General features: G+C 44.2%; 50 protein-coding genes (1 of these 50 cut by a window edge). 36 read left to right on the top strand and 14 right to left on the bottom strand.

Annotated elements, in window-relative coordinates:
* Window positions 1–279: the start of an ATP-binding protein gene (locus MKY73_RS15795; RefSeq protein ID WP_339302540.1), read on the bottom strand. 954 nt of this gene lie to the left of the window's left edge; the window shows 279 of its 1,233 coding nt (coding positions 1–279); the start codon lies at window positions 277–279; its stop codon lies beyond the left edge, outside the window.
* Window positions 280–440: 161 nt separating this feature from the next.
* Here MKY73_RS15795 and MKY73_RS15790 point away from each other — a divergent pair, with 161 nt between their 5' ends.
* The 9 genes from MKY73_RS15790 to MKY73_RS15750 all read left to right on the top strand — a co-directional run bounded on the left by MKY73_RS15790 (window position 441) and on the right by MKY73_RS15750 (window position 12,666).
* On the top strand, window positions 441–749 hold the full coding sequence (locus MKY73_RS15790) for a hypothetical protein (protein WP_339302539.1): 309 nt from the start codon (window positions 441–443) through the stop codon (window positions 747–749).
* A 188-nt stretch (window positions 750–937) separates the two neighbouring features.
* Complete coding sequence (locus MKY73_RS15785; protein ID WP_339308622.1) at window positions 938–1,510, top strand: alpha/beta fold hydrolase; 573 nt, start codon at window positions 938–940, stop codon at window positions 1,508–1,510.
* A gap of 193 nt (window positions 1,511–1,703) precedes the next feature.
* The gene (locus MKY73_RS15780) at window positions 1,704–2,702 is read left to right on the top strand and encodes a helix-turn-helix domain-containing protein (RefSeq protein WP_339302538.1); all 999 of its coding nucleotides are present in this window, start codon (window positions 1,704–1,706) and stop codon (window positions 2,700–2,702) included.
* A 129-nt stretch (window positions 2,703–2,831) separates the two neighbouring features.
* Complete coding sequence (locus tag MKY73_RS15775; RefSeq protein ID WP_339302537.1) at window positions 2,832–3,626, top strand: SDR family NAD(P)-dependent oxidoreductase; 795 nt, start codon at window positions 2,832–2,834, stop codon at window positions 3,624–3,626.
* A 185-nt stretch (window positions 3,627–3,811) separates the two neighbouring features.
* Window positions 3,812–6,631 (top strand): glycoside hydrolase family 2 TIM barrel-domain containing protein, encoded by a 2,820-nt coding sequence (locus MKY73_RS15770; protein ID WP_339302536.1) that lies wholly within the window; start codon window positions 3,812–3,814, stop codon window positions 6,629–6,631.
* A 229-nt stretch (window positions 6,632–6,860) separates the two neighbouring features.
* Entirely contained in the window at window positions 6,861–7,601 is a 741-nt protein-coding gene (locus MKY73_RS15765; RefSeq protein ID WP_339302535.1) for a LytTR family DNA-binding domain-containing protein, read from the top strand.
* Window positions 7,602–8,903, top strand: coding sequence for a GHKL domain-containing protein (locus tag MKY73_RS15760; RefSeq protein WP_339302534.1), 1,302 nt, complete (start codon window positions 7,602–7,604; stop codon window positions 8,901–8,903).
* Between the two features lie 111 nt (window positions 8,904–9,014).
* A complete protein-coding gene (locus MKY73_RS15755) occupies window positions 9,015–11,066 on the top strand; it encodes a serine hydrolase domain-containing protein (protein WP_339302533.1) in 2,052 nt (683 codons plus the stop codon).
* Window positions 11,067–11,259: 193 nt separating this feature from the next.
* Window positions 11,260–12,666: a PQQ-binding-like beta-propeller repeat protein gene (locus MKY73_RS15750; RefSeq protein ID WP_339302532.1), complete on the top strand. Its 1,407-nt coding sequence runs from the start codon at window positions 11,260–11,262 to the stop codon at window positions 12,664–12,666.
* Window positions 12,667–12,737: 71 nt separating this feature from the next.
* Here the strand turns inward: MKY73_RS15750 and MKY73_RS15745 are convergent, their stop codons facing one another.
* Entirely contained in the window at window positions 12,738–13,412 is a 675-nt protein-coding gene (locus MKY73_RS15745) for a methyltransferase domain-containing protein (RefSeq protein ID WP_339302531.1), read from the bottom strand.
* Window positions 13,413–13,660: 248 nt separating this feature from the next.
* Between MKY73_RS15745 and MKY73_RS15740 the strand changes: the two genes are divergently transcribed.
* The 3 genes from MKY73_RS15740 (at window position 13,661) to MKY73_RS15730 (ending at window position 16,638) form a co-directional block, all read left to right on the top strand.
* Window positions 13,661–14,641: an SDR family NAD(P)-dependent oxidoreductase gene (locus MKY73_RS15740; protein ID WP_339302530.1), complete on the top strand. Its 981-nt coding sequence runs from the start codon at window positions 13,661–13,663 to the stop codon at window positions 14,639–14,641.
* 264 nt (window positions 14,642–14,905) lie between these two features.
* The gene (gene murB, locus MKY73_RS15735; protein WP_339302529.1) at window positions 14,906–15,796 is read left to right on the top strand and encodes a UDP-N-acetylmuramate dehydrogenase; all 891 of its coding nucleotides are present in this window, start codon (window positions 14,906–14,908) and stop codon (window positions 15,794–15,796) included.
* Window positions 15,797–15,942: 146 nt separating this feature from the next.
* Window positions 15,943–16,638 carry a hypothetical protein gene (locus tag MKY73_RS15730; protein ID WP_339302528.1) on the top strand — a complete coding sequence of 232 codons (696 nt, stop codon included), beginning with the start codon at window positions 15,943–15,945 and terminating at the stop codon, window positions 16,636–16,638.
* Window positions 16,639–16,662: 24 nt separating this feature from the next.
* On the opposite strand, the gene MKY73_RS15725 is transcribed toward MKY73_RS15730, so the two are convergent.
* A complete protein-coding gene (locus MKY73_RS15725) occupies window positions 16,663–17,442 on the bottom strand; it encodes a DUF817 domain-containing protein (RefSeq protein WP_339302527.1) in 780 nt (259 codons plus the stop codon).
* 256 nt (window positions 17,443–17,698) lie between these two features.
* On the opposite strand from MKY73_RS15725, the gene MKY73_RS15720 reads away from it, so the two are divergent.
* The 7 genes from MKY73_RS15720 (at window position 17,699) to MKY73_RS15690 (ending at window position 23,134) form a co-directional block, all read left to right on the top strand.
* Window positions 17,699–18,043: a YojF family protein gene (locus MKY73_RS15720; RefSeq protein ID WP_339302526.1), complete on the top strand. Its 345-nt coding sequence runs from the start codon at window positions 17,699–17,701 to the stop codon at window positions 18,041–18,043.
* A complete protein-coding gene (bshB2, locus tag MKY73_RS15715) occupies window positions 18,043–18,741 on the top strand; it encodes a bacillithiol biosynthesis deacetylase BshB2 (protein ID WP_339242556.1) in 699 nt (232 codons plus the stop codon). The genes MKY73_RS15720 and bshB2 overlap by 1 nt, the downstream gene beginning before the upstream one ends.
* Before the next feature lie 316 nt (window positions 18,742–19,057).
* Window positions 19,058–20,446 carry a NosD domain-containing protein gene (locus tag MKY73_RS15710; protein WP_339302525.1) on the top strand — a complete coding sequence of 463 codons (1,389 nt, stop codon included), beginning with the start codon at window positions 19,058–19,060 and terminating at the stop codon, window positions 20,444–20,446.
* Window positions 20,443–21,024 (top strand): nitrous oxide reductase accessory protein NosL, encoded by a 582-nt coding sequence (locus tag MKY73_RS15705; protein ID WP_339302524.1) that lies wholly within the window; start codon window positions 20,443–20,445, stop codon window positions 21,022–21,024. Before MKY73_RS15710 ends, MKY73_RS15705 begins: the two co-directional genes overlap by 4 nt.
* 28 nt (window positions 21,025–21,052) lie before the next feature.
* Window positions 21,053–21,874 (top strand): ABC transporter permease subunit, encoded by an 822-nt coding sequence (locus MKY73_RS15700; protein ID WP_339308620.1) that lies wholly within the window; start codon window positions 21,053–21,055, stop codon window positions 21,872–21,874.
* Window positions 21,867–22,580, top strand: a complete 714-nt coding sequence (locus tag MKY73_RS15695) for an ABC transporter ATP-binding protein (protein WP_339302523.1) — start codon at window positions 21,867–21,869, stop codon at window positions 22,578–22,580. Before MKY73_RS15700 ends, MKY73_RS15695 begins: the two co-directional genes overlap by 8 nt.
* An 11-nt stretch (window positions 22,581–22,591) precedes the next feature.
* Window positions 22,592–23,134, top strand: coding sequence for a redoxin domain-containing protein (locus MKY73_RS15690; protein ID WP_339302522.1), 543 nt, complete (start codon window positions 22,592–22,594; stop codon window positions 23,132–23,134).
* A 187-nt stretch (window positions 23,135–23,321) separates the two neighbouring features.
* On the opposite strand, the gene metE is transcribed toward MKY73_RS15690, so the two are convergent.
* Complete coding sequence (gene metE / locus MKY73_RS15685) at window positions 23,322–25,616, bottom strand: 5-methyltetrahydropteroyltriglutamate--homocysteine S-methyltransferase (protein WP_339302521.1); 2,295 nt, start codon at window positions 25,614–25,616, stop codon at window positions 23,322–23,324.
* A 192-nt stretch (window positions 25,617–25,808) separates the two neighbouring features.
* On the opposite strand from metE, the gene MKY73_RS15680 reads away from it, so the two are divergent.
* Both MKY73_RS15680 and MKY73_RS15675 read left to right on the top strand, forming a co-directional pair.
* Window positions 25,809–26,432, top strand: a complete 624-nt coding sequence (locus MKY73_RS15680) for a hypothetical protein (RefSeq protein WP_339302520.1) — start codon at window positions 25,809–25,811, stop codon at window positions 26,430–26,432.
* A gap of 207 nt (window positions 26,433–26,639) precedes the next feature.
* Window positions 26,640–27,128: a GNAT family N-acetyltransferase gene (locus tag MKY73_RS15675; protein WP_339302519.1), complete on the top strand. Its 489-nt coding sequence runs from the start codon at window positions 26,640–26,642 to the stop codon at window positions 27,126–27,128.
* Window positions 27,129–27,243: 115 nt separating this feature from the next.
* Here the strand turns inward: MKY73_RS15675 and MKY73_RS15670 are convergent, their stop codons facing one another.
* Both MKY73_RS15670 and MKY73_RS15665 read right to left on the bottom strand, forming a co-directional pair.
* Entirely contained in the window at window positions 27,244–27,609 is a 366-nt protein-coding gene (locus MKY73_RS15670) for a helix-turn-helix domain-containing protein (RefSeq protein WP_339302517.1), read from the bottom strand.
* A 216-nt stretch (window positions 27,610–27,825) separates the two neighbouring features.
* Complete coding sequence (locus MKY73_RS15665) at window positions 27,826–28,638, bottom strand: undecaprenyl-diphosphate phosphatase (RefSeq protein WP_339302516.1); 813 nt, start codon at window positions 28,636–28,638, stop codon at window positions 27,826–27,828.
* 212 nt (window positions 28,639–28,850) lie between these two features.
* Between MKY73_RS15665 and MKY73_RS15660 the strand changes: the two genes are divergently transcribed.
* Complete coding sequence (locus tag MKY73_RS15660; RefSeq protein ID WP_339302515.1) at window positions 28,851–29,879, top strand: ABC transporter substrate-binding protein; 1,029 nt, start codon at window positions 28,851–28,853, stop codon at window positions 29,877–29,879.
* A 350-nt stretch (window positions 29,880–30,229) separates the two neighbouring features.
* Window positions 30,230–30,808, top strand: coding sequence for a TetR/AcrR family transcriptional regulator (locus tag MKY73_RS15655; RefSeq protein WP_339242577.1), 579 nt, complete (start codon window positions 30,230–30,232; stop codon window positions 30,806–30,808).
* Between the two features lie 175 nt (window positions 30,809–30,983).
* Here the strand turns inward: MKY73_RS15655 and MKY73_RS15650 are convergent, their stop codons facing one another.
* Window positions 30,984–31,400: a MerR family transcriptional regulator gene (locus MKY73_RS15650; RefSeq protein ID WP_339242579.1), complete on the bottom strand. Its 417-nt coding sequence runs from the start codon at window positions 31,398–31,400 to the stop codon at window positions 30,984–30,986.
* A 192-nt stretch (window positions 31,401–31,592) separates the two neighbouring features.
* Between MKY73_RS15650 and MKY73_RS15645 the strand changes: the two genes are divergently transcribed.
* The 3 genes from MKY73_RS15645 to MKY73_RS15635 all read left to right on the top strand — a co-directional run bounded on the left by MKY73_RS15645 (window position 31,593) and on the right by MKY73_RS15635 (window position 33,765).
* Entirely contained in the window at window positions 31,593–32,633 is a 1,041-nt protein-coding gene (locus tag MKY73_RS15645; protein ID WP_339302514.1) for an NAD(P)-dependent alcohol dehydrogenase, read from the top strand.
* Window positions 32,634–32,788: 155 nt separating this feature from the next.
* The gene (locus MKY73_RS15640; RefSeq protein ID WP_339302513.1) at window positions 32,789–33,262 is read left to right on the top strand and encodes an HIT family protein; all 474 of its coding nucleotides are present in this window, start codon (window positions 32,789–32,791) and stop codon (window positions 33,260–33,262) included.
* A gap of 131 nt (window positions 33,263–33,393) precedes the next feature.
* Window positions 33,394–33,765, top strand: a complete 372-nt coding sequence (locus MKY73_RS15635; RefSeq protein ID WP_339242587.1) for an iron chaperone — start codon at window positions 33,394–33,396, stop codon at window positions 33,763–33,765.
* A 74-nt stretch (window positions 33,766–33,839) separates the two neighbouring features.
* Here MKY73_RS15635 and MKY73_RS15630 read toward each other — a convergent pair whose 3' ends face one another.
* A complete protein-coding gene (locus MKY73_RS15630; RefSeq protein ID WP_339302512.1) occupies window positions 33,840–34,820 on the bottom strand; it encodes an aldo/keto reductase in 981 nt (326 codons plus the stop codon).
* A 411-nt stretch (window positions 34,821–35,231) separates the two neighbouring features.
* On the opposite strand from MKY73_RS15630, the gene helD reads away from it, so the two are divergent.
* Window positions 35,232–37,649 (top strand): RNA polymerase recycling motor HelD, encoded by a 2,418-nt coding sequence (gene helD / locus MKY73_RS15625; RefSeq protein WP_339302511.1) that lies wholly within the window; start codon window positions 35,232–35,234, stop codon window positions 37,647–37,649.
* A 178-nt stretch (window positions 37,650–37,827) separates the two neighbouring features.
* Here helD and MKY73_RS15620 read toward each other — a convergent pair whose 3' ends face one another.
* The 3 genes from MKY73_RS15620 to MKY73_RS15610 form a co-directional block, all read right to left on the bottom strand.
* Entirely contained in the window at window positions 37,828–38,658 is an 831-nt protein-coding gene (locus MKY73_RS15620; protein ID WP_339242593.1) for a carbohydrate ABC transporter permease, read from the bottom strand.
* Between the two features lies 1 nt (window position 38,659).
* Window positions 38,660–39,532, bottom strand: a complete 873-nt coding sequence (locus MKY73_RS15615) for a sugar ABC transporter permease (protein WP_339242596.1) — start codon at window positions 39,530–39,532, stop codon at window positions 38,660–38,662.
* Window positions 39,533–39,600: 68 nt separating this feature from the next.
* Window positions 39,601–40,914: an ABC transporter substrate-binding protein gene (locus MKY73_RS15610; RefSeq protein ID WP_339302510.1), complete on the bottom strand. Its 1,314-nt coding sequence runs from the start codon at window positions 40,912–40,914 to the stop codon at window positions 39,601–39,603.
* A 206-nt stretch (window positions 40,915–41,120) separates the two neighbouring features.
* Here MKY73_RS15610 and MKY73_RS15605 point away from each other — a divergent pair, with 206 nt between their 5' ends.
* The 5 genes from MKY73_RS15605 to MKY73_RS15585 all read left to right on the top strand — a co-directional run bounded on the left by MKY73_RS15605 (window position 41,121) and on the right by MKY73_RS15585 (window position 48,708).
* Entirely contained in the window at window positions 41,121–42,884 is a 1,764-nt protein-coding gene (locus MKY73_RS15605) for a histidine kinase (protein ID WP_339302509.1), read from the top strand.
* A 16-nt stretch (window positions 42,885–42,900) separates the two neighbouring features.
* The gene (locus tag MKY73_RS15600; RefSeq protein ID WP_339302508.1) at window positions 42,901–44,427 is read left to right on the top strand and encodes a response regulator; all 1,527 of its coding nucleotides are present in this window, start codon (window positions 42,901–42,903) and stop codon (window positions 44,425–44,427) included.
* Between the two features lie 121 nt (window positions 44,428–44,548).
* A complete protein-coding gene (locus tag MKY73_RS15595) occupies window positions 44,549–45,433 on the top strand; it encodes an aminoglycoside phosphotransferase family protein (protein WP_339302507.1) in 885 nt (294 codons plus the stop codon).
* A 319-nt stretch (window positions 45,434–45,752) separates the two neighbouring features.
* Window positions 45,753–47,738, top strand: a complete 1,986-nt coding sequence (locus MKY73_RS15590; protein ID WP_339302506.1) for a methyl-accepting chemotaxis protein — start codon at window positions 45,753–45,755, stop codon at window positions 47,736–47,738.
* Window positions 47,739–47,952: 214 nt separating this feature from the next.
* Entirely contained in the window at window positions 47,953–48,708 is a 756-nt protein-coding gene (locus MKY73_RS15585) for a gamma-glutamyl-gamma-aminobutyrate hydrolase family protein (protein WP_339302505.1), read from the top strand.
* 120 nt (window positions 48,709–48,828) lie between these two features.
* Here MKY73_RS15585 and MKY73_RS15580 read toward each other — a convergent pair whose 3' ends face one another.
* Together MKY73_RS15580 and MKY73_RS15575 are read right to left on the bottom strand one after the other, a co-directional pair.
* A complete protein-coding gene (locus MKY73_RS15580; protein WP_339302504.1) occupies window positions 48,829–51,153 on the bottom strand; it encodes an MMPL family transporter in 2,325 nt (774 codons plus the stop codon).
* A gap of 20 nt (window positions 51,154–51,173) precedes the next feature.
* Window positions 51,174–51,821, bottom strand: a complete 648-nt coding sequence (locus MKY73_RS15575) for a TetR/AcrR family transcriptional regulator (protein WP_339302503.1) — start codon at window positions 51,819–51,821, stop codon at window positions 51,174–51,176.
* A gap of 1,063 nt (window positions 51,822–52,884) precedes the next feature.
* Here MKY73_RS15575 and MKY73_RS15570 point away from each other — a divergent pair.
* Together MKY73_RS15570 and nspC are read left to right on the top strand one after the other, a co-directional pair.
* Complete coding sequence (locus MKY73_RS15570; protein WP_215078946.1) at window positions 52,885–54,123, top strand: saccharopine dehydrogenase family protein; 1,239 nt, start codon at window positions 52,885–52,887, stop codon at window positions 54,121–54,123.
* Between the two features lies 1 nt (window position 54,124).
* Window positions 54,125–55,252: a carboxynorspermidine decarboxylase gene (nspC, locus tag MKY73_RS15565; RefSeq protein WP_339302502.1), complete on the top strand. Its 1,128-nt coding sequence runs from the start codon at window positions 54,125–54,127 to the stop codon at window positions 55,250–55,252.
* Between the two features lie 194 nt (window positions 55,253–55,446).
* Here the strand turns inward: nspC and MKY73_RS15560 are convergent, their stop codons facing one another.
* Window positions 55,447–56,220 (bottom strand): SDR family NAD(P)-dependent oxidoreductase, encoded by a 774-nt coding sequence (locus MKY73_RS15560; protein ID WP_339302501.1) that lies wholly within the window; start codon window positions 56,218–56,220, stop codon window positions 55,447–55,449.
* A 111-nt stretch (window positions 56,221–56,331) separates the two neighbouring features.
* Between MKY73_RS15560 and MKY73_RS15555 the strand changes: the two genes are divergently transcribed.
* Window positions 56,332–56,688 (top strand): MerR family transcriptional regulator, encoded by a 357-nt coding sequence (locus MKY73_RS15555; protein WP_339302500.1) that lies wholly within the window; start codon window positions 56,332–56,334, stop codon window positions 56,686–56,688.
* Window positions 56,689–56,778: 90 nt separating this feature from the next.
* Window positions 56,779–57,651: a YitT family protein gene (locus MKY73_RS15550; protein ID WP_339302499.1), complete on the top strand. Its 873-nt coding sequence runs from the start codon at window positions 56,779–56,781 to the stop codon at window positions 57,649–57,651.
* Window positions 57,652–57,671 lie beyond the last annotated feature (20 nt).

The raw sequence follows: 57,671 nt of genomic DNA, 5'->3' as shown, positions 1-57,671 counted from the left end.
CGGGTGAGTCAGATTATTATTAATTACTAACGGGCCTTGGGTATGTTCTGTCACAAGTGCACAGTATGACTCCGCGTTAGCAACGACTAGCCCTTCACCAAGGATCAGTTTGTTGCGATTATATACGTTCAGAACTTTGGTGGACAGATGATCCAACTGGGCGATACAAAACGTATTTGCTGGAATTAATCTGCTTGCCGTGTCCATGACATTGGCGGCCGAATCATATAATTTATGTGAGACAATAGATAGTACATCAATGAATTCTGTTTTCAACATATTGATATGACTCCTCCTGATTGTAGAAATTCGTTGTGTACTGTATTCAGTATATATGAATCCTAAGAATAAAGCTTGTATGTTTTGACAAGAGGAGATGGAAATGAGAAAATATTATGCTGCAGATTATGAACAATATATAAAGTGGTGGAGGCATATGAATGAATCAGCGTTTTCGAATTACCCGGTCCATGCAAGATAACAATGCGGAACAATCCATCTCCCTGGAAGAGTGCAAACTTTACTTTGAATCGAAGCCCGAATTTACCTATTCACCAGTTCTTCATATTGTCGGAGCAGAGAGCACGATGTCCATTGATGGGGACTTTTTTATGTGGGATCTTCAAGGAACACAAATTGCTTTTCGTTTGTACATGGGCGATATCTATGTGGCCATTTCTAACGAGGCAATTGTCCCCAAAATGATAGAGATTGCAACGGATCTGCGTGCAGATATTGTTGAAGGATAAATAAAAGGCTAAGAATTAGATCTGGATAAAATGGAATCAAACCGTTGTAGTGCGTTTGGATAATCCTGTAAAAATGAGACTAAAGGTTGATTTATATTCCATATGTTAGCTTGTAATATATGGAATATAAATCATTTTACAGGAGAGTGAATGAAGTGAAAAAGACTAAATTAATACTTGTTGTATTCATGAGCATGATTCTCGCCATATCGGTACCTGGGATGGGCTCAAGTTCAAAGGCTTCTGCAGCTACTGAACGTACACCCATTGTATTGGTACACGGACTGACTGGTTCAGATAGCAATTTTACAGCGATTGAGAGTTATTTGCGTAGCCAAGGTTGGACGAGAGATGAACTATTCGCGATTGACCTCCCTAGCAAACAAGGAAACCAATTATTGAACTCCGCAGCCATCAGTCGTTTTGTAGATGATGTACTGCAACAAACAGGTCACACAAAAGTTAACATTGTAGCGCATAGCATGGGTGGAGCAAATAGTCTGTATTACATAATTAATCGTGACGGCGCATCCAAAGTGGACAAATTAATTACCCTGGGTGGGGCTAATCGATTGACCACAACTACAGCTCCGAGTGGAATAAAGGTGACTTCGATCTATTCCACCAGTGATACGATCGTGTCCCCGGCACTGTCCCGGTTGAACGGGGCGAACAACATTTCTGTTTCCCTTGTATCCCATATCGGTCTATTGTTCAATTCACGGGTAAACGCCCTGATCAAAACCGCGTTGAACGAGTAGCTAAATTGGTAATAGTGGCAGGCTTTCATAATATACTGAATGATTGATTTGAACACGACTGACCATTCATGGTTAGTCGTGTTTTTCGTATTATCCGAAATGGCTCGCTGAGGTAAGATACAAAAATAGCTACATCCGTTCTATAATTAGAAATCAGAATGAAAAATGGAACAAGCTAAAGGAGTCTGGATTCATGCAATCTCAACCGAATGATCGAATTAAAGTTCACCCAGGCTTTTGGGCCGGATTATATCAATTGGGAATTGGTGCAGAAGACATCGCTTGGACAGCACAACTATCTCTCGAGACAATAAATAAACCTGTAGTGACCCAATCTCAGTACTTTGCAATCTGGCAGGCATACTCTGATCTCATAGGGGACACTGCAAAGGGCATCATCAAACTTGCAACCGGATATGAGATATCCAAGTATCCTCCGCCTGTGCTGGCGATGTACCATGCTCGTGATTATCGTGATGCGTTGAATCGAATGATCCGTTACAAGCAAATGTGTCCTCCCGAGAGTTTGCAGATTACCGAAGCAGGGGAGGAATGTATCATTGAACTCGAATGGTTACATAAGGAGCTAACAGGTCCGCCATTATTGGTCGGTATTACGCTGGCATTTCTGCTTGAACTTGGACGTAGGGGTATAGGCCAGCCTTTGATGGCCAAAAGGGTCGAGTTCTCCCAACCGATGGGTAACATATATCCCCTTGAAGCTTACTTTGGCTGCCGAGTTGAGACGAACTCCAACTATAATCGGGTGACGCTGGAGCGAAGAGATCTGAGTCTTCCATTTCTCTCGTATAACGAGGAGTTACTGGAGATTCTGACCCCGGCTCTGGATCGGTCGCTGAACGAACAGAAGAGCAGTCATTCCATTACTGGAGTGGTCAAATGGATCTTGAAACGCAACCTCACAGGAAAGCGCCCTGACATCCAGGCGGTCGCCAAAGAACTTCGTATGAGTGATCGTACCTTGCAACGGCGACTGACGGAAGAAAATACAAACTTCAAGCAATTATTAACCGAAGCCAGACGTGAGCAGGCAAGGGAGTACCTGGCAGATCCTTCGCTCGATATCAAAGAGGTCGCATTCCTGGTTGGATATGAAGACCAGAATTCGTTTTATCGTGCGTTTCGGACCTGGGAAGGAGATACGCCATCGAATTGGCGTGTCAGGCATTAACTCTGGCGCAAGATGCTAGTTACTGAGCCCTTCCGACTGCGTAATATTATAACTATCCAGTGCATGAAGCTGTTAACAATGTTCTTAAATAGCTGCCGGATAGTTGTAATCATGAAGGAGAAATGCAGGATGGATATGGGACTAAAAGAGAAAACAGCCTTAGTTACAGGATCAACAAAAGGAATTGGTAAGGCAATTGCCATGGAACTTGCCCAGGAAGGTGTTCATGTGCTGATTAATGGACGCAATGAAGAAGAGGTGGAACATACCGTTCGTGAAATCAAAATCAATTTTCCGGAGACATCTCCGCAGAAGGCCACGGCTGATCTTGTAGATCAAGCGCAACGCCAAGGTTTATTTGAGAAATTTCCCGAAGTTGATATATTAATCAATAGTATGGGCATATATGAGATCATGAAATATGAAGAAGTGAATGATGAAGTGTGGGAGAGATACTTCCGTATTAATGTGTTGGCTGCCAATGGCTTGTCCCGATTTTATTTACCTAAAATGATGGAGAACAATGACGGGCGCATTATTTTCATCGCAAGTGAAGAAGCCCTTATGCCCTCAGGCCAGATGCCCCAGTATTGCATGACCAAGTCAATGCTACTGTCATTATCCAAAAGTTTATCCAAACTGACAGCAGGCACCGATGTTACAATTAATACGATCCTGCCAGGCCCAACACTGTCCGAAAACGTACGGGAAATCATTGAGGGCATATACCCAGATGAGACGTTGACTTTCGAGGAAAAAGAGAAGGACTTTATGAAAAAAAATCTGCCTCAGTCTGAATTACAGCGCTTCATCAAGCCAAGTGAAATAGGCAGACTCGCCGCTTTTGTATGCAGCCCGTATGCATCAGCTTTTCGAGGCTCTCCCATCCGTATGGACGGGGGTATGGTACCCACCATATTCTAAAATTGTTCAGGATACAGCATAAGTAACGATAAGAAGTCGCCAGTATTGGCGACTTTTTTTATACATCAGACCTATGCGAGGAGGGGCATCAAGTTTATAATACAGGTATGATTTACCGAAAACGGTTTCTGTGATTTGGAAGCGATTACTTCTATTAAACAGATGAATTCAGAGGAGACAAAATTATGATAGCTGCATTAAATCTGGAAGGTGTCTGGAAACTTCAGCTCGATGAGCATAAAGTGGAGAATGGTCTGAATTTCTCAGACGTTATTACTTTACCTAATACAACTTCTCATGCGGGCAAAGGCAAGAAAAATGAACAGGTGTTAATCGGTGCGCTGACGGATGAGTATTTGTTTGAAGGATATGCCTGGTTTTCACGTGAGATTGATATTCCCGAACATTTGGCGAATAAACGTTGCTTCTTGCACCTGGAACGAACACGAGTAACCACAGTTTGGATTGATGGGGTGGAATGGGGCACGCAAAACAGTTTAAATACACCTCACCGTTACGAGTTGGAGGCAGGGTTAACGGCTGGGACACATACGATCACGATTCGAGTGGACAATACCAATTATCCAACCAAAGGCGGTCATCTTACATCTGAAGACACGCAGACCAATTGGAACGGGATTACCGGGAAGATGGAACTTCAATTTTTTGAGCATGTATTTCTGGATAATGTGCAGGTCTACCCTGATCTTGCGAATCGGTCTTTTGAGATCAAAGGAGCACTTGTCGGTGAGCTGAGAGGAGTACATATCGTCATATCCGCTGTTGCTGTCAGTGCAGATCCGGTTCATACGACGAAGGAACAGAGTTTCATTCCGGATTCGCAGGAGATTGGGCTGACATATAAGATTGGCGAAGATGCCATGTTATGGAGTGATGATGAGCCTAATCTGTATCAACTTGACATTCAACTGCAAGACGAGAACGGGGAAATACTGGACTCCACCGAAGTATGGACAGGATTACGGGAATTCCGGGCAGCTGGGGACAAATTCACGATTAATGGTCGCAAAACGTTTCTTCGGGGCAAACATGACGGGCTGATCTTTCCGCTCACGGGATATGCGCCAACCGATGTGGATGAATGGGTTCGCATTCTCGCGATCTCCAAGTCTTACGGCATTAATCACTACCGTTTCCATACCTGTTGTCCTCCAGAGGCTGCTTTCATTGCGGCTGATCTGCTCGGCATCTATATGGAACCTGAGCTTCCGTTCTGGGGAACCATTACGGACGAATCCTCCGATGCACACAATCAAGTAGAGCAGGATTACTTGATCAGCGAGGGATATGCGATGCTGCGAGCTTTTGGTAATCATCCTTCGTTTGTCATGATGTCCTTGGGAAATGAACTTTGGGGCAGCAAGGACAGATTGAATTTAATTCTGAAAGCATACAAAGCATATGATCATCGTCACCTATATACCGAAGGCTCCAACAACTTTCAGTTTGTACCGGACATTCTGGAGGAAAGTGAATTCTTTTGTGGGGTTCGATTCTCAAAAGAGCGTCTGTTCAGAGGTTCGTATGCCATGTGTGATGCGCCGCTAGGACATGTACAGACCGACTTGCCCAACACATTGAAGGATTATGATTCGAACATTGTACCTGAGCAAGGTAGTGATGCTGGCCCTGCTGCTCAAATGGGGGACAAAGAGATTCAGATCCAATATGGCACAAGTTCCAAAACGGTGCAGGCTGAAGCCGGAAGTGATCAACTCGTCTCACATGTACCGATCATCTCGCATGAAATTGGACAGTATGCCACGTTTCCGAATTTTGAGGAGATCAGCAAGTATACAGGCTCTCTTAAAGCCAAAAACTTCGAAGTATTCAGAGAGCGTCTGGAAGCCAAAGGATTGGGACATCTGGCAGAAGCCTACTTCAGGGCCTCTGGCAAGCTTGCAGTCGCCTGTTACAAAGAAGAATTGGAAGCGGCTTTTCGTTCGCAGCAACTAGCAGGTTTCCAACTACTGGATCTCCAGGATTTCAGTGGTCAGGGAACAGCGCTGGTAGGTGTACTGGACGCATTCATGGATTCCAAAGGCATGATTACACCTGAAGAGTGGAGAACGTTCTGTTCCGATGCGGTGTTGCTCGCGAGATTCCCCAAATATAACTATCGAGCTGGTGAGTTATTCGAAGCGCGTATTGAACTAAGTTACTTCCGGAGACAAGTGTTGGATGGATTTCAACTAAAGTGGGAGCTACTAAGCGAGCAGCAACAAGACGGCATCCTTGTAGAAGGGAGAGCTGACCTACCAGCGTTCAATGGAGAACATTATGTGAGTATCACGGATCTTAGCATTCGTATTCCTGAGGTTTCCAATATGACCAAAGTGGAGCTGAAATTGTGCATTCTGGGCACGGATATCCGTAAGTCTTACGACTTGTGGATCTACCCGGGGCAAGTCGAAGTGGATCTAAGCGGTCTGAATCTATTTACCGAACTCTCGGAACAGGCGTTAGCGCTGCTTGAGCAGGGCGAGGATATTTTACTATTCCCGAATCCTGATCAGATTCAACACGCGATCCAAGGATTCTATAGCACCGACTTCTGGTCTTACCCGATGTTCCGATCGATATCGGAGAATATGAAAAGAGAAGTACCTGTGGGCACAATGGGCTTGTTAATTCAACAGGATCATCCGGTCTTCGAACATTTTGTCACAGAGGAGCACTCAACCTATCCGTGGTGGAGCATCGTTTCTGAATCGTCATCCATCATTCTGGATGAGCTGAATAAGGAGCTGCGGCCAATCGTGCAGACCATTGATAATTTTGAACGAAACCACAAGCTCGGCCTGTTGATGGAGTGTCGGGTCGGGAAGGGTAGAGTGCTGATGGGAGCGCTGAATCTGGAGCGTTTGATGACTACATTGGAGGGCAGACAGTTGTTATACAGCTTCCAGCGTTATGTACAAAGTCCGGCCTATCAGCCAGCTGCCAGCCTGGAAGTCGAGGAACTTCGCAAGTTGTTTAACTAAGACTAGTTGTGTAGAGGCAGCAGATACCTATTGCTTAAACATGTATTCTCAGAAATATGCTTATAAGACCCTTTCATTCGTGGAAGGGTATTTGGCATTTTTTCATTTTCTTACACTTCAAGGTTAATATTAAGCAGTTCATCCCAATTCGACACCGAAACCTATGCTAATATAGTATATTCGAGAGTGAAATTCAGAGTCGATGTTGATGAAAGGCGGATGTCCCTCCATGTTTAATATTGCAATCTGTGATGACGAGCAGCAGCAGCGAGATCGTGTGAAATCAATGCTGGTCTCTTTATCTCTAAAAACCAATTTTGATTTTCAAATTAGCCTATTCACATCTGGAGAACAACTGCACTCACACTACAGAGAGGTTGGTGATACATTTCATATTCTCATCCTGGATGTGGAGATGGGCGGAATGAACGGAATCCAGACCGCTAAAGAGATCAGGAATATGAAGTTTCTGGATGTACAGATTATGTTCTTGACCAGTTACCCGGAATACATGGTGGAGAGCTTCGATGTCATCACTTTTCAATATCTGATCAAGCCAATTCAGCCACATGTTTTCGATGAGAAGATGATTAAGCTGTGTCAATATTTTCAGGCATTGGAGAAAAAGTATGTGCTGATCAAGTCAGACTATGATGAATTGCTGCTGAAATATGATGACATCCTCTGGATGGAGGTCGTCAAAAGCTTAACGATCAAGAACAAGTTGAATGTGGTGACACGAGAAAATGTGCATGAGACCAAAGGGGTTTTATCCAGCTATGCTTCCGGTTTGAAAGACCATGGTTTTTTGCAGATTCATCGCTCGATTATCATTAATCTGATGCACGTGCAGAAGTTTTCCGGTACTCAAGTCGTTATGTTGAATGGAACGGAGCTGCCCATAGGCAGATCCAAGATTAAGGAAGTCAAGGATGCTTATACCAAATACATGATTATGAGGGTTCAGTAAATGGACATGTATATGATGTTTTCCATCATCTTCGTGACCTTACTTATGGCTTTCCAGGCAAATTTTTATTTTGACTCTGTGTTGGGGAAGTCCAAGCGGAAGCCGCGTAGAGCAGTCTATTTCTTGGTATTTGTGCTGTTGGATTACTTTTATTTGGCAACTTCCTTCTCCGACCTCGTTTCGACTGCGATTGCCCTGGTATTAATCTTCAGTCTGGCACTCTCCTATGATGTGGAGCTTAAAATCAAGCTTGTGTTTACCATCCTGTATGGGGTTTTGATTACGATGGCGAATACGATAGCCGTATATATTCTTGGCGTTTTGGAATCCACAGGAGACTTCATCTCATGGGAACAGTTCAATGGTGAAAATCACTGGATTCTCTCCAAGGTGATGCTGCTTGGTTGCAGTATCATGTTCATTGTTATTCAAATTGTACGTCTAGTCGCGAAACGCAGAGGTTTTGCTGTGCATTATCGTTATTATTTGTTGTTTCTCATTGTGCCGTTAATCACGATCTATCAGATCAATGTGGCCTCCATCTATAGTGAAAAAAACATTTTCTACGTCTTTTCTGTACTAGGTTCTCTATTTCTCAATGTATTCATTGTTTATGTATTCGATAATATGGTGGAAAAGGTACAGCTCACGCATGAAAATACCCAGTTACAGCGTCAGATGGATTACCAGGATGCCAACTATGAGAAGACCGTTCACAGTTTCAAAAACATTAAATCCATCATCCATGATATCAATCAGCAGTTTCTGTATATTGATGAATGTATCCAACGTAACGAACTGGCGGCGGCAGGTGACCATATCCAGTCTACATTAGATACCATTGAAGGTGCGTATCAGCGGGTGAACTCCGGCAATCTGGTCATTGATGCACTCGTTACGAATACCCTGGCTATGGGGCAGGCAAACGGGATCAAAATCGACACCAAAATCCAGCTCCACTCGCAACATATCCAAATCGATCGATATGATCTGTGTGTCGTGCTTGGTAACATGCTTGATAACGCAATTGAGGCCTCCAAGAAAGTTAGACAGGCCGAGGATCGATACATCCTCATTGCCATTCACTCCACATCAACTGCACTTGTCATCCAGATTATGAATCATGTAGAGAAACCGATCGTTGAGTTGAAAAGTGAAAAGCCAAATCCCGAGTACCATGGCATCGGTCTAACCAATATCTCGAGAATATGCGAGAAATATGGCGGACATATGAGTATTGAACATCCGTTTCGGAAGTTTAACAACATGGTCGTGCTTCCGTTTCACACCGACAATCCCTGAACATACCGTTCGGGGATTGTTTTTTTCCATTCAGGGTCCAAATGCGTTCGATCTGTCATTTCCCGGATATGATGAATTCATTCATAAGAACATTTGAGGGAGGACATTGGGATGAAAAAATTAATTAGTCTTTTATGTACAGCCGTGATTGTAATTACGCCGATGACAGATGTCAGCGCAAAGGAGAATACCAGTACAACGATTGAGACACGGGCGGAGCAGATCGCCACGGAGATGGTGCAAAACTACGGTGTCACCAGTGTACAATATGCGATCAGGGACGAAGGGAAACTCATTTTATCAGATAGTGTTGGATTGCACGACAAGGCATCACAAAAACCTATAGACAAGGAAAGCATGTATGGCATAGGTTCGGTTAGCAAAATGGTTGTTACGGCAGCCGCCATGAAGCTGGTTGATTCCGGCAAAATAGATCTGGATGAGCCGCTTACTTCGTATATCAAAGACTTTAAGATGACAGATCCGCGATATACTCAAATCACACCGCGCATGTTGATGAATCATTCATCCGGTCTTTACGGTACACATTATGGAAACAGTATGTTGTTTGACGATAATGACACCCGCAATCATGATGAACTATTGCTCAAACTTCAGTCCGAAAAACTGAAATCCAAACCTGGCGCATACTCCGTCTACGCCAATGACGGTTTTCAATTGCTTGAAATCCTGGTTGAACGGGTGAGCGGATTAAGCTACAGCGAATATATCGCCAAGTTCATCAGCGAGCCATTAAAGTTGGAATCAACGAAAACGCCAATGGATGACTTTGATAGAAAGCAGTTATCTGAAACCTATTGGCCAACACTTGCAATGAAGATGCCAACCGAAAATGCAAACATTATCGGTACAGGCGGAGTGTACTCTACCGCAGAGGAGTTGAGTCAATTCGGAGAGGTTTTGATGGGGAATAGACCGGATATTCTGTCCGAATCTGCTGTGAAGGCCATGCAAGCTCATGAATATCGTAAGGGCTTGTGGGTATCAGATGAGCAAAATACGATCAATTATGGCTTGGGGTGGGATTCGGTTGACCTTGCACCTTTTAGCGATTATGGGATTACCGCGTTTGCCAAAGGCGGAGATACCATGTTATACCATGCCGTGTTAATCACTATACCGGAACATGATATTTCTATGGCGGTCCTATCCTCTGGTGGATCTTCCGTCTACAATCAGATGTTTGCCAGCAAAGTGCTGCTGGAAGTTCTGGCCGATCAAGGTATTATTGACAAGGTGAAGCCCGATCAGGCCTTCTCGTCACCCGATAAAGTGAAGATGCCCACAGAATTAAACACATACTCTGGTCTTTATGGTACGGTAGGAGAAACATTGGACATAAAGATCAAGGATGGCGAATTCACATTGCCTGCCTTGTTGGGTGGAATTGTCCCGGAGCAGAACTACGTGTACACAGGGGATGAACATTTTACAAGTACAGATGGCAGCGTGAAAGCCAGTTTTGTGAAGGAACGTAATGACAAGGTGTATGTTAAAGTTCAGGCCGTGATAACGTTACCTGGGATAGGCCAAACCATAATGAACACATACGATTATCAAAAGCTGGAGCAACATGCGCTGGATGCAACAACAAAAGAGAAATGGACAGCTCGTGACGGCTCGAAATATTACGCATTGGATGAAAAAATAACATCGATCTTTTATCTGCTTCCATCGATGCTGATCAAAAATCTGTCTGTTGATGCCCAAAATGGTTACGCCAATGGCACGGAAATCTTGGATGCGAATAATGCGAAGAACATCGCCCAGATTCCTGTGATGAATGGAAGAGATGCGTTCGATCTGCAATTTTACACGAAGAATGGTGCCGAGATTTTGATCCAGGATGGGCAGGAATACATTGCAGAGGATGCAATTAATCCAATCTTTGGTGGTAAAAAAGGAATTACGACTATCCCGGCTAACGGTCAAGCCCGTTGGTATGCCATTGACGCCCGATCGGCGAATAAATCTATTACGGTGAATTCTCCGAACTCCGGCGGTTATGCTGTGTATAATGAACAAGGGGAAGTGGTTGATTTCTCTGTAGCAACCCATCAGAAATCGACGAAGCTGCCGAAAAGTGGTTTTATCGTTTTTGGTGGCAACGCCGGTGATGTATTCCAGATTGAATTAAAGTAAAGCAGGGACCTTGTTGCAAAGGCACGTTCCCAACGTGTCACATAACTAATGTAGTATTCAGAAAGTCGCCAACTGGCGGCTTTTTTTATTTTTTAGAATAATTTAACAATCGGTTAACTTTTCGGTCTCACTGCTCGTTATATTTTATGTAGTTATATATCAGGCTCATTTATCACAGGAGGAATCACTTTCTATGATCAATCGACATAAACGTCACACAATGAAGCATTATAAAAGAAGTGCAGGCAGACCCATCATTGCTGGTCTTACTGCCGGAATGCTGATGGTTCATGGAGTCATCGGCGTACTGCCATCTCAGGCACATGCTGAAGCATCGGATGTATCCATTCGTAACTGGTATTCGTATCAGCGAATCACTGTACCTGAACTGAAACCTACTTGGACAGCAAATGTAGATAACTATTTGAATATGAATGAGACGTACATCGGAGCAAGTGCCATTGCAGAAGAAGGCAAAGTATTCACGTTTGCTGGATCGAAGTTGGTGGCACTTGATGCGACAACAGGTAAAAGGTTGTGGACTTACGGCAAAGATCTGACACCTTATATCATCTATCAAAGCGGCGTCCTTTACGGACTGACCAGTGATCATAAGCCTTATGCCTTGAATGCAAAAACAGGCAAAGCAAAATGGCAATCTGTCACATCCACCTGGATTGATACGGTTCAACGTACAGAAGTGTTGGTGCCAACAATGGATACGCTCTACGTGATTAAAGGAAGTACAACGTTTGCACTGGATATCAAGTCAGGCAAATTGCGTTGGTCGGCAGATGAACCATTAGGGGAAGGTCATGGTACTGAGTATCTGGAAGAAGCTAATGGTGTGGTGCTGAGAACTTTTTTTGTTCAAGGAGCACTTACATCCACTCAGCTTAATGCGTACGACAAGAAAACAGGCAAGAAGCTATGGGGTCATTTTGGTCAGGGGGAGGCTCTTCAGATCAAAGACGGTCTTGTATATTCAGCGGATTACTATACTCCAATGTTGGGAGATGATGACGAATCTTCGCCTGAACGCAAATGGAAAGTTAATGCGTACAACCTGAAGACGGGTGTGTTAAAAGGAAGTCAGGAATACACCTGGAAAATCCCTGGTGATCCACCGTATGAAAATGGGTATGGCGGAATTTTTACGAGTAAAGATAAACTATACATTTTGCAAGGGGACAAAATAGCCGAGTATTCATTGACTTCAACCAAGTCTGAACCCACGCCACTTCGAACTTTTCGTAGCCCTCATGGAGAAAATATGGTGTGGGTTGGCATTACACAGGAACGGTTGATCTTCAGAAATGCCAACACGGGAGAACTCACAGGCATTAAGCTGGCTAATGGTCAGAAGGTACAGTGGCATGGTGATGCCCCCGTTTCTCAGATCGATGTTTACGGTAAAGGAATGTATCGAGCACAACGTAACGGCACTTTACTTGCACTCAACACGATGACGGGGCAGCCTGCTTTTCGAGTCTCCACCGGTGGTGACCTGCACAACACGACGTTGAAGACAAACGTAATGATTATTATCCAGGCTGAAGGCAAACTTCTTGGCGTTAAGCTTCCAGCATCGCTGAAATAATGGTTTCAGAATGAAAATTATAGGGAGAAGACCGGATCATGGCATAGCTTGCGCCTCTAATCCGGTCTTTTTTATTTTTGCGCGTAAAATACCGCAAAGTCCAAGGATTTGTACATGCAATCAACCACAGGAAACCCCGCTTCTTCCAACCACATAAACTGATCCTCCAGCGTAGCATTGATATCCACCTTGCGTCTTTCGATCGAAGCCGAGATGGCTTCCTCAGACAAACCACTTTGATGAATTGCTTCTAACCAGCGCTGGCGGTAATAGGTGTCCGTATCAGGAGTTCTTCCTTGAACCTGATCTGCGTTGATGAAGCGACCACCTGGTTCTAACAGCTTATGTACAGTTTCAAACACCTTTTTCTTGTCAGCGTGGGTCAGATGGTGAATAGATAGGGAGGAAATAATCATATCGTAGGAACTGGTGAAGTTGTAACTTGAGTAATCTCCAACCAAGTACTCTACTTCTCTAGCATCAGCAAACCTTTCACGTGCCCCTTCGAGCATCTGATCACTGATGTCGATCAGGGTTAATCGGGCGTTGGGGTACTTTTGCAGGACCAATCCGGAGAGAAGCCCCGTTCCTGCACCGAGATCAAGAATACGAGGTGAATCGAGCGAACATTCCATTAGATTCAGAGCCATTCCATAGAAATCATCAAAACAAGGGATAAGCTGTTTACGCTGCACATCATAATCCTGGGCTACCTTATCGAAAAGCTGCTTTACGGAGAGTTCCATGTGCTCATCACTCCTTGAGGTTTTCTCCATAGTTTACAAACTGGAAGGAAACAAGGGAAATACCGATTATGGATAAGTTCATAGGCTGGAACTATGGGTTCCGAGTCAAAAGGTCGCCAACTGGCGGCTTTTTTTAGATTGAACGGAGAAGTAAAGACGAATGATTTGCTGCATTTGACCTAGAGTGTACTCTAAGGTGTAAACTTGCATCAGAAAGAAAATGAACTATTTCAAAGGAGACGGATGAGATGACACAAGAAGATATCCATAAAACCTTACAACATAAAATTGACTCGGGATTCAATCATCGGAGTACAACGGAGGACGTATTAAGCAATATTGATCTGACAGGACGACTTGCTATTGTAACAGGCGGTTATTCCGGCCTGGGTCTGGAGACGACACGCGCGCTAGTCCAAGCAGGTGCTCAGGTCATTGTGACGGCACGCCGACCAGCTGTTGCCCAAGAAGCTCTATCCGGACTGTCCGGTGTGGAAATTGACGAACTGGATCTCGCGGATCTCTCAAGTGTTCGTGCCTTTGCCAAGCGGTTTTTGTCGAGTGATCGCAACATCGACATGTTAATTCTCAATGCGGGCATCATGGCTTGTCCGGAGACGCGTGTTGGTCCTGGATGGGAAGCTCAATTTGCAACCAATCACCTAGGCCACTTTGCATTGACTAATCTGTTATGGCCAGCACTTGCAAATCAGGGTGGCGCACGTGTTGTTTCCTTGGCATCAGCGGGACATCATTTCTCACCGATTCGTTGGGATGACATCCAGTTTGAGCATGATTATGAGAAATTCCCTGCCTATGGACAGTCCAAAACAGCAACCATTTTATTCAGCGTTGAGCTGGACAGACGTGGTGCTGAACAGGGAGTGCGTGCGTTCTCGGTTCATCCAGGTGGAATTATGACGCCATTGCAGCGTCATATGCCTAAAGATGAGATGATCGCATTGGGCTGGATTGATGAATCTGGACAAGTGGCCAATCCTGCATTCAAAACACTTGAACAGGGGGCGGCAACGCAAGTCTGGGCAGCAACTTCTCCTCAGCTTGAGGGCAAAGGCGGTGTCTACTGCGAGGATTGTGACATCAGTGAAATGGCTCCTGAAGATGGAGGTTTCTATGGGGTGAAAGAATATGCGATAGATCCTGAGCAAGCTCTTCGTCTATGGAATCTGTCCGTAGAGCTGACGGATACGGATATCCCAACCACATAAATCCTTGAGTTACACAATAATTAAATCGAGATTCACACTAAACGCTACTGAAGTTGTCAGTAGCGTTTTTTTATTTTGCTCATACTATTTGAGAAAGTAACATCCCTCATGGTTAGGTGAATATCATATATCAGAATAGAGGGAAGAAAGGATACATTATACGGCTCAGTGAAGTGAAATAAATGTGATGGATTGTAATGTGAGTGCTTTTCCATTTAAAATAGAGGAATCATGTTCTTTTTGAGAACGCAGGGAGAGAAAATCATGAATATTTTTGAGCAACACATACCTTTAGAAAAAGTAAAATTCAATGAACCGCTAAAAAATCACACGTTTATTAAAATTGGTGGTAAAGCAGATATCCTCATCCATCCAACAACGATAGACGAAATCACTAAAATCGTAGAGATTGCCAACATACATCAATTGCCGCTGACGGTTATTGGCAAAGGCTCCAACGTCATCATCAAAGATGGAGGTATCCGTGGTGTAACCATTTCCCTTAGTCATTTCGATCAAATTAAAGTGAGTGGAGACAGTATGATTGCGCAAAGTGGCGTTGATATCATTGATGTATCCAGGCTTGCTTTGGAGCATAGCTTAACCGGTTTGGAATTTGCTTGCGGTATTCCCGGAAGCACGGGGGGCGCACTCTACATGAATGCGGGTGCCTATGGGGGTCAGATCGAAGATGTTGTTGAACGAGCGACTGTGATCACCAAAGACGGTACAGTATTGGAGATCCCGCGAGAAGAGATGAAGTTTGGTTATCGAAATAGTCTCTTCAAGATGGATCACTATATCATACTGGAGGCCGAATTCGGGCTCAAAAAAGGAAACAAGGAAGATATTGCAAGCAAAATGAAGGAATTAACGTTCATGAGAGAATCCAAGCAGCCGCTTGAGTTCCCCTCTTGTGGAAGTGTATTTAAACGACCCGAAGGACATTTTGCCGGTAAACTGATTCAGGATTGTAACTTGCAAGGCACTCGTATCGGAGGTGCAGAGATCTCCATGAAACATGCGGGTTTTATCGTAAATGTGGATCACGCTACTGCCCAGGATTACATGGATCTGATTCAGTTTATTCAGAAGAAAGTACATGATACGTTCCAGGTTGAATTGGAAACCGAAGTGATCTTCCTGGGAGAATAGCTTCGATGAATACTTGAAAGGTCGCCGTTGGCGACCTTTTTTGATTGGACACATTGGATTCGTACAAGAATCCATATACTAATTATGGTAATATTAGAGTGAATGTTATTAATATTTCATCGTTATTATAAGGAGTGCACTCGGAGATGTCCAAACGTAACAGGAGAATCCTGCTAATCATCACAATGGTAATTGTACTCTTGCCCTTGTCAGTCCTGACATATATGTATATGAATGAACGTGCAGGGGGGCTAGCGGATCAACGCATATCTAAAGTTTGGGGATTAAGTGAACCTATACAGATTCCTATAGCGAATAGTCCTGAGAGGGCAGTTCAGGAATTTAGAGGTGAATTTTATACCTCCCAATTTATTCATCAGGAGGCTGTAGACGGAGGTATGATTTTGTTCACACAAAAAAAGGGTCGGGAAAAAAACAGTAATCTTCAGATGGAGTATGCCCGCAAGAACATGTTCGGATGGAAATGGGTATGGGGTGGAGGTTATTCCATAAGTGAGGGTCTACACACCAAGTTTGCTTTGAATTATATGAATATACCGAAGTTGGATAAAGTCTCGGCCCCGTTTCCGATGTTGTTTGGTGACATCGTAGATCCAACCATTAAGCGTGTAACTATTGAAATCAAGCAAAATGGAAAACCAGTAGAGATAGAAAGCAAATTGGTTGAAGTGAGTCGGAGCCAGCTAATCTGGTATGTTTTCCTGCCACCCGCAGCAGATCTCCCATATACAATTCAAGCTTATAATGTTGAGGGCGAACTTATAGCAAGCAAGCGAATTGAAGATGCGAATGACAGCGGCTCATTGAATGTTGAACGATGATTCATAAGGATGTGATGATGGATATTACGCAGGATCATCTGTTGTTCGATTGGCTTTCACATATTTGAGCTGCGCAACGATGATGACGCTGATGATCACCAGCAGGAACCACGAACTGATCTTGCTAAAGCTAACCAGTTGCCAGGCATCATGCTGATCGGGATATTTCCAGCCATTGAAGAATGTAGCGATATTCTCCGCAGTCCAGATGAAGAAACCAACAATGACAAAAGCAATGGATAACGGCATTCGATAGGTCGTTGCCCGTACCCGGTAGATAATCCATGTTTTCCAAAAGACAATAAATACAAGCACCGTTAGCCACCAGCGAAAATCGGGAATAAAATGATGGGTGAAAAAGTTGATATATATGGCTGCACCGAGCAGAACGGAAGGTAATGTACCAGGCCATCCAGTCATGTCCATTCGCAATCTTCGCCATACCTGACACATAAAGCTGGCTACACTCGCATACATGAATCCACTGTATAAAGGGACACCAAGGATTTTGGTGTACGCTGGCTCAGGGTATGACCATGAACCCATCCATACTTTATAGATTTCCAGCGCCAGGCCAATCATGTGAAATACACAGATGACCTTGATTTCATCCCGGGTTTCCAAGCCGCTTCGATACATCAGGTACTGTACAACAAGCAATACCAGCAGGATCGCATCATATCGATAAAGGAAAGGAATTGGGATGATGCTGGATAGGGCCAATGTGCCAAAGATCGCTACAGGAAATATGCAGCTCATCGCCTGATGATAGCCGAAATGAAGTAGCTGTACTATAGGTTTCATTTCAGATTCAACTCCTTTCCAAACACGTTGGAGCCAGATTTATTTAAGATTTAGGGTGTTTATCATAGGCGTTTTTTTGCCTACACTTCATCATATAGATATTTCTGTGAATAAAAAGAGAAAAAAACGCACGAATCTGTTCTTGTTTTTCAGCATTGTATTCCTCAACCGTGATGACTCGGTCCTTCCATGTATATTCTCTCGTGGTTATGTTAAAATGGAATTCGAACAATTAACAATAGACAAGGAGGCCGCCATGCAACCGATCAAACCTCAAGATATTCAGCTCCGAATCAGTGAACTTGCTGATCAGGACTTATACGTACATCTGGAACTCACGTCAGGTGCATATGCACATCATTATGATAGTTCGAAGCATCCGGCATCGGCATTCATTACCAATGCGGCCATACGATATACGCAGGGCTCCATTTCGGGTACGGGTCCATACCGGGTAGGTCTAAAAACCACTCAGGGATGGATATATGCCGAGGGTCTTACACATATTGACGAACAGGAAAACGAAAGACTTATTCTGGCTGGTCACGACACTCAAGGCAAGCTGGTTGTCGCGTTACAACTGAGTCGGGAGATGTTCTGATGAAAGTGGAGGATGGAAAAACCATGAATACGACACACAATGAGCATGAGCGAATCTTGGTGGTGTATCCACATCCGGATGATGAAGCTTTCTCTGTATCGGGAACATTAGCCAAATACATAGATGGCGGTGCCCATGTAACCTACGCTTGTCTGACACTTGGCGAGATGGGGCGCAACATGGGCATTCCTCCCTTTGCCAACAGAGTCACATTGCCTGCGATCCGCAAGCAAGAACTGATCGAAGCTTCCGCAGCGATCGGAATCCAGGACTTAAGAATGCTCGGTTTTCACGATAAAATGATTGAGTTTGAAGACCCGCAGCTGCTCGACGATTGTATTATGGCACTGCTTGAGGAACTGAAACCGTCGCTCGTCATCACCTTCTATCCGGGCTTCAGTGTTCATCCCGATCATGATGCTACGGGAGAAGCCGTCATTCGCACGATTACTCGTCTTCCTGTAGCTGAGCGGCCAGTGGTTCACTGTGTTGCGTTTTCGAATAATCATGAACAATTCATTGGCACAGCAGATGTATTCGTTGATGTGACTGGATTTTTAAGTCAAAAAATGGCATCAATTCGTGCCCATCGTTCCCAATTCCAGGCAGCAGAGCTTGTCGGAAATCGTGAGCTCGATGATGAAGAAATCAAGAAACGCTTTGGTAGAGAAAAATTTTGGACCTATCCATTTGAATAATCGAATCACTTAGAAGTCGCCATTATGGCGGCTTTTTTTGGTTACATCACAATATCGACACAAAAATGTGCTGTCTATAGCCTAATTGAGCTATATGGAAAAAAATTCGTTTTAAGTACACTGTGATCAGGATTGTGATAACGCTTCATTATTGGGTTGCTTCAATGGATGAGGAATAAGGATGAATGATTCTGAGTGAAATGGAGGGATGGTGTGTACAGCCAAAGTATGTTTGAGATTGACGTAAGATCTGTTAAACACAACGCCACAGTATTACACCTTAGCAACAAGGAGCCAGATTTGCGCGGGATGAATCATGAATAATTTTGGGGAAAGGTTGCGTGTGTTTGGCTGTTGCAAGAAAAGCAGGGGCCTGGTCCTGCCTTTTCTAATTAGCATGTTGATTGCCCTATTGTATTTCCCGCAGGGAAAGGCCATGGCCGCCTCTGTAGAACGTGATCTCATTCCCCTTCAGCCAATGATTGACCGTTCTACATCCGGAGATGTCATTGTACTTGAGTCAGGCCGATATGCAGGCCCCATAACGATTGATAAGAACATCACTATTCAGGGCGATACTACGGTCATTGTTGTTAACCCGGAAGCCACATCTACAATAATGATTCGTTCGGATGGGGTGAAGTTGAGAGGTTTTACCATTGAACATGATGCGAATGCACAGACTGCAGCCATTCAGGTTGAAGGGAACAACAGTGAGATCACGGATCTGCATATTCAGACCCAGGGTTTTGGGATGATCATCCGGAATTCAAGTCAGGCGGCGATTCAGCGGAACAAGATCACTTGGGTGGGGTCTGGTTCTGCAACCAGTAGCCAGAAGGGCAATGGCATTGATCTGTACAACGCCCATGACAGCTACATTGAAGGCAATGAGATCACAGGCATGCGGGATGGCATCTATCTGGAGAACAGTCGCATATCTACCGTTCGAAATAACAGGCTGTTACATACAAGGTATGGCATCCACTGTATGTACATAGACGGATCTTCTGTCATGGACAATACCGGAGAGGAGAACATGACAGGTGCCATGATCATGGGCGTCAAGAATACGGTTATATCGGGCAATTCTTTTCGCAAACAAAGTACCCATGTTCATTCCCAAGGCATTCTGTTGTATGACGTACATCAGTCCTCTGTACTCAACAATGTGGTGGAGGGTAACCGTGTCGGTATGAATATAGCAGAGTCATCAGGCAATGAGATCCGTGGCAATGCGGTACTTCGGAATTTTGTGGGCATTCAGCTGGTTCTTGCAGAAGATAACGAATTTACACATAACCAATGGGTCTCTAATGTTATTGAGGCTTCGGCTTTGGATAGCCCGAACAATGTCATGATGGAGAATTACTGGGACTCCTTTCAGGGGCTCGATCTAAATCAGGACGGAATCAGTGAGATTTCCTATGCGATCAATCCTTTTTATGAGCAACTGGTCAGTCGAAATTCTGCGTATCAGCTCTTTTTTCAATCACCGGGCATGGTCTTTCTGAGTGACTTGTATACAGAAGGAAGAGAACAATGGACTACTGACAAGTCGCCACGAATGAGCATGGATAAGGGATCTGATCTGCACATAACAGTGGAAACAGCTACAGGCACCCATATGGTTTGGATCATTGGGCTAGCTTTGCTGGGTATAGCGACTTTTATCATTATCTATATGGGGGTATCACGAAAATGAACAAAAGCTTGAACGGAAGATGGTCAATGCTTATGGTACTTATGTTTGGCATCGTATTATTAACAGCTTGCGGAACAAAGTACGCGGCATTGCCGATCAATGAAGAGGTGGATATCTGCGCGATATGTAAAATGCAGGTGAAGGATGATGCATATGCAACGCAGCTCACCACAAAAGACGGCCAAAATTACAAGTTTGATGATATCGGTTGCATGAACCAGTGGAAAACAGAGAATGGCACAGATAACATCGGCATGGACTATGTGCGTGATTATAATGACAAGGAATGGATTGAATACAGCAAAGCCACGTATGTATATGATGCTTCATTGCGCACGCCTATGGCCTATGGAATTCTAACTTTCAAGGACAAGCCATCGGCTGAAGCGTTCGTTGCGGAGCAAGGTGTGGGGACCATTATGACTGCTGAGGATCTTGCATCGCATGACTGGAAACAAAATACAGAGAGTATGGACATGATGGGTGAACATGGGCACGGAGAAGAGGGTATGAGTGACGATGGAATGAGTGATAAGACACACCAGGAAGATGAGACGAAAGAAGAGTCAGGCCACTAGGCATGACCATAGAAAATGGTGATCAATGATGGCAGATATGATACAGATTGCAAGACGGGAAGTGAAGATGGGATTTCGCAATCCCTGGGCATATTCGTTTCTGATTCTTTTTTGCACATTTAGCTTAAGCTTGTTACTCCTGAATTCGCAGAATCTGGTTCAAGGATATTCGGGCACAACAGGTTCGATGCTGAATCTGATTCTATACCTTTTGCCATTAATGACGCTGTTCCTCGGTTCCTTCTCATTAACATCCGAAAAGGAAGATGGCAGTTGGCAACTGTTAGCGACATATCCCATTGGTACGATGTCCTTTATTGTGGGCAAGTATGTTGGGTTGTCGATTGTATTGATTACCATTGTTGCATTCGGATACGGCCTGATGGGAGTGATTAGCGGAGTAATCGGGAATCCACTGGATGTCATGACATATCTTCTCTTTCTGGCATTCTCGTGTGGACTGGTGATGTTATTTCTAACACTGGCTCTATTCATCGGTTCGTTGTCGCGCAATCGGTGGCAGGCATTAACCATCTCGGTGACCGTATGGTTTTTCGCAGTCATTGGATGGCCAACGTTACTGCTCTCAGTATTGGGATTGATGCCTTATCTGTGGGTCAAACCGATGCTGGTTATGCTAACGTTCATCAATCCGGCTGAGCTGGTGCGATTGTTCGTAGTCATCAAACTGGGAGGCGGATCCATTCTGGGGCCTGAATATTATCAATGGGTGGAGTGGGTGCAGCAACCCAGTGGCAGTTGGATTTTCATCGGGATATGCCTGTTCTGGATAACCTGCTCTGTCCTGACCATATACGCGATCTGGGAGAGGGGGCGTTCTCATGGATAAAGCGGGACTCGAAGTGATAGGATTGTGCAAATCCATTAAAAAGCAACCGATTGTTGAGGATATCTCCTTTCGCATGAATTCTGGCCAAGTGCTTGCCCTCTGTGGAGGCAATGGTGCAGGAAAGAGCACGGTGCTGCGTATGATCGCTGGAATTCTTCAGCCTACCACCGGTGAAGTTATAGTCAACAATATTCGTTGGTTGAAGGAGCGCAAACATTATTCACAGCAGATTGGATATATGCCGGATGATTATCAATTTAATCAGGGATTAAGTGCGGAGGAAATGCTTCTGTTCTGGGCTTCTCTGCGGAAAGTTCCCAAGGGGAGAGTACAGGAAGTACTGACTATGGTAGGTTTGGAGAGTCAAAAGAAAAACCGGGTTACGACTTTCTCCAAAGGGATGCGCCAACGTGTGTTATTCGCTCAAGCTGTACTGTCCAAACCTCCATTGCTCATCATGGATGAGCCAACAAATGGATTGGACCCGTTCTGGATGCAGGAATTAGCTCAGCTCCTCAAGGGTATCAAGCAGGATGGCCACATGGTCGTGTTCTCAACCCATCAGCTGGAGATTGCAGATGATATTGCGGATCAGGTGATATTCATGAACCAGGGACGTAGTGTGGGAGAGGGCTCAACCCGTGACTTTCGTGATCAATTCGGTTCGCTCCATGCAGCATTTCATCAAAGTCTTGGGTTAAAGTGAAGGTGAGTTCAGTGCAGAAGAAGAATCTTAAGAGCAGACGTACTCTTACAATTTTGATTGGTTTGTTTGCTTTGTTAGCAAGTGCATGGGCTATTTTTGAAAATGTATCGACACCTGAGTCAGGGCGAGCCAACATGATTCAAGTAGGGGCAAGGGCCCCTGATTTCACAGCGGTTAATTCAGCAGGCGAGCAAGTGAAGTTGTCGGATTATCGGGGCAAAGCCGTCATGATTAACTTTTGGGCTTCATGGTGCACGCCCTGTGTAAGGGAGATGCCGCTCGTACATCAGATTGCCCAGGACTATCAGAATGATGTGGCAACCCTGTTTGTTAACGTGGGGGAATCGAAGGGTACGATTCGTGAGTTTATGGATAAGCAAGCATTTGATTTTCCGGTCATCATTGATGTGACGGGTAACATATCAGGGATGTATCGTATTACGGGTTTGCCCGCTACGATGGTTATTGATAAGGAAGGGAAGTTCCGTCACATATTGCTGGGCGAACTTACTGAAGACATCCCTTTGCAGCAATGGCTGGAAGAGAGTATTTAGTCGTAAGAGTTGGATGGTGAGAAAAGCGGCAGGAACCCCCAAGGTCGCCCAAGATCGCCGATAATACAAGTGAAATGAAGGTACGGTAAAAGTAACTACAAAATGTAACCAGATAAAAAGCCGAACACCCGTTTAACGAAGGGGTGTCCGGCTTTGCTTTTTTAAATATGCTGCTTCGCAGCAGAGATTATAATACAGCAGTGGAAGCGTAATTGGTACGGGCGATTCTGGTTGCATCCACCATGTTACGGAGGGAAGCCACCGTTTCTTCCTGTCCACGGGTTTTTAATCCGCAGTCCGGGTTGATCCAGAACAGCTTCGGATCAAGAACACGCAGGGCGCGTTCAATCATGCTGCTCATTTCATCCACACTTGGAACCCGTGGACTATGGATATCATATACGCCAAGACCAATACCCAGCTCATACGTATTTTCTTCAAAACTATGAATCAGTTCGCCGTGACTACGGGACGTCTCAATAGAAATGACATCTGCATCCATGGCTTCGATGGAATCAATCATGTCATGGAACTCGCAATAGCACATATGCGTATGAATTTGGGTCGTTTCGTGCACCGTGCACGTGGAAATGCGGAACGCTTTGACCGCCCAGGCCAGGTAATCAGCTTGTTCATTTTCCTTCAACGGAAGCCCTTCGCGAACAGCCGGCTCGTCAACCTGAATCATGCCAATGCCTGCCTGTTCAAGTGCCTCAACTTCCTGTCTTAGCGCATACGCCAATTGATAGGCAATCTGCTCCCGAGCAATGTCTTCCCGTACGAACGACCAGTTCATGATGGTAATTGGGCCAGTCAGCATGCCTTTAACAGGGCGATCGGTCTGCGATTGAGCATATTTCGTTTCTTCTACCGTCATTTCACCCGTAAACGCAACATCCCCGAAGATAATAGGTGGCTTCACGCAACGTGAACCATACGACTGTACCCAGCCGAACTGTGTAAAGGCAAAACCGGCAAGTTTCTCGCCAAAGAACTCAACCATATCGGTACGCTCAAACTCACCATGTACCAATACGTCAATTCCGATCTCTTCCTGAAGCTTAATCCAGATATCAATCTGCTCCCGGATGAAGGCAGCATACTGTTCGTTGTTCAACTCACCTTTTCGCCACAACTGACGTGCTTTTCTGACTTCAGCAGATTGCGGGAAACTGCCGATCGTTGTCGTCGGGAAGAGTGGCAATTGCCATTTGGCCTGTTGAGTTTCATGACGCTCGGCAAACGGACGGGAGCGCTCTGGCTGTTGAACACTAATGGAAGCAACGGCTTCCTGTACAGCAGTACGGTTCCGATCTTCGGATTGCTGAAGCGCTTGAAGCGGAAGCTCGGCTTCGTCTATTTTAGCGGTAATCTCTGAACTTGGTGAAGATAAGGCTGTTGTCAAAAGAACAATCTCATCCAGCTTTTCATCTGCAAATGCAAGAGCATTCTTCAGTTCGGATGTAAGTTTGGCCTCCCGTGCAGTTGTAACGGGCACATGCAGCAGGCTGCACGAAGATTGCACGATGATACGATCAGGCGTCACAATTTCAGCCAGTTCATTCAATAAATTCAGTTTGCCTTGAAGGGAAGCTTTCCAGATCCCACGGCCATCAATAATACCTGCACCCAGCACTTTGTCTGCCGGGAAACCGGATGTTTGAATGGATTGTATGTTACCAGAGAGTCCGTGTACAAAATCTAGCCCTATCCCTTGCACTGGCAATGACACAATGTCACTGTAGTTTTCGACAGATTCAAAGTACGTTTGCAGCATGATATTCAGGCCCGGCACGGCTGCCGCAAATGTCTCATATATTTTATTCAGACGCTGCACATCTTCAACGCTTAATTTGGTTACCAGGATAGGCTCGTCGATCTGCACCCATTGAACACCTTCACTTGCAAGTTCTTGAAGCAATTGAGTATAAAGTGGCAGCAAGCGGTCCAACCAAGCGTCCGTCTCGGATTTATCATAGCCTTTCGAGAGCTTCAGGAAGGTTAATGGTCCAACAATGACCGGTTTTCCTTCAATGCCGAGTTTTTCTTTTGCTTCACGATATGCGAGAAGGGGTTTGTTCTCTGTCAGAGTTGGGGAAGCCCCATCCAGTTCAGGTACGATGTAGTGATAGTTGGTGTTAAACCATTTTGTCATTTCACTCGCTGCGGCATCTTTCGTACCCCGGGCAATGCCATAATATACAGACAACGGAACCGAGCCACCATCATAAGCAAAACGTTTAGGAATAATGCCGAACATCACGGCCGTATCCAGGATATGATCGTAATAACTGAAATCATTCACCGGAATGAGGTCGATTCCTTTTGCTTGTTGTTTGCGCAAATGATCGATACGGATCTCCTGCAGACGTGCGTGAAATTCTGTTTCCTCCAATTTGCCTGCCCAGAACGCTTCCAACGCTTTCTTCCATTCCCGATCAGCACCAATACGCGGATATCCCAATACACTACTTTTCGTCATCGTTTAAAACCCCTCTGCTTTATGTTACACAAAATTTATCACAGATCCGGAGTTATAACGTAATTCCATTAAATTATACCTAGTTATAGCCTGTGGCTATAACAAAAGTGATCATTACGTTTGAAAAAGACACCAGTAATGTTACAATGGTTAACTATGTTCATACGAATGATTGAAGGGAGGGCGATAAGCATGAATCTGTATCACATCCAGTCTACCGTGCACGGAATCAACAGAGTAGCATCGTTTATGGAAGAAAATTATATTGGTACCGCTTGGTCCGGTACAGGAGATCTGGAGCAAACGCCCCCGGAGCTATGGAAGGAACAGTTGGTTCAACACGCTAGCTTGGATGAAGCAGAATTGGCGAGAGCACTCGGGACATTACATATGTTTGCCAACCTCATGCAGGATGGAGATTATGTATTAATTAGCGATGATGAATGGACGTATGTGGGGGATATCGGGGATTATTATTACGACGATTCCGCTGGTACGGAAGAGGACTTGATCTGTCACCGCCGCGGGGTTACATGGTTGGGTCGTATTCCTCTCGCCGAGCTAAATGACAAAGTTCAGTCGCTGCTAAAAGATTCATCCATACTTGCAAAGTTTGAGCATCCCGTTTCACAAGCACAGCTGGATCGCGGACTTGCAATCGGCATAGCAGTTGAAGCAACACACACTCTCTCAACAGCAATAGATGAAGCTACAATTCAAGCAGCTATTCATGTGCTGAAGGAAGCGTTGCACAGTGAAGAAGAAGAGCTGCGAATTCGTGCGGCTACAGCCATTTTGCAGTATGCCAAACCATAGTAACATGCAAAATGTTAGAGAATAGTCGTGATTATTATAGGAATCATTCATGTCAAAACAATTTTAAATTTTCCAATTCTGGAGTGAGTTGAGGCGTACTTATAGAAATATTCAATGGATGGGGGAATTGACGCTTGCTGTTGGGAATGATAATTTAGACATATCATTAAAACCAATAAGTCCAATGAGATAAAGGGGGTATGTAGGGTGACACACATCGTGCATGCAGCAGCTGAAGATATTCGCAACGAGGATTCGTTGCAATTGATCAAGGAACTGAGTGAAGAACTCGGTTTGTTATATGGCGGTGATGGAACGGCGGGATTTCAACTGTCCGACGTTGAAGTGCCACGGGCGGCTTTTATCGTTGCGAGGATCGACGGGTACCCGGTTGGTTGCGGAGCACTTAGACCCCTTGATGAAACATCTGTAGAAGTTAAACGCATGTATACACGCAGTGGCTACCGCCGTAAGGGGATAGCCCAGGCTATTTTGGCTGAGGCGGAGCGTCTTGCAAGCGAACTTGGTTATACCAACCTGAAACTGCAAACCGGTCCATTACAGCTGGAAGCTGCAGCACTATATGAGCGTGTAGGGTATTATCGAATCCCTGTATTCAGTGGCAATTGGGATAAAGTATTGGCCTATCAGAAAGATCTGGTACACGAAAAGGTAAATGTTACGCATGAATCATAACTTCCGTTATTGAACGGATAGAGGAGCATAATATACAAGAAAAAGTCGCCTATGGGCGACTTTTTTTAGCTTTAATATATGCAATATACTCCAATGATCTCATCTGCAAAATTGTTTAATCCGTTACGCTATTATTGATCGATGTGTCTTGATATTGAGCGCCCCATTCGCACAGTCCTTCCAAAACGGGCAGTAACCTCTCAGCTTTCGCTGTCAGTCGGTACTCGACTTTAGGAGGGACTTGAGGATACTCTTTGCGCTCTACCATGCCATCTGCTTCCAGTTCTTTGAGCTGTGAACTCAATGTTTTATATGTGATGGCTCCGATCTGTCTTTTCAGCTCATTGAAGCGGACAGGCGGGTTTTCTGCCAAAAGGTACATAATCACCATTTTCCATTTGCCACCAATAACGGACAACGTATATCCAAAAGGGGTATCTTGAATATTTTTAACTTTACCGTGGTAGTCAGCCATACTCATTATTAACACTATCCTTCCGGGTAGTACCTATTATAAAAGACCGTACTGTTTATTTGGGATCAGTTTAAACTAATCTTACCTGAAAGTAAAGTAGAACTACGATGACTCAAAAAACAATACGCCGACGGAGCTGAAGATTTAACTGATGGCTCTGCTAGATACAACAAAGGAACAACCATCGCTGGTTGTTCCTTTTGGTGTGATTAGTTTGTCTTTTTATAAGAAGATCAGCAACAATGTTCCTGCGGCAAAACAGTAATACGAAAAGTATTTCAGGTTGCCTTTCGCCATAATGCCCATAAACCATCTCATGGAGAAATAGGTAACGAAGAGTGTTGTGATAAATGCAATCAGATAGGGGATCGCCAGCTGTGATCGATTTGGATCATTGGCGATGTCGGATACACCCATGATGAGTCCACCAATGCTTATTGGAATATACAGCATGAAGGAGAACTTCAGTGCCGTTTCCTGTTTCATGCCCACAGCGATGGAAGCAATTACAGTTGCCCCTGAACGGCTAATTCCGGGAATAAGAGCTACCGCCTGAGCGAGACCGACCAACAATGCATCTTTAGTAGACAGATCACCGTCTTGTTTGCGACCACGAAGATTACGAATCAGCCATAAGGCAACGCCGGTAATCAATAGCGCGATGGAAACAGTGTAGACGGACGAGAAAATTTCTTCAATCCGATCCTTGAACAGGACCGCAATAACAGCAGCAGGAACCGTACCAATAATTATGTATAAGCAAAACATAAAGTCTGCTCTATATTCTTCTTTACGAGTACGCAGGTAACCTAATGCACCGATAATCAACTTTTTGATATCTTCCCGGAAAATAAAAATAATAGCGATAAGCGATGCCGTGTTGGTTAAAATCTCAAATGACAATCCATTCTGCTTCATGCCCATGAGCCTCTGGGCGATGATCAAGTGACCGCTGGAGGAGACAGGAATCGGCTCCGTTGCGCCTTGAACAATACCTAAAAATAAATACTTTAACCATAACATAATTTCTTCCATGTTTTCCTCCTTGAATACGTTTCATTGGCTTTCCAATGATCTCTCTTTTTTAATAAAAGTGACTTATCTACTCTATTGATGATAGCCGCTTAAGTTAGTGACTTGCAAGTTAGAGTTCATAGAGGGAGGGAAATAAACATAGCTTGTCAAATACTTCAGAGCATGATATCGTTGATAACGATTATCAATATCAATGAAAAGGTGGGTTTATTTTGCGTAAACAGAGAAAATCAGTATGGATCATAATGGCACTCATCTTGCTGCTAGTACTTAGTGCATGTGGTCAATCTACCACGAGCAATAGTACAACCGGGGACAGTACGAATGAAACTGCGGGAACAGAAACCAAGACGAACTCGGATTCAGCTTCTTCTGCTGGTACAGAAGCAACTGCCGAAGAGGAACTCGTTACATACCAATCGGATGCAGGTGAAGTACAGGTACCCAAAAATCCTAAGCGCATTATTGATTTGACGTCATTTTCGACGGGGTACTTTGTTGCCCTCGATGCACCGGTAGTCGGCGCTTTATCAGGAGCGATGAACAACAAGTATATCAAGGATCAACTTGCAGAAGCTGGCACCAGTGATCTGGGTGAGAAGCCTACACCAGAAAGTCTAATCAGCTTAAAACCCGACCTCTTTATTGTGTACACAGGCACAGAGGGTATCGACAAGCTGGAGCAAATTGCGCCAGTCGTACAGATTGATTATGGTAAGCGCAATTTCAAGGATCTCATGCTTGAAATAGGCAAGCTCACGAATAGAGAAGACGCAGCCAAAGCCTGGAATGCTAAATGGGAAGCGCAGATCAACGAACTGAAACCAAAGGTTCAGGAAGCTGTTGGGGATCGCACCGTTTCCATTCTGAATCCGTACGCCAAAGGATTATATGTATTCGGTCATAATTATGGTCGAGGCGGTGAGATTATTTATGGGGAGTTTGGTCTAAAAGCACCCGCCAAGGCTCAAGCCGAAGCAATTGACAGTGGGACTGGCTGGGCATCGATCTCCATGGAACTATTGCCGGAGTATGCAGGGGACATCATCTTCACCAGCCCGTGGTCGGGAGATACAACCGATCCCAAGATCGTATATGATAATCCATTGTGGAAGAATTTGCCTGCGGTGAAGGCCAATCATGTGTTCCAGCTTGACCCGACTTCAGACTCGTACAACGATCCGTTAACGTTGGAAGGTCAGCTACAGTTTATTTCGGATAGCTTGCTTTCGAAAAAGTAAAATTGGACTGAAAAATATAATAGAGTAACATAGGAGCATTTCCAAACGTCATTAGAAGACGGGGAGATGCTCTTTTTTAGTGATACGGAACAGTATTAGCTAGTACCATGACAGATGAAGGCAGTTGTTTTATTGATCCATACCTCTCAGGCGTTTAATATCTTCTCTGGGCGGTAAACCGAACATGCGAGAATATTCACGCTAGGTATGGCTGCCGTAAAGACATGCTGATTGCTGGTTACATAATCACAAGTGCACAATCATGAGATACAACAAGTACAGAAGATGTATTCGTCTTTTATTTACTGATCGTTCCCGATGTGTTAGATTGACTTTAGGAGGGAAGTCGAATGGCTAGAAGTAAAGAGTTTGAAGTGAACGAAGTATTGGATAAAGCAATGAAGATCTTCTGGGAACAAGGTTATGAGAAGACATCGATGAGTGACCTTGTGGAGCATATGGGAATACATCGCCGAAGTATATACGATACATTTGATGATAAACATACATTGTTCTTGCAGGCTATGGATCGTTATAAAGGCAAGATCAGTGCTACATTACTTGCAGAAATTAAAGCGTCCAAGACGGCAGTGGAAGCACTGCATAACATTTATGGATTGATGATCAGTGAAGCAGAGGATACACCATCGGGTTGCCTGATCGTAAATTCGGCAGTAGAGCTGGGCACACGTGATTCGGATGTAGATACACGGTCCCTTGAATCATTTAACGATACAGAGCGGATGTTTGAGCAGATCATCGAATGGGGACAACGCGATGGAGAATTCTCCTCAGACCATGATGCGAAGGAAATGGCAGAGTACTTGCACAATATTTCTGTCGGCATTAGAGCCATGGCCAGAACCTCGACAGATAAAGTTAAATTAAATCGAATAATCAATGTATCCATAAAACTTTTGGAAAAATGATACGGCTGGCTCTACGCGCATATAGAGGCATATCTCCGAAATGTTATTGCATACGATGAGCCTACACATATTCCAAAATAGCAGCTTGTAATCCGTTATAGGATTCCAAGCTGCTATTTTTGTACCTATTTACGTCATGAGAAAGATGGAGCTACGTCATGAGAAAGATGGAGCATCAATTGGTGACGGCATCGGCTGTTGTTTTTACTCTTCTGTGAATCTCTTCGGTTCCAGCTTCCAAAGCGGTTTCGTAGTATGAGCGTTTATGGTCAATAACTTCCATGGTCCTTCTTAGTTGCTCCATTTGTGCTTCAACAATGGCTTTTCGTTCCGTGAACATATCATATCTTTGCTTCAGGGTGGAATCCCCTTCAGAACACCATTCAATAAAATCCTTGATGTCTTTGATAGGCATTCCGGTCAGCTTCAGGCATTGAATGATCTTAAGAAAATCGATGTCTGAATCTTTGAACAAGCGCGTTCCGCTCGTGGTACGTTCTACAAAAGGCATAAGTCCTTCCTTATCATAGTACCGCAATGTATATACTGTAAGATCTAATTTTTTGGCAACTTCACCGATTGAATAGGTCATTTAGAATGAATTCCTTTCTACGAGGGGTAGACTTCGAGTTAACTCTAGGATTGATCCGAGTGAATTCTATCATGTTGGATTACTGGATGTCAAAGTACGTTGGAGATAAAAAATAAGATAAACATTTGACCTAGAGTTAACTAGAGGGCTTAAGATTATTTTTGTACTTACAATTACGAGGAGGTTATTCCATTGATTATAGCTAAAGCCAGAGCCGTTGACGGACCAGACCAACAATTCAGAAGTGCTGAAATTAAACGACGTGATCTGGATACCAATGATGTATTAATCGAGATTAAATATGCCGGTATCTGCCATTCTGACATCCATACAGCCCACGGTGAATGGGGTCCTGTGAACTATCCACTCGTTCCTGGTCACGAAATTGCCGGGATTGTAACTGATGTAGGAAGCGGAGTCTCCAAATATAAGGTTGGTGATCGCGTTGGGGTCGGATGTATGGTGGACTCTTGTGGTGAATGTGTTAACTGTCGCAAAGGTGAAGAGCAGTACTGTCTCAAAGGAAATATTCAAACTTACGCTGGAGTAGACAAATACGGTGAACCTACGCAAGGTGGGTATTCAACACATATTGTTGTCGTAGAGAATTTTGTCGTTCGCATCCCTGATAACATTGCACTTGATGCAGCTGCACCTTTGTTGTGTGCAGGTATTACGACCTATTCACCACTTCATCACTGGGGAGCTGGCCCAGGCAAGAAGGTTGCCGTTGTAGGTATGGGTGGTCTAGGTCATATGGCTGTCAAAATTGCACATGCGATGGGTGCGGAAGTAACGGTACTCTCCCAATCCTTGAGCAAAAAAGAAGATGGACTGCAATTTGGTGCAGATCACTACTATGCTACAAGCGAACCGGAAACGTTCGAAAAACTTGCAGGCACATTTGATCTGATGATTAACACAGTAAGTGCGAATATTGATATTAACGCTTATTTCTCACTGCTGACGCTGGATGGTACACTCGTGAACGTGGGTGCACCACCAGAGCCATTAGCTGTTAACGCATTCTCTCTGATCGGTCATCGCCGTTCATTCGCCGGTTCCATGATTGGTGGTATTCGTGAGACGCAGGAAATGCTTGATTTCTGTGCAGAAAATGCTATTGCGCCTAACATTGAGATCATCTCCGCTGATCAGATTGATGAAGCTTACAAACGTGTATTGGCTTCCGACGTGAAATATCGCTTCGTTATTGATGTCAGCACCATATAAAAGTGGAAAGTTTGATTACTGATTATTAAAATTAAAAGAAAGCAGCTACCGATAAGGTCAGCTGCTTTTCTGTTCAGTTATATGATCGCAACCAATAGAAGTAGCACACGTCTAATAACGAGTTGGAAAAACATGAAAGGAGTGGAAGCAGAAAGATGACAGCATCATTTTCACATCAGCCCGAAGGGTATGAATGTCCATTTTGTGGTATTTGGGGTATCGAGCGACCTGATCAGGGAACCAAACAAAGGGATATTATCTATCAGAATGAAAAGGTGACGGCATTTATAGCAGGCAAATGGTGGCCAAACAATAAAGGACATGTTCTTGTTGTTCCAAATCAACATTTCGAGAACATCTTTGAACTTCCTGCGGACTACGCTGCTGAGATTCATTACGCGGCTCAACTTACAGCATGGGCAATGAAAAGTACATATGGATGTGAAGGAATCTCTACACGACAGCATAATGAACCTGCAGGTAATCAAGATGTATGGCATTATCATCTGCATGTTTATCCCAGATACGTGAATGATCAACTTTATCTGACAAAGGGTTCTCCATCCGATCCAGATGAACGCGCATTCTGTGCTGATCAGTTGCGTTCTTGGATTAAAGAGAACATCTAAAATCTCGCAGACTGCTCAATTTTTCTTTGAGTTATCGGGCAGATAAGAGGTTTTGAATTTGATATTCATGATAGAATGATTTTGAATGGGGCAAATTAAATAGTATATTTCATGATATAGGGGGGGAACCAATGGAGACCTTTGCAGAATTTATAGCACGCATCGATAACCCGGAACACCAGGCACGAACGGAAGAAGTTTTGAACTGGATCACTGAAAGATTCCCGAATTTAAAACAAAAAATTGCATGGAACCAACCGATGTTCACCGACCATGATACCTTCATTATTGGTTTTAGTGTATCCAAGCAACATTTGGCTGTTGCTCCCGAGAAGGCAGGAATTAATCGTTTTTCGGAAGAGATCACTAAAGCCGGTTATGATCATACCAAAGAGTTGGTGCGAATGAAGTGGAAACAGGAGATTGATTATTCGTTACTTGAGAGAATGATTGAGTTTAATATCGCGGATAAGGCAGAATGTTCAACATTTTGGCGAAAATAAATTGCACACATAAAAGACCCCCGACTTCCGGATGTGGAAATAGGGGGTCTTCTCCATTTTTTTAGGGGAATTTACTATTGAGCACCTACTACAGGATGAGGTACATAAGGTTCTTCAAGGAATGTGACATCTTCTGAGGTCAACTTAACGGAAAGAGCACCTACAGCATCTTCCAGATGTGATAGTTTGGTGGCACCGATAATTGGAGCCGCTACAGTGTCTTTTTGCAGCAACCACGCAAGTGCGATGTGTGTACGAGGGACTCCGTATTTTTCTGCAATGGATGCAACCCGTTCAACCACAAGTCGATCTGCATCACTGGTCGCATTGTACTTGGATTTCTGAATTTCGTCTGTCTCGGATCGAAGGGTCGATACGGACCAGTCACGGGTTAACCTGCCTGAAGCAAGAGGACTGTAAGGCGTCACACCAATCTTTTCTTCCTTGCATAACGGTAACATTTCACGTTCTTCTTCGCGGTAGATGAGGTTGAAGTGGTTCTGCATGGAGACAAACTTGGTCCAACCATGTTTCTCTGCTACATGTAATGCCTTTTGGAACTGCCAAGCGAACATGGCTGAAGCCCCAATATATCTTACTTTCCCGGACTTCACCACATCATGTAAGGCTTCCATGGTTTCTTCAATAGGCGTATTGTAGTCCCAACGATGAATGATATATAGATCTACATAATCCGTTTCCAATCGTTTCAGGCTTTTATCAATCTCACTCAGGATGGCTTTTCTGGAAAGGCCAGAACCGTTGGGTCCTTTATGCATCTGTCCATGTACTTTGGTTGCAATAACGACCTCATCCCGATTAGCGTAATCCTTTAATGCCCGACCAAGGTACTCCTCGCTCGTACCCAGAGAGTATATATTGGCTGTATCGAAGAAATTGATGCCCAGATCCAGTGCTTTTTTGATCACGGGGCGAGAGTCTTCTTCATTCAGTACCCATTGATGAACCCATTTACTGGCGTCTCCAAACCCCATACATCCTAGGCAAAATCGAGATACGTCCAAGCCAGTGTTACCAAGTTTCGTATATTCCATGTCATGTTCCAATCCTTTCTAATGTTTATTGTTGCCACCGGTCTGGTGATCTATTTACACCATTAGTATGTCATAACAAATGAACGAGCGGGTACCACATTTCTATCAAACTATTGCCTAATCTTCTCACAGTCCCAGAATCCGTTAGATCGAGGACATAAAAAAAGATGCTCCTTATAACTCAAGGAACATCTTATGCATTATCAATTATGAATGAACTCCAACTCAGACAGTGAATAAAAAGATTGAACTAGAAAAAACGCCATGATATAATCTATAGCGCAATTGACATTTTGATTAGGAACAAAGGGTAAATCATTATTTCTCCTAATTTAATTTTACATCCGACATTCCGATTTGTCAATGCTCTTTTTTTGGTCCTAATAAATGGAAAAGGGAGTGGGTTCATTCATGGATAAAACCGTTGAATGGAAGTTGGAAGAGGAAAGATTAGTGCAGGTAAGGAGCAAGCTTCAGGCAAGACTCGACGACTTAGAACCGAAGGTTGAAGGACTGCATGAACAGGCTGCCGAAATTCGTAAACGGTTTTGGGAAGAAGTGACGATTAACACGGGTTCGTACACCGATTTTGAAGATGCCTTCTATACCATTAATCAGCAATCGAGAGTGTTGGCCGAGAGGGAACGCGGGCACAAGCTGTTAACGCAACAATGGAAAAATACAAAGAGATTACTTCCGACACCGTATTTTGGTCGCTTCGATTATAAGGAAAAAGGCATGGCATTTACTGAACAGATCTACATCGGCGTATCTTCCTTCATGGATGAAGATGGATTGAGCTTTCTAATCTATGACTGGCGTACACCAATTGCGAGTCTGTACTATGATCACTCTCCGGGGCCAGCAAGTTATGACACACCTTCAGGACAAATCGAGGGTTCCATGGAGCTCAAGCGTCAATTTCAGATTCAACACGGGCAGCTTCTTAGCATGTTTGACTCAAATGAGACGATCGGTGACGAATTGTTACAGCAAGTACTCGCCAAAGGTGCAGACTCACAAATGAAAAGCATTGTAGCAACCATTCAAAAGGAACAAAATGCTATTATCCGTGATGACCGAAGCCGTATGCTCATTGTTCAGGGAGCAGCTGGCAGTGGCAAGACGTCCGCTGCGTTACAGCGAGTGGCCTACTTGTTATACAAACACCGGCAGACCGTTAAGGCAGATCAGATTGTACTTTTCTCTCCGAATCCGATGTTTACCAGTTATACCTCCACCGTACTCCCGGAACTTGGCGAAGAGAACATGCAGCAGACCACTTTTCAGGAATATCTGAATTATTGGCTGGATTCCTCCTTACGACCAGAGGATGCCTTTGATCAGATTGAATATGTGCTGACAGCCCAGGGAGATCCAGGATATGAAGCTCGGATGGAGGCGATCAAGTATAAAGCTTCGGAGACATTCCTTCAAGTGCTCCAAAACTACGGGAAGTGGTTGGGAGGAGAGGGGATGCTGTTCAATGGGATTCGATTTCGGGAACGTGAGTTCATCACTGCGGATCGAATTAGGACCCAGTTTTACAGTTTGGATCAAAATCTGACACTGTCCAACCGAATTCTTCTTGTGCAGGAATGGCTGCTGAGAGAACTCGTTATGCTGGAACGTCTGGAACGTGAAGCCGACTGGGTTCTGGAGGAGTTGAATTATCTCGATACCGATGAGTATGTGGAAGCTTACGGTATGCTTCACAAAGAAAAGCCTGTGTTCGATGTCGCGGAAAAGTATGCAGCACGAGATAACGGTAATAACAGCGCAGAGCAAGATGAGGGTGCTTTTGATTTTGCAGGGCGGGAAGAGGAATTGCTTCGTCAGAAACTGGTGAAAAACATGTTTAAACCTTTAAGGAAGAGTGTGCGGAAATTCCAGTTCGTGGATGTGAAAGGGATATATGAACAACTATTTGCAGATGAAGCCGCTTATCGGGAACGAACGAATGGGGCAATCCCCCCGCAGCATTGGGCTGAGATATGCAAACAAACCAGGGAGATGATCCTCCAGAACAAGCTTTTCCATGAGGATGCTACTCCTTATTTATATGTAAAAGAACTGATCGAGGGCGTTCGGACGAATAGAGAGATTCGTTATGTCTTCGTGGATGAAGGTCAGGATTATTCGGCGTTTCAATACGAATATCTCAAGAAACTGTTCCCTCGTGCTCGCATGACCGTACTGGGAGATTTCGGGCAAGCCATCTTTATGCAGGCTACGGAGTTAGCAGCGTCCAACTCGCCATTGATCCACCTTTATGGAGAAGCTGAAACCACGTTGATCCGCCTGGTACGCAGTTATCGTTCAACCCAAGAGATTGTTGAATTCACGAGACACATGTTACCCGGGGGAGAAGAGATTAGACCATTTGAAAGGAGAGATCGGAAGCCTTTTTTAACAAGATTGAAGGACGAGAAGCAGCGTGGTGCGCGTATTCTGGCAGACATTACTGCGCTTAAGGCAGAGGGGTTCGATTCCATCGCTGTAATAACGAAGACCGCAGCTGAAAGCCGGGAAGCCTGTGAAAGGTTACAGAGTCAAGGAGGCGAAGGGTTACAACTTATAACGAAGGATACACAGATTTTTGAAAAAGGAATCATGGTTATTCCTGTGTACCTTGCGAAAGGCGTCGAGTTCGATGCGGTCCTGGTCTATGATGCTTCACCAGAAGCTTACAGCCAGGAATATGATCGCAAGCTTCTATATACGGCCTGCACTCGAGCCATGCACCGACTTCAACTCTACACAACGAACGATTGGTCACCGTTTGTGCAGGCGTTACCGGCGAATCTGTATGACACTTATCACAAATAATAATCGTGAAGATATTACCGTTCTTATAAAACTTTATTACAGAACATTACTTCAAAAATAAACAAAGAAAGACCCGCCAATTAAGGTGGGTCTTTACGTTTATCTTGAAGCCTTTATAGATTGCTACATGAATTCCCTCGAATTCCTAACGTATAAGAGTTCTGCGAGAATATAGGGCTTAACCTTTAACTGCACCGGCAGTGAGGCCGCTGACAATATATTTTTGCCCAAATAGATACAGGATGAATACTGGCAATGAAGTAAGCACGAGATTGGCGAAGATCAGGTTCCAGTCCCGGCTGTATTTACCATAGAAATTGTAGATCGATAATGGCATCGTCCACGTGGAGCTGTCTGTCAGGAAGTACACCGGAATGGTGATGTCATTCCAGACGGACATGAACACCATGATCGCTACCGTTGCGTTAACAGGCAGGATGAGCGGTGTGACGATGCGGAAGAACACACCGAACACACTTGCTCCTTCCAGAAATGCGACTTCGTCCAGCGCTCGTGGAATAGTTTTGATGAATCCACTGTACAAGAATACGCTGAAGGCCGTATTTAGCGCGGCATAGATCAGGATAACGCTTGTGATGCTGCCGTAGAATCCTAATCCTTGTACAACCCGTATGGTCGTAATAATGGACATTGGCGCAATCAGTCCCATAAAAAAATACATGTAGAGGGTGCCGGATAGTTTGGTTTCCCGACGTGCCAGAATGAATGCCGCTGCCGAAGAAGCAACGATATTAATGATGGAAGATACGCCAGTAATCAAAATACTGTTGAAAAATGCTCGCGACAGACCGCCTTCCTGGAAGACACGAACATAGTTCGAGAACTGCCATGTTTCCGGGAAACTCAGGGAGAAGCTGAGCACTTCGGCGCTGGTTTTGAATGAACCAAAGATCAGAATGACAAGCGGCAACAGAACGATAAGAGAGGCCAGAATCAGGAAGCCTTCCACGATATAGTTACGGATGGCGAGTTTGCGTGTATAGCCCATGTTATTCGGTAACCTCCTTACGCCGCATGAAGATCAATAGCGGTATAGCGATAATGGTAACGACCACGAACAGAAGGGTGTTGACCGCTGTTCCAAGTCCCCAGTTGCCTTCGCCGAAAGACCGCAGAATGATCGTACCTACGACCTGGGAAGCGTTACCCGGGCCACCACCGGTCATGACATATACTTCGGAGAATACTTTGAGTCCACCGATCAACGTCAGCATCAGGTTAATGTTAATGGCGGGCAGCAAGAGTGGCAGTGTGATTTTGAAAAAACTTCTCCACGAACTTGCGCCATCAATCTTGGCGGCTTCGTAATACTCCTGGGAAATGGACTGCAGTCCAGCCAGATAGATGGCCATCTGGAACCCGGCACTCTGCCAGATGGAGACGATGGCAATCGTCCAGATTACAATCGATGGGTTGGTCAGCCAAGCTTGGCTTAACGAATGTAATCCTACAGATTCCAACAAATTGTTGATGGTACCTTCGGTACGCAACATGGGTGTGAACAGAATGCTGATCACGAGTATGCTGAGAATGGAAGGGGAGTAGAAGATCGCACGCAGCAGGTTCTTCGTTCTTAATCGCATGTTAAGTCCTACGGCCAGCAATAGGCCGATGACATTCTTGCCGACAACGGTGACAATTGCAAATATCGCCGTGTTTTTCAACGCCAGAATCAGCGTTTTGTCTGAGAAAATTTTCTCAAAATTATCCCACCCGATGAACTTCAACTCCAGCCGGTCTAACCGCCAGTCCGTGAATGAGTAATAAAAAGCGGCGAGAGCAGGCACAACGAAAAAGATGGAGTAGATCAATAGTGCGGGAAATATCATGTAATACGAGTATAGATTTTTAGTCCTTTTCATGTCTCACACTCCGTTATAGCTAGGCAGCATAACAATTGATCATGTTATGCTGCCTTATATTTCACTCTTTAGAAACCTTCTACGCCTTTATCCTGCATCAGCTGACTGAACTTCTCATCCCAGGATTTCAGCACTTCTTCTGGTGACAATCCACCAGCGAATTGATCTTGCAACAATCGGTACAATTCGCTGCGATCCACCAGCATGTATGCATCCGTTGTTAGCACGGTTTTCTTCGGCGTAATGTAATTGTCTACAATATCCTGTTTGTATGCCGGCAGTTCCGGAGTAGTAACGTCACTGAAATTGGATACGTATCCTTTGGAATCCACGATCTGTTGTGCGACATCTTTGGAAGCGATATAGTCCAGGAACTGTTTGGCTTCATCCAAATGTTTGGATTTCTTTGGAATGAACAGTTGTCCGCCGAGCGGACTTGCACCCAGACTGGCATTATCCGACGATGGAATCGGGAATACACCCAGTTCCATATTTGGATCTTGCTCAGCCACGCCTTCAATTAACCAATCACCCATAAACATCATGGCAACTTCCTTGTTCAGGAATTTACCTACTGCCATGTCATAGCTGTCGCTAAGTACATCGGTGTTGGTGTACCCTTTGGTGTACACTTCATACTGTTGTTCCAGGAATGTTTTGAATTCGGGAATATCGGACCATTTTTTCTTGTTACTGTTCAACTCATCAAAAAACGTCGGATCATTTTTGGCTACAAAATCGGCAAATGCTGCAGCTGGCCAGATGTTGGCAGCCCAGGCGTCTTTATAAGGCATGAATACAGGTGTAATGCCACTTGCTTTGATTTTTTCACAGATCGCTAGGAATTCTTCGTAGTTCGTTGGAATCGACAACCCGAGTTCTTCAAAGATTTGTTTGTTATACACGACCCCTTGCATCCCTGTATCTTGGCTGACGTGGAAACTGTAGAGATGGCCGCCGGAAGAGAGGACGTCCTTATTCACAATTCTGCTTGCCCAAGGTTCGTTGTCCAGAATCTCGAAGTTCCGTTCAAGGTTCAGGTCCGTGACAGCACTCGCCAGATTGTACTGAATGATATCAGGCGTTTCATCTACTGCCAGTTTGGTTTGCAGTACTGTCGTCGTTTGTTCCGCAGGAATCAGCTGCAAGTTGACGCGAATGTTCGTTTGTTTTTCAAATGCATCGAGAATGTCCTGCTGGATGAAGGCAGAGTCCTGAGAACTTTTGGAGATTGCCAGCTCCAATGTGACTTTGCCGCCCTTGCTGTCCCCGCCAGCAGCTGTCCCTGAATCCGTATCTCCAGAACCACAAGCGGTTAATGAGATAGATAATAAACTGGCAAGAATAATGGAAATCGCCTTTTTTCTTTTTATTGTTTTCAATGCAAATCCCCCTCTAAAACGTGTAGTGAATCCGTTTACAAGTCCGATTATAGATTCTTTTCTCTCCCCGGTACATGTCTGTGCTTGAACGTTGATGTGTAAAATCCTGAACTTGAAATCGCTATCATTTCATGGAGTACCGTGATAGAGTAGACATCAATGTAAGGGATTTCACATCATGTCAGAACAGGAGGGTATCTCTAATAATGGCGAAGTTCATACATAAAACCACTCAATTCAGTTTGCAGACGAAGGTGTTTTTGACGTTTCTGGCTCTGCTTTTGTTTGTGCTGGGCTGTTTTATTGTTTATGTGAATGTGATCGTTGTCCGTCCGCTCAAATTGAAAACGGAGCAGGATACGCTCGTGACCGCTACGAAGGTAAGAGAGCAAGTTGATCTCTATGTGGAGCAGCAGAACCAGATGTCACAGCGAATATTATCCAGCAAAAATATTTTTGCAGCCATGGACAAGAGCTCCTCAGCGCATAGTAATTATGAAAGACTGAAACAGATTCGGATCATTAAAGACATCATGTTCCAGGCCATCGGTCCGAGCATGAATATCAAGGACATGTCCATCTATGACAATCACGGCGTTCTCTTGACGTCATATTTGGGTTCGGGCAATCCACCCGCCATCCTGAACACCCTGATGGAGAGTAGTCAGATCGGACGAGATTGGACGGAAAGTGGTTTTGTTCTGCTGCGCCAAGTCGATACCATTTCCTTTATTCGTACGATCAATGATCAGAATGGCAAGGTGTACGGTTATCTTAGCATTCAGATGGAACAAGCTTATATACAGAACCTTACGGAAGGCATTACAGCAGGGGAAGTCTATATTCTGAATGAACAAGGAGAGCAGATGACAGGTACGGAAGCTAGTGAGACATTTGCCAATTGGACAAAGCCTTCATCAGACGAGGGGTTAGATGTCGACAAAGACGACAATTACGTCACACATTCTATTTCACCGAGTACAGGTTGGATTACATACATCATAACGCCCAAAAAATCTGTCTTAGGCTCGATCCATTCGGTTCAGACGATGTCCATCCTGCTGATTACAGCACTTATGCTGGTTTCATTCGTGTATATCTTCCTGTCGACGCGTAACCTGCTGCTGCCTATCCGCAAGCTACGCAGCCAGATCTGGCGAATGAACTACAGCAATATGAATCTGAAAGTGGATGAAACGCCGAAGAATAACGATCTATTGTTGCTGAATGAAGCCTTTCGGGATCTGATGGAGAGGCTTCAACAATCCATTGACCGGGAGAAATCGGCGCTTCATGAAGAAGTAAAGGCGCGTAATTCTGCGCTGCAAGCCCAGATCGCACCTCATTTTATTCATAATGTTCTATATCTGATCAGTATTGCCGCCCAAGAGGGGAAGACCAAAGTTGTATCCGATATGTGTAAACATCTCTCGGACAGTCTGCGTTATATTGTCTCTTCACCATACGCGCATGTGACTTTGGCTGAGGAGCTTCAACATACGAGACATTACCTGTCCCTTGTACAACAAAAGTACGAGGAGGATCTGGAATGGGACATCTGTGCTGACGAGCTGGCAAACGAAATCCGGTTGCCACGGTTGGTCATTCAGCCGTTTGTGGAAAATTGCATTGAACATGCCTTTGCCAACACCGCGCCGCCTTGGCATATCCGGATTACCGTGAAGCAATATAACGGATTATGGGCTTTGGAGATCAAGGATAACGGAGAGGGGTTTCCACCGGATAAGATCCAGGAGATTGTAGCCAATATTCAGGCATCGGGCTCCGGAATGAACCAGACGGCCGATCGTGCCACAGCCCTTGGTAATATGGGGATTATCAACAGTGTCAATCGACTCAAACTAATGTATAACAACCGGCTCTTTATTAATATATTTAACAATCATTCGGAAGAGCAACATGGAGCAACGATTCAGATCATCGGTTCACTGACGAAAGATTTTTACTAGCGAGGAGGCATAGGCGATGTATAATGCGATGATTGTAGAGGATAGCAAGCCGATATTACGTAATATTAAAATGCTCTTGGAAACGCTGAGCTTTCCCATTCGTGTAGCGGCTACGGCAACGAATGGGGAGGAGGCTCTGGCAGCGATAAAGCAGTCATCGATTGATCTGTTGTTGACGGATATTCGAATGCCAAAAATGGATGGCCTGTCCCTGATTGAGCAAGCCAAGCTTGCCAACCCGGATCTGAAGGTCATTCTAATTAGCGGATACAGCGATTTTGAATACACAAGAAAAGCATTGAACCTGCAAGTGTTTGACTATTTGCTAAAACCTGTCGAACGAGAGGCGCTTGAAGAAGTCATGGGTCGGGTAATTGACCAACTGGATCAACAGATGTCCAAGGAACTGCTGGATCTGCAAGAAATCATTCATCCCCAATGTGAGACTACGCTCAAAAAGGGGGAGGATTTTCCGCCCTTATTCAGCCAGATGATGATGATTATGAGCAAACAACCCTTCACCGCAGGGAATGAACGATGGGTGCAGCTGGAGCTTGAGGCGATGGTGAAGGATTTTTTCCCATTCTATTCTTGTCGTGTGTACACCAGTCAAACTCCATATCAATTCATCGCTTTTGTCAACAAAAGTGCACTTGAGGTGTACTCATCTGTACATGAATGTCTTGAATCCTTGAGAAGGCATTTGGTTGCGCATGACATCAATGCGATTATTGGAGGACAACTTCTATTGGCTGAGTCTGGTAATCTGCCTGAGCTCTATCACCGCATGTCGTCCATTATGTCTGAGCAGCAACGGTTGAAACAAGGAATCGTGTTGGATACCGGGAATCCGGTATCAATGGCTAGATCCGAGACAGGCTGTCTGGATTCGGTGCTGGAATCTGTTTTTGTACAGATGATACAGGCCCGGCAGAAAGAACGGTTTGCTCTTAAGTTATCTGAATTGTTGAATCAATGGGCAGAGGAAAATGTACATATGACTGAGGTGGAACGGTTTATTGGATTGATCGTAGACACGTTTGCTCATCTGTACGAGGAACAGGGATCGGGCATGAGATTGGGGTTGGAGCTTCGGGCAAAACAATTCGTCCAGGCACAGTCCTATGCCGATTTTTGCCGGGAACTGACGGAATGGACGGGACAGTGTTTCGATATGCTGCAATCCCACGTCCGCAAAAGCAAGGCGATCCTGTTCGAACAGATTGACGATTACGTAAAACTGAATAAGTACTCTCCATTGTCGATCAACGACATTGCCATGAAGTTTCACGTCAGCCCGTCCTATGTCAGCAGAGTGATCAAAAATGAAACACAAATTACGTTTGTTCAGTATTACACTCAGCTTCGCATTCAGGAAGCCTGCAGACTGATGGAAAGCCAACCAGACATGAAGTTTAAGGAAGTATCCGATTTGCTGTCGTTTAGCGATCAGCACTATTTCTCCAAAGTGTTCAAAGAGTATAAGGGGTTAAGTCCTACCGAATATAAACAACAGATGTATGGTATAAAGACCCAATCATAGTGAACCAGGCAGGATAGCGGAACTTGTACTAAAGGGGGTTGATAAGGATGCACTTATCAAATCAATTTGGGACTGTAACTGGGTTTTGGGTGATTAATAAAATTAAAAGGAGAAATGATAAATGATAAAAATTGACGTAGATTTAGTATCGAAGTTAATAAATAGCCAATTTCCAGAGTGGGCCAATTTAGAAATTAAGCCTGTTAAAAAAAGTGGGAATGATAATAAAACTTTTCACTTAGGAAACAGTATGAGCGTTAGGTTACCAAGTGAGGAAGCCTATGTACCCCAAGTTGAAAAAGAACAAAAATGGTTACCCATTTTAGCCAAGCATCTCTCTACACAAATAACTGAACCATTGGCTAAAGGAGAACCGAGTGAAGATTACCCATATCCTTGGTCAGTCAACAAATGGTTGGATGGAGAGACAGCAACATTAGACAATATTGATGATGCAAATCAATTTGCACTTGATTTGGGAGGATTTTTAGTTGAATTACAATCTATTGATGCCAGTGAAGGTCCCTTAGCTGGCAAACATAATTTTTATAGGGGCGGAGATATTGTTGTATACGAAAATGAGTGTAGAGATGCCATTAATAATAATGTAACTATTTTTAATAAACATCTATTGGGAGAAATCTGGGGACTGGCATTAACTTCAAAGTGGGCTCGTGAACCCGTTTGGGTCCACGGTGACATAGCTCCAGGAAATATATTAATTATGAATGGTAAACTGAGTGCGGTTATTGATTTTGGGATTTTGGGGGTAGGAGACCCTTCTTGCGATGCTGCAATGGCTTGGACTTTTTTTGATGATAGTAGCAGAAAGGCATTTAAGAATGCAATAAAATTTGATGAAGAAACCTGGAATAGAGCAAGAGGTTGGGCCTTATGGAAGGCTTTAATAACCTACAACCGTAATAAACAATCTAACAAAGCAATTGCAGATGAACAATATAATATTATAGAAGTAATCATTAATGATTACGAAACTCAAAGATAAATGCGAATGCTTATCCATTCAGTTCAACGAGCAGTTGACGTTTGGGAGCATAAATTCACTAAAAGGAAATATATGGGTTAGTTCATGATATAATTTATGTTATAATACGAAACAAATACGGCTTGTTACTGAATTCATTCAGGCAATACCTATGTATATTTACGCTCAAAGTCTCTTTGGGTGTGCATATATATGGGTTTTTTTGCGTTTACTTGCCGATTGATTCTACTAAAAATGGATAAAGAGAGGAAGATTCGCGTTGGAAAAGAAAAAGAACAAAGGGTCGTTTTATAAGAATGGAGGAGCCCGTTTACGATTAATGAGTACTAGACTCATTGCAGCTTTCCTAGCAGTGCTTATTATTCCAACTGCACTTATCGGTTATTTCTCGTATCATAGTGCCAAAGATCAGGTACAACAAAAAATGACTGAGCCGATCCATACCATCTTAACGATGACAGGACAGCATATTAACAATCTGGTCGGGGAAAAAGCAGAATTATTGAGTTATATAGACAGTATGTATGACTCCTCTTCCAGTCAGGCCAACAACGAAGCGATACAAGTAGGAATTGAGCTATTAGCTGATACATATCCGGATATTCTTAGTATAACTGTGGGCAACGACCAAGGTAGTGTTATATCATCTTCAGCAATAAAGGATGGAGCATATGACCCACGCAAAACAGAATGGTACGCCAATGGTATGAGTAACAATGGATCACTCTATTTTTCCAGTATTATGACAGATTCGGGATCCGGGAAGATTTATGTAGAAATTTCAAAGGCTCTTTCCAATCAACAAGGTGTAGCAAGTATTAAACTTGATCTGGAGCGATTAGCAAACGAAATATCTTATGTGGATGTAGGGGGTAATGGGAGCCTCATTGTGGTTGACTCCAATAGAACCATCGCAGCTTGGTCTGGTGCCATTGTAAAAGGTGGGGGAGGAGAACTCGGCGGAGCGCTCATCGAGGGAATTCCAGTGTATCCAAATACGGCTTCAAGTTCCGATGAACCGATGGCCTTTTCTCAATTTGTTAGAACGGATCTGGCGTATGATTTGGAGGTGTATAACGGTGTTAATGCCTTGACGGGGTGGAATGTCATTGCTTTGATGGGCCATGAAGACTTTATCGCCGCAGCGAAACCCATCATGGTATCAAGTTTAACCGTCATCGCTGTATCCGTATTGCTTGCTGGAGTTATTATTTTCTTCATTCTGAGATCATTTATTGTACCTATGCAAAAACTGAGAATGGCGACTCGCAGTGTAAGCGAAGGGAACCTGTCCGAACGGGTGAATCTTAAAACCGAAAACGAATTTGGTATGTTGGCAAATGATTTTGACCAAATGACCATTTCCCTTCAATCGGTGGTTGCTGAACTTCATCAGACGTCATCGTTGTTAAGCCGCTCTTCCCAAATGATTCAGGAAAGTACAGGACAAACCACCCAATCGGTTCAACATGTGGCGGAAACCATGTACCAGACGGCGGAATCAGCTATCGTTGGGGCGGAAAATTCGGAACAAACCGCGAATGCCGTAGAAGAGATGGCGAGAGGCATCAGTACAATTGCAGAATCGGCGAGTGCCATCGTTGATTCGGCTGAAGAGACGGAGCGCGCTGTTGCTAATGGCGGGAAAACCATAAACCAGGTCGGAGTACAAATGGAATATATTCTCGGAGCTGTTGAAGAAACCTCGGCCTTGATTAATGAGCTGTCCAGTCTATCCGCCGAAGCCAATCGAATGAATGAAGCTATTGCGGATATCTCACGGCAAACCAACCTTCTGTCACTGAATGCCTCTATTGAAGCTTCAAGAGCAGGAGATCACGGTAAAGGGTTTGCTGTTGTTGCTGGTGAGGTGCGCACGTTATCCATGCAATCCAAACAGAGTGCGGACGACATTGGCGCTACCATTGGCAAAATGCTCGATTTGATTGCCAAATCCACCTCCCTAATGAATGATAAAGTTCGCAATCAAGTTGGTGAGGGAATGCGGATCAGTCAAGAAGCTTCTGCAACCATATCTAATATTGAACAATATACAGCTCATATCGTGGATCAAATTCAGGATATTTCCGCTGTCTCTGAACAGTTGTCAGCCAGTACGGAAGAGGTCTCGGCTACCGTTGCCGCCATGAGTCACATCTCTAAAGTGTCGGCTGATAGCGCTCAGACAACTTCAGCAGCAGCCCAAGAGCAAATGGCTTCGATGCAGGAAATATCCGCATCATCTGCACAGCTATCCAAAACAGCTGAGAACATGCAAGAACTGGTTCGTCGATTTAAGCTTTAGAGTGGAAAATGGATGTGTCAGGATCGATTGTGCCAGGGTCCAAAGCATGAGAATACCAAACAAAGTCGCTGTTTTAGCGGCTTTGTTTTTTTCGCTTTCCAGCATCCTGGATGAAACGGGTACTCAGATCACAGAGGTAGGATAATGCAATAATTCAGTGAATTTGTATAGGAAGAGATCTGATAAAATGAATAAAAAGCTGGGAGGTAAAGCCATGAAAAAGCCCATGATCGGTGTGCTGCCTTTATATGATACTGACAAAAAAAGTTACTGGATGCTTCCGGATTATATGAACGCAATAGAGGGAGCAGGCGGGATTCCGATTATGCTGCCTTTGACAACGGATACCGAGATTATAGGAACATTGGCTAATGAATTCGATGGCTTCCTGTTCACCGGGGGACATGATCTCAATCCGGAGCTGTATCATGAGCATGTAGAGGTCACCTGTGGAGAGTTATGTATTGAACGCGATATGATGGAGTCGGTATTATTACAAAAGGTAATTGAGCTTGATAAGCCAGCCTTTGGCATATGCCGTGGACTACAATTATTTAACGTTGTTTTGGGTGGTACGTTGTATCAAGACATTCCGACTAGCCTTCAACTTCATGTGAACAAGATCGTTAATCATAAGCAAAGTCCGCCGTATACGAATCTTGTACATGATGTACATATTGAGAAAAATAATATCCTATACGATATTTTGCAAACAGATACGATAAAAGTAAACAGCTATCACCATCAGGGGATCAAGATGTTAACGGATAAATTAACGGCCGTGGCAGTCGCTGAAGACGGACTCGTCGAATCCGTGGTTATGCCGAACCGTTCATTTGTTTTGGCTGTGCAGTGGCATCCAGAGTACAGCTACAACGTAGATGACTGTAGTCAACAGTTATTTGCGGCGTTTGTTAATGCTTCTCAATCCCCGCGCTATAATGTCCATATTGAAGACATTACCGCATAAAATGCGGGGAAGCAAAAAGACCTCCTGTTTATATAAACAGAGGAGGTCTTTGTATTGGTGAATGTAGTCGTTATGAGTAGTCGTGAGATTTCTATGACTGTTACCATTGTTGTGGAATGATTATTTTAATCCAGACTTGGTGTTGGCCTGCTCTTCAGCATGAAGGGAAGCGATTAGCTTCTCGCCTTCAACGTCCAGGTTTGGCAGAATGCGATCCAACCATTTTGGAAGTGCCCAAGCTTTGTCTCCGAAAATAGCCATGATGGCTGGGACCAGTCCCATTCGAATGATGAAAGCATCGATCAGAATACCTACCGCCAAGGTGAAACCAATCTGCTTGATCATAACATCATCGGTGAAGATAAATCCTGCAAATACAGATACCATGATCACTGCTGCAGCAACAACCACGCGACTTACCTGGTTGTATCCATGAATGACGGATTCAGTCCCGCGTTGACCATGAACATATGATTCTCGCATGGAACTAACCAGAAAGACTTGATAGTCCATCGCGAGGCCATACAGGATACCTGTCACGATGATCGGCATAAAGCTAAGCAACGGTCCGCCCGTATCGAAACCAAAGAGCGAATGCAGCCAGCCCCATTGAAATACAGCTGTCGTGATCCCGAATGTAGCCAGGATACTAAGCAGGAAGCCAATCGTTGCTTTGATAGGAACGATGATCGAACGGAATACGAGTAACAGGATGATCAGTGACAGCAGGATGATAATGCCTACATAAATAGGGAACACCTGCGCCAGTTTGGCTGACATATCTATGTTAACCGCTGTAAGCCCAGTAACCCCAAGTTTCACATCATAGGTCTGAGCGATACTTGAATCTGATGAGCGGAGATCACTGACCAGTGTTTTAGTAAGCGTATCGTTAGGACCTGTTTTTGGAATGAGACTAAAGATAGCCAAATCTTCTGTCATACCAAGTGGTGTAACCTGTGCAACGTTGTTTTGACCTTGAAGCTCCATCATCAGACCACCCAAGAGTTCCGGCGTGACTTTGGCGGAAGATTGATTAGGCTCTGCGACCAGAATAAGCGGTCCGTTGAATCCTTCTCCGAAGCCTTCCGAGATAGCATCATAGCTCTGTCTTGCGTCTGTATCGAGATTGGCTGAGGAAGCGCCAGGGATACCCATTTCCATTTTCGCGATCGGTGTCGCCGCAAAACCAAGAATGACGATGATGGCGATAATGGTAGCCCAACGATTCTTGATAACGAATTTCACCCATCTATCCGCCACTCCGTGGCTAGCAGCTTTGGGATGTTTCGTGCTTTTCTCACGAGCTTTAGCGGAACAGATTCGTTCGCCTACCAGTCCCAGTAAAGCCGGCAACAGGGTTAAGGCAACGAACACATTGATAAACACGGTGGCAGCTGCGACCAAAGCCATCGTAGACAAGAATGTGAGACCAATGACGAGCATACCACATAGTGCAATAATGACGGTTAACCCGGCAAAAAATACTGCGCTGCCCGATGTACCAATGGCTCTGGCTGTTGCTTCTTTGGCGCTCAAGCCTTGATCAATGATCATTCGACGTTGGCGATTAACAATGAAGAGAGCGTAATCGATTCCAACAGCCAATCCAACCATGAGAGCCAGAACGGAAGTAACACTTGGCATTTCGATGAATTTGGAGATTGAGAATGCTCCACCTACTCCGATCGCAACACCCAGTAGTGCAGTAATCAGAGGCAGACCTGCCGCAACAACGGAGCCGAGTGTGATCAGCAATACGATTACAGCAATGACCAGTCCAACAATCTCTGCGGAGCCGACACCAATCGATACCGCTTTGAGCGTTTCGCCTGGCAAGACCGTAATGCTGGTTCCTTTCTCTACTGTCATAACGGATTGAATAACAGAATCAAATACATCCTGCGTGATGGCAGATTGCTCGATTGTAAATTGGAACTGAAACAGTGCAATACTGCCGTCTGAGGAGATCAGCATACCAGGTACAGGAACACCATCCACCATCAAAGGTCCATAGGGAGGAGGCGTGGTTGTTGCGGACTGTGCCATATCAGTAGCCTGAGCATTCTGAGCCATTTCTGCCGTAGCACCCGAATTAGCTGCTTCAGCTGCATAGTCCGCAGGATTAATGACTTTGTCTAATCCGTAAACTTCATTAACACCTTTCATTATGGCAGCCAAACGTTCAGGCGTATCCAGACGTTCGTTGTCCGGTGCCTTGAACACAACACTTCCTTGCCCCCCGGAGGCGGCAGGCAGTTCTTTGGCCAATTGATCCAGAACCTGCTGTGACTCGGTGCCTTCAATCTTCATTTCAGAACTGATGTGAATGCCATTGATGCTGATCATGGAGATGACAATTCCCAGAATTAAAACCCAGCCAATGATGAAGTAGGCAGGTTTGCTAAAAGCAGTTTTCCCCACTCTGTATAATAATGTAGACATTTCTCTATTTTACACTCCCTCTATGATGAATGTGGATAGTTGGCATGTTCGAATCCTGCCCGCAAATGACTAAACGTGGTTTCCAAAAATTGATCGAAGGTAATAGCACCGGGCTTGGTATCTTCAGTCATGACTTGTCCGGGAAGCAGCACATTGAGTCTTCCATCAATTAATGGAAGTATCGTTCCGTATAGTGCGTTAATAAGAAGATAAGTATAGATCTCGTCATATTTCCCGTTGGATAAGTCTAATAAGGTATCTTGTGCCTGTGTCTGCATCCGGTGCATGGCCCCAAGGTAATGTGGCTCAAGTACGGGATAGGTATGGGATAGCGAGAGTAGCTGATGTAGCCTTCCTATTAATTCTGTTGTAAGTTGCATCTGGATCAGGTTATACAGTACGTCAAGCAAGGAGGCATGTTCAGGCATTTCGGTAAGTAAATCTTCAAGTTCCGTTGTATTCTGAACAGATATGGCTCCTCTTGCTACGGCTTCTTCTTTACATGTGAAGTAGTTTGCAAATGTTCTACGTGAACATCCCACCTGATGCACGATATCTTCGACCGTAAAGCCATCAAGCCCATGTTCAAGGGTAAGTTCAAAGGCTGCACCGGCAAGCGCTTTTTCCGTTGCTTCTTTCTTCAAATGTCGCAAGTTTCGTTTAATCATTGTTCTCCGCTTATGCGTTCACCTCCAACAACAATGACAATGGTTAAAGTCGTTTAATGAAGAACATACTCGTAAGCATAAGTATGCACTCTGTGGGATTTATCATAACAATAAGTTGCCCATTGTGCAAATTTACTCATTGTGCAATTATTTTAGCGTTAATTCATTGCTATTGAGAAGGGGGGAGATCGACTGAATGAAGATGAATTAATATCCATGATTACCTTATTAATATTTACTGAATATGAGACAACATCCAAGCGGGTTGAAACTGGCTCTTTTCTTTTCCTGACACATCTCTGCTCTGTCATCATAAGGATTGGCATCGTTGCCTGTTACATTTTAATGGAAGGATTGGAGTTGAACCGTGTTGGGGATTAATGCTTATAAACCAAAATGAATCGGAGTACATCATTATTGTTGTGGAGGTAAACCATATGAATAAAGATGAGGTTTTTATGCATAAAGCCATTTAAATTGCTCTTCGAAGGATGTCAATTTCATTCCAAGTTGTAATCCGGTCCAAAAAATAATTTTTGATAATTGCTTGATTTTTTTTTCAACGTCTGATAGTGTAAGACCTGTGATTTTGGGAAGTTGATTTATCAATATGAATTAGAGCTTTCCAGCAGATAATTTTTGACCACTTCACCAGGAAGTTAAGGCCATACGGACAGCCGGGTCAAACGCCGATTGGCAACTTACGTTGCTTTATTGATTGAGTTCAAAGCTCAAATTTTATAAGTTGGTTACTTTACAACCAGTGCAATTGCACATCAACTTGTGAAACGGTCAATAAGAGTGGTAAAGGCGAATTATTTGCTATATAGACTCTGATCCAATATTGATATACATGAAGGAGCTTTCCGCCAAGGAGTTCTTGTGAACTTTTTTGGTCATGGAGACTTCACGTCTTTTTTATGATGTATATCGATAAGCAAGTGTGATGATGCGCGATTGCGAGCATTTTTCACCTTGCTTTTTTTGTTGTCTTGTTATTGTCAACGTATTAAACCAAATTAAACCAATTAAAAAAATACAAATTGGGATAGGAGAATGTAAAATGGGAAAAGCACTAATCATCGGCGCCGGCGGCGTTGCTTCCGTGGCAGTACACAAATGCGTTCAAAACAGCGAAGTTTTTGAGGAAATCTGCATCGCGAGTCGTACAAAATCCAAATGTGATGAACTCAAAGCCAAGCTGGACGGCGGAAAAACGAAAATTACGACAGCACAAGTAGATGCTGACAATGTTGACGAACTGATCGCTTTGATCAACGAAGTTAAACCGGATATCGTTATGAACCTGGCTTTGCCGTATCAAGATCTTACAATCATGGATGCTTGCCTTGCAACGAAAACAAATTACATGGACACAGCAAACTATGAGCCGCATGATACAGCGAAGTTTGAATACAGCTGGCAATGGGATTACAAAGAGCGTTTTGAACAAGCAGGCATCACTGCTTTGCTCGGTAGTGGATTTGATCCAGGCGTGACAGGCGTATTCTCCGCTTATGCCCTGAAGCACTACTTTGACGAAATTGAGTACATCGACATTTTGGACTGCAATGGTGGCGACCACGGTTATCCGTTCGCAACCAACTTCAACCCTGAGATCAACATTCGCGAAGTTTCTGCGAACGGAAGATACTGGGAAAATGGTGAATGGATCGAAACAAAACCGATGGAAATCAAACGTGTCTACGACTTCAAAGAAGTTGGCGAGAAAGACATGTATCTGTTGTACCATGAGGAATTGGAATCTTTGGCGAAAAACATGCCAGGTCTGAAACGTATCCGTTTTTTCATGACATTTGGTCAAAGTTACCTGACTCACTTGAAAGCACTTGAAAATGTGGGCATGACTTCAATCGAGCCTATTGAATATGAAGGTAAACAAATTATTCCACTGCAATTCCTGAAAGCAGTACTGCCTGATCCAGCATCCCTTGGACCACGCACTGTAGGTAAAACAAACATCGGTTGTATTTTCAAAGGTAAAAAAGATGGTCAAGACAAAACATATTATGTGTACAATATCTGTGATCACCAAGAGTGCTACAAAGAAGTGGGTTCCCAAGCGATCTCTTATACAACAGGCGTTCCAGCAATGATCGGTGCGGCAATGGTTATGACAGGCAAATGGAATAAACCAGGTGTATTTAATGTAGAAGAGTTCAACCCAGATCCATTCATGGAAGAGTTGAACAAATGGGGTCTCCCATGGGTAGAAGACTTCAACCCGGTACTCGTTGATGAGCTGCCAGAGGAAGTTAAAGAATCGGAGCTTGTTCGTTAAAATGCGGTTCGAGCAATTACCGACACCATGTTTTGTTGTTGACGAGGCGCTTATCGAGAGAAACCTGAAAATCCTGAACGGTGTTATGCAGCGTACAGGTGCCAAAATCGTACTCGCTCAAAAAGCATTCTCCATGACGGCGATGTATCCGCTGATTGGAGAATACCTGAGCGGCGCTACGGCGAGCGGTCTGTATGAAGCACGCCTGGGCCACGAGGAAATGGGCAAAGAGAACCATGTCTTTGCTCCGGCATACCGCGCAGAAGAGATCGACGAGATTATCTCCATCTGCGACCATATTATTTTCAATTCTTTTTCACAGCTTGCCAAATTCAAGGATAAGGCGCTTCAGGCTGGCCGTAAGGTCGGCTTGCGCGTCAATCCTGAATGCTCTACCCAAGAAGGGCACGAGATCTACGATCCGTGTTCTCCGGGTTCGCGTTTTGGCGCGAAACAAGAGGATTTCAATGCAGATCTGTTGGAAGGTGTCTCCGGACTGCACTTCCACACACTGTGTCAGCAAAATTCCGATGATCTGGAGACTACGTTGAACGCAGTTGTTGAGAAGTTTGGACAATGGTTACCACAAATGGAATGGATCAATTTCGGTGGTGGTCATCATATCACACGTGAAGATTATGATATTCCAAGATTGGAAGCTTGCATCAAGCGTATGCAGAATGATTATGGTCTTGAAGTATATCTGGAGCCGGGAGAAGCTGTTGCGCTGAACGCAGGTTATCTGGTGACTTCTGTGCTGGACTTCCATAAAAATGGCATGGACATCGCCATTCTGGATACTTCAGCTACGTGTCATATGCCAGATGTGCTGGAAATGCCATATCGCCCGCCGCTGATCGGTTCGGGAGAAGTGGGTGAGAAGGCTCATCTGTATCGTCTTGGTGGACAAACCTGTCTGTCTGGTGACGTGATTGGGGATTATTCATTTGATCAGCCTTTGCAAGAAGGCGACCGTCTGATATTCGAGGATATGGCGATCTACTCCATGGTGAAAACCAACACGTTTAACGGCATGCCGCTTCCAGCGATTGCTGTTAAGAGAAAAGACGGCGATTGCGAAGTTGTCCGCGAATTCGGATATCAGGATTTCAAAATGAGGCTGGCATAATACTTCATTATATAGAAGGTATTAAATATAGAATTGATTATAAAAAAGAAGGGAGCCTGGAGACAGGTTCCCTTTTTAACGTCCAATGATGTTTTAATGATTAGATGCAATGATGCTTATCATCGATGTCTATCAGTAAGGTTAGGTGATGTCTAAATGGAATCAGGCGACTCGGTTTGAACATCAGCTTCGGGTTAATTTTGTGGTTTCGAGGCAGCTCTCGCTGCGTATGGAAAGATCGGTTCTCTGAGTTCAAACTCATACGTCAACCCATTCACAATGCCCACCACGCTCTCACTGTCATACAACTCAAGTAAAAATCCAGCCATTTGTTCTGCTGTATGGAACTTCGGAACTCTGCCTTCATATTCAAACTCGTCTACATTAAAGGAATGTTTCGCAAATTCCGTCTCGGTTGCAGCCGGAGCGAGCACTTTGGCTTGCATTGCTGCATTCTTGCCTTTCAACTCCTGCGCAAGCCCTTCCGTAAACGCACTTACATAGAACTTGGTTGCACAGTAAGTTACTGCATCGGCTACAATCGTATATCCTCCACCGGAGGATATATTAATGATCTGTGTGCCATCGACATCTGCATAATCACGTACATACAGGGAAGATAGAATCGTAAGAGCTTCTATATTCAGATGAAGCATCTGCTCGATCTTAGGCAAATATTGTTCGCCCACGGAAGCAAAATTTCCGAATCCGGCGTTGTTAATCCATGTCTCAATGGAATAAGGCTGAAGACTTTCATAGAATTCATGCACATTAGCGGCAATGGACAGATCAACTGTACGAATGACAACATCCAGATCAGGATTGATTTCAGCCACTTTTCCTTTTAACTTGTCCAATTCATCCGTTCTGCGTGCTGCCAGGATCATATTTTTGCCACGAGCTGCAAAAGCTAAAGCCGCTTCATATCCAATACCTGAACTGGCACCGGTAATCACTGTGTATTTCATGGGAATTCCTCCTGGATCTGATTTCATTTTTTATTGTGATGTGAGCACGAGTTGATTATACTGACTAGAGCTTACTCTAAGTCAAGCTCGAATATAGAGGGGAGGTTAACCATGCATACCATTGGTGAAGTGGCCGAGTTACTCCATATCAGTGCACATACGTTGCGTTATTATGAGAAAGAACAGATTGTAACACCTCTCCGAGATGCGAGTGGGGACAGGCGATACAACGAGTCCCACCTGAAATGGCTTCAATTTGTGATCAAATTAAAAGAGACTCAGATGCCTATTGCTACCATTAAGAAGTATGCATCCTTATTCCAGGAAGGGGAGCATACAGCGGGAGATCGGCTAAGGTTGCTGGAGGATCATAAAGAGTCGATTCAAAAACAGATGCATATCCTTAACACAGCCGATGAGATGCTTGAGCATAAAATCTCGTCGTACCGTACGTTCATCGGGCAATGATGTAACACACACAATGCCGATCTATTTGCCAAAACAGTGATTTTTATTATAGACTGTTTTTTATCGGTTGTTCATCAAGGGGGAAATGGAATGCATCAAAACAGAAAACAAAAGTCAAACAAGTTAAAGATCCTCTCCAAAGTATTATTGATTATCATTGGGGGATTTATAACGGCTTATGGCCTGGAAGCCATATTGATCCCGAATAATGTCTCAGATGGTGGTGTCACAGGTCTGAGTATCGTAGGATCACAGCTGTTTGGATTACCGCTGGGGATGCTCATCGGGATTATTAATATTCCGTTTGTATGGCTAGGGTACAAGCAAATCGGTAAAAGCTTTGCGTTATATTCGATCATCGGTATTGCATCACTCGCGATTAGCACCAGTCTGATGCACCATGTGCCAACCATCATTGAAGGTGATACCTTGCTCGTTACGGTGGTCGGCGGGATTATCATCGGTTTCGGTATGGGTCTTGCATTACGTAATGGCGGGGCATTGGATGGCATAGATATGCTGGCTGTACTTCTTTCGCGCAAAGTACCTTTTGGAACCAGTGATCTCATTCTGTTTCTCAACATGTTTGTCTTTATTGTCGTTTCTACCGTGTTCGGTCTGCAAGGAGCGATTTTGTCAGGACTTGCGTATTTTATTGCTTCCAAAGTAATACATATTGTTGAAGAGGGATTAAGCGGCTCCAAAACGTTTAAAATTATTACCACTCAACCTGAGATCATGGTTGAAACCATCCGTGACCGTCTAGGTCGTGGTGCAACGTACACCGAGGCGTATGGTGGATACTCCAATGAACAATTCAAGGAAATTACTTGTGTCATTAACCGGATGGAAGAGAGCAAAATTAAAGATATCATTCATGAAATTGACGCATCAGCCTTTGTCGTCGTATACGATGTAGCTGAAGTTAGAGGCGGCAATTTCAAGAAGAAGGATATTCACTAAACCAAACGCGCTGTCAGGAG

Source organism: Paenibacillus sp. FSL R5-0519, assembly GCF_037974275.1.
GTDB lineage: Bacteria > Bacillota > Bacilli > Paenibacillales > Paenibacillaceae > Paenibacillus.
This window is presented reverse-complemented; position numbering and strand designations above follow the sequence as displayed.

What these genes read in the sequence shown, in the direction of transcription:
- MKY73_RS15595 (WP_339302507.1), top strand. Translation starts at nt 44,549, where the DNA reads ATGATAAAAATTGACGTAGATTTAGTATCGAAGTTAATAAATAGCCAA.
- MKY73_RS15605 (WP_339302509.1), top strand. Translation starts at nt 41,121, where the DNA reads ATGGCGAAGTTCATACATAAAACCACTCAATTCAGTTTGCAGACGAAG.
- MKY73_RS15695 (WP_339302523.1), top strand. Translation starts at nt 21,867, where the DNA reads ATGGATAAAGCGGGACTCGAAGTGATAGGATTGTGCAAATCCATTAAA.
- MKY73_RS15575 (WP_339302503.1), bottom strand. Translation starts at nt 51,821, where the DNA reads ATGATTAAACGAAACTTGCGACATTTGAAGAAAGAAGCAACGGAAAAA.
- MKY73_RS15710 (WP_339302525.1), top strand. Translation starts at nt 19,058, where the DNA reads ATGAATAATTTTGGGGAAAGGTTGCGTGTGTTTGGCTGTTGCAAGAAA.
- MKY73_RS15680 (WP_339302520.1), top strand. Translation starts at nt 25,809, where the DNA reads ATGAATCTGTATCACATCCAGTCTACCGTGCACGGAATCAACAGAGTA.
- MKY73_RS15620 (WP_339242593.1), bottom strand. Translation starts at nt 38,658, where the DNA reads ATGGGCTATACACGCAAACTCGCCATCCGTAACTATATCGTGGAAGGC.
- MKY73_RS15570 (WP_215078946.1), top strand. Translation starts at nt 52,885, where the DNA reads ATGGGAAAAGCACTAATCATCGGCGCCGGCGGCGTTGCTTCCGTGGCA.
- MKY73_RS15765 (WP_339302535.1), top strand. Translation starts at nt 6,861, where the DNA reads ATGTTTAATATTGCAATCTGTGATGACGAGCAGCAGCAGCGAGATCGT.
- MKY73_RS15750 (WP_339302532.1), top strand. Translation starts at nt 11,260, where the DNA reads ATGATCAATCGACATAAACGTCACACAATGAAGCATTATAAAAGAAGT.
- MKY73_RS15655 (WP_339242577.1), top strand. Translation starts at nt 30,230, where the DNA reads ATGGCTAGAAGTAAAGAGTTTGAAGTGAACGAAGTATTGGATAAAGCA.
- MKY73_RS15585 (WP_339302505.1), top strand. Translation starts at nt 47,953, where the DNA reads ATGAAAAAGCCCATGATCGGTGTGCTGCCTTTATATGATACTGACAAA.
- helD (WP_339302511.1), top strand. Translation starts at nt 35,232, where the DNA reads ATGGATAAAACCGTTGAATGGAAGTTGGAAGAGGAAAGATTAGTGCAG.
- MKY73_RS15760 (WP_339302534.1), top strand. Translation starts at nt 7,602, where the DNA reads ATGGACATGTATATGATGTTTTCCATCATCTTCGTGACCTTACTTATG.
- MKY73_RS15755 (WP_339302533.1), top strand. Translation starts at nt 9,015, where the DNA reads ATGAAAAAATTAATTAGTCTTTTATGTACAGCCGTGATTGTAATTACG.
- nspC (WP_339302502.1), top strand. Translation starts at nt 54,125, where the DNA reads ATGCGGTTCGAGCAATTACCGACACCATGTTTTGTTGTTGACGAGGCG.
- MKY73_RS15615 (WP_339242596.1), bottom strand. Translation starts at nt 39,532, where the DNA reads ATGAAAAGGACTAAAAATCTATACTCGTATTACATGATATTTCCCGCA.
- MKY73_RS15770 (WP_339302536.1), top strand. Translation starts at nt 3,812, where the DNA reads ATGATAGCTGCATTAAATCTGGAAGGTGTCTGGAAACTTCAGCTCGAT.
- MKY73_RS15780 (WP_339302538.1), top strand. Translation starts at nt 1,704, where the DNA reads ATGCAATCTCAACCGAATGATCGAATTAAAGTTCACCCAGGCTTTTGG.
- MKY73_RS15630 (WP_339302512.1), bottom strand. Translation starts at nt 34,820, where the DNA reads ATGGAATATACGAAACTTGGTAACACTGGCTTGGACGTATCTCGATTT.
- MKY73_RS15665 (WP_339302516.1), bottom strand. Translation starts at nt 28,638, where the DNA reads ATGGAAGAAATTATGTTATGGTTAAAGTATTTATTTTTAGGTATTGTT.
- MKY73_RS15745 (WP_339302531.1), bottom strand. Translation starts at nt 13,412, where the DNA reads ATGGAACTCTCCGTAAAGCAGCTTTTCGATAAGGTAGCCCAGGATTAT.
- murB (WP_339302529.1), top strand. Translation starts at nt 14,906, where the DNA reads ATGAATATTTTTGAGCAACACATACCTTTAGAAAAAGTAAAATTCAAT.
- MKY73_RS15785 (WP_339308622.1), top strand. Translation starts at nt 938, where the DNA reads ATGAGCATGATTCTCGCCATATCGGTACCTGGGATGGGCTCAAGTTCA.
- MKY73_RS15590 (WP_339302506.1), top strand. Translation starts at nt 45,753, where the DNA reads ATGAGTACTAGACTCATTGCAGCTTTCCTAGCAGTGCTTATTATTCCA.
- MKY73_RS15740 (WP_339302530.1), top strand. Translation starts at nt 13,661, where the DNA reads ATGACACAAGAAGATATCCATAAAACCTTACAACATAAAATTGACTCG.
- MKY73_RS15560 (WP_339302501.1), bottom strand. Translation starts at nt 56,220, where the DNA reads ATGAAATACACAGTGATTACCGGTGCCAGTTCAGGTATTGGATATGAA.
- bshB2 (WP_339242556.1), top strand. Translation starts at nt 18,043, where the DNA reads ATGAAAGTGGAGGATGGAAAAACCATGAATACGACACACAATGAGCAT.
- MKY73_RS15580 (WP_339302504.1), bottom strand. Translation starts at nt 51,153, where the DNA reads ATGTCTACATTATTATACAGAGTGGGGAAAACTGCTTTTAGCAAACCT.
- MKY73_RS15670 (WP_339302517.1), bottom strand. Translation starts at nt 27,609, where the DNA reads ATGAGTATGGCTGACTACCACGGTAAAGTTAAAAATATTCAAGATACC.
- MKY73_RS15700 (WP_339308620.1), top strand. Translation starts at nt 21,053, where the DNA reads ATGGCAGATATGATACAGATTGCAAGACGGGAAGTGAAGATGGGATTT.
- metE (WP_339302521.1), bottom strand. Translation starts at nt 25,616, where the DNA reads ATGACGAAAAGTAGTGTATTGGGATATCCGCGTATTGGTGCTGATCGG.
- MKY73_RS15550 (WP_339302499.1), top strand. Translation starts at nt 56,779, where the DNA reads ATGCATCAAAACAGAAAACAAAAGTCAAACAAGTTAAAGATCCTCTCC.
- MKY73_RS15555 (WP_339302500.1), top strand. Translation starts at nt 56,332, where the DNA reads ATGCATACCATTGGTGAAGTGGCCGAGTTACTCCATATCAGTGCACAT.
- MKY73_RS15650 (WP_339242579.1), bottom strand. Translation starts at nt 31,400, where the DNA reads ATGACCTATTCAATCGGTGAAGTTGCCAAAAAATTAGATCTTACAGTA.
- MKY73_RS15705 (WP_339302524.1), top strand. Translation starts at nt 20,443, where the DNA reads ATGAACAAAAGCTTGAACGGAAGATGGTCAATGCTTATGGTACTTATG.
- MKY73_RS15720 (WP_339302526.1), top strand. Translation starts at nt 17,699, where the DNA reads ATGCAACCGATCAAACCTCAAGATATTCAGCTCCGAATCAGTGAACTT.
- MKY73_RS15725 (WP_339302527.1), bottom strand. Translation starts at nt 17,442, where the DNA reads ATGAAACCTATAGTACAGCTACTTCATTTCGGCTATCATCAGGCGATG.
- MKY73_RS15640 (WP_339302513.1), top strand. Translation starts at nt 32,789, where the DNA reads ATGACAGCATCATTTTCACATCAGCCCGAAGGGTATGAATGTCCATTT.
- MKY73_RS15730 (WP_339302528.1), top strand. Translation starts at nt 15,943, where the DNA reads ATGTCCAAACGTAACAGGAGAATCCTGCTAATCATCACAATGGTAATT.
- MKY73_RS15775 (WP_339302537.1), top strand. Translation starts at nt 2,832, where the DNA reads ATGGATATGGGACTAAAAGAGAAAACAGCCTTAGTTACAGGATCAACA.
- MKY73_RS15600 (WP_339302508.1), top strand. Translation starts at nt 42,901, where the DNA reads ATGTATAATGCGATGATTGTAGAGGATAGCAAGCCGATATTACGTAAT.
- MKY73_RS15790 (WP_339302539.1), top strand. Translation starts at nt 441, where the DNA reads ATGAATCAGCGTTTTCGAATTACCCGGTCCATGCAAGATAACAATGCG.
- MKY73_RS15635 (WP_339242587.1), top strand. Translation starts at nt 33,394, where the DNA reads ATGGAGACCTTTGCAGAATTTATAGCACGCATCGATAACCCGGAACAC.